This is a genomic window from Erythrobacter sp. SN021 (assembly GCF_021864455.1).
On the sequence record NZ_JAKKUW010000006.1, the window covers coordinates 114117 to 171787 of the forward strand.

A 57671-nucleotide genomic window follows, 5' to 3' on the forward strand; every position below is an offset into this window, starting at 1 on the left:
GAAATCCTGCCCGAAGGATTGCCCTATGCGCGCTCCATCGCGGCGATCTTCGATGCCTATCGGCCGGTTTCCGCACGCCGCTTCAGTTCCGCGGTGTAAGCCACCGCCGCGCCGTTTGGCATTCGCCTCGCGGCGCGCTAGGTCCAGCCTGGAACAGGAACGATGGGCGGGGCCGCAGGGCAAATGATCAGCGACGACAGGATTATTCTCGGGCTCTTGGCCCTGATACTGGGATTCGTCTTCGCCACTAAGGACCGCCCCGGCTGGCAGCGTTTCTACGTCTTCGTACCGATCATTCTGGTGTGCTATCTGGTGCCCAGCCTGATGACCACCTTCGGTCTTATCGATGTGTCCGAAAGCAATCTGTGGCCGACCGCGAAGGATTATTTTCTGCCTGCCGCGCTGTTCCTGATGACACTCAGTATCGACATCAAGGGCATCCTCGGTCTCGGCAACAAGGCGATCATCATGTTTCTGACCGCCACGATCGGCATCGTGATCGGCGGTCCCCTGGCGCTGTGGATCGTCGCCCAGTTCGAACCCTCGATCATCGGATCGGGCGATACCGCTGCGTGGCGCGGCCTGGCGACCCTTGCCGGGAGCTGGATCGGTGGCGGCGCCAACCAGACGGCCATGCTGGAAATCTATGGCTATCCGCTGGAAGGCTTCGCCGCCCTGCTCGCGGTGGACATCATCGTTGCCGAAATTTGGATGATCTTCCTGCTTTATGGCGCGGGCGCGCATGAGCGGGTCGATAAATGGCTCGGCGCGGACAGTTCCTCCATCGCGAAGCTGCGCGACACGATGGCGGAGTATTCGGAAAGCATCGAGCGTGTGGCCAAGGCCAACGACTATGTCCTGCTGTTCGGCGTGACTTTCGCGGTTGTCGGCCTGTCGCATCTGCTCGGCACCTGGCTCGGTGAATTCTTCGCCGAATTGCAGGGCGAGGAAGCGACGCTGGCGAGCGAATTCTTCTGGGTCGTGGTGATCTCGACCACTGCCGGGCTCCTCGCCAGCTTCACCCGCGCCCGCGAACTGGAGGGAATCGGGGCGAGCAAATTCGGCGTCCTGTTCATCTTCCTGCTGGTCGCGGTGATCGGAACGCGGATGGATGTGACCAAGATCGCGGATGCCCCCGCCTTCATGGCGATCGGCTTCATCTGGATGCTGTTCCACGTCATTCTGCTGCTGGTGGTCGCCAAGATCATCAAGGCGCCGTTCTTCTTCGTCGCGGTGGGCAGCAAGGCGAATGTCGGAGGGGCGGCATCGGCCCCGGTGGTTGCGGCCGCCTTCCACCCTGCCCTTGCCCCGGTCGGCGTCTTGCTCGCCGTGCTCGGCTATGCACTGGGCACGTATGGCGCGATACTGTGCGCGCAATGGATGGCCGCGGTCGGCTAGCCGCGAGCCGTGCCGGTTTTACCTGAAACCGGTTGATTTCGGACCCCTCGCGGCTATTGGCCGTTGGCAAGATACGAGAGGATTTATCATGCGCCAAGTTGACCATTTCATCGTCGGCGATAGCCCCGCCACGGGCCGCACTCACAAGATCTGGAACCCCTCCACCGGCGAGGTTCAGGCCGAGGTCGCGCTGGGCGATGCGGCGCTGCTCGAAAAGGCGGTCGCTGCCGCGAAGCAGGTCCAGCCCGAATGGGCGGCGACCAACCCCCAGCGCCGTGCCCGCATCATGTTCGAATTCAAGCGGCTGGTCGAAGCCAACAAGCAGGAGCTGGCCGAGCTGCTGTCGAGCGAGCATGGCAAGGTGGTCGACGACGCGCATGGCGATGTGCAGCGCGGGCTGGAAGTGATCGAATTCGCCTGCGGCATCCCGCAGGCGCTGAAGGGCGAATATACGCAAGGCGCAGGCCCGGGCATCGATGTCTATTCGATGCGCCAGCCGCTCGGCATCGGCGCAGGGATCACCCCGTTCAACTTTCCGGCGATGATCCCGATGTGGATGTTCGGCATGGCGATCGCGGCGGGCAACGCCTTTATCCTCAAACCGTCGGAGCGCGATCCCAGCGTTCCGGTGCGCTTGGCCGAACTGTTCCTGGAGGCGGGCGCGCCCGAAGGGCTGTTGCAGGTCGTCCATGGCGACAAGGAAATGGTCGATGCGATCCTCGACCATCCCGATATCCCGGCGATCAGCTTCGTCGGCTCGTCCGACATCGCGCAGTATATCTACTCGCGCGGTTCGGCCAACGCCAAGCGCGTGCAGGCCTTCGGCGGCGCGAAGAACCACGGCATCGTCATGCCCGATGCCGATCTGGACCAGGTGGTAAACGATCTTGCCGGGGCCGCCTTCGGATCTGCGGGCGAACGCTGCATGGCCCTGCCCGTCGTCGTGCCCGTGGGCGAGGATACGGCGGACAAGCTGCGCGACAAGCTGATCCCCGCGATCAATGCCCTGCGGGTCGGCGTCTCGAACGACGCGGATGCGCATTACGGCCCCGTCGTCACACCCGAACACAAGGCGCGCGTCGAAGGCTGGATCGACACGGCAGAAAAGGAAGGCGCCGAAGTCGTCATCGACGGGCGCGGCTTTACGCTCCAGGGGCATGAGGATGGCTTCTTCGTCGGCCCGACCCTGCTCGATCGGGTCACCACCGACATGGAAAGCTATCGGGAAGAAATCTTCGGCCCGGTCCTCCAAATCGTGCGCGCGAAGGATTTCGAAGAGGCGGTGCGCCTGCCCAGCGACCATCAATATGGCAATGGCGTGGCCATCTTCACCCGCAACGGCCACGCCGCGCGCGAATTCGCCAGCCGTGTGAATGTCGGCATGGTCGGCATCAACGTGCCGATCCCGGTACCGGTGAGCTATCACAGCTTCGGCGGCTGGAAGCGCAGCGGCTTCGGCGATATCGATCAATACGGCATGGAAGGCCTGCGTTTCTGGACCAAATCCAAGAAGATTACCCAGCGCTGGCCAGATGGCGGCGGCGATGGCTCGAACGCCTTTGTCATCCCGACGATGGGATAGGAAAGACGGTCGGAGCGTTGAAGAGCGATGATAATACGCACATACCTCTTCATCGCTCTACCGGCCTCGCTTGCTCTGTCGGCATGTTCCGCTGAACCAGGCGAACCTGCCGAACCGACCTCCGGCGAAACCATGTTACCCGTCGAACCCGATGGGGGAATCGGCGATGGGGCGGGGCCGCTGGAAGTGGAAGCGGACACGATCCCCGCCGCCTTTCTCGGGGTTTGGGACAATGTCGAGGGCACCTGTAACCCCGCTTCCGACCTGCGCGTGGAAATTACCCCGCGTGGCATGCAATTCTACGAATCCTATGGCGAAGTGACGCGTGTCGAAGTCGACAGCCCGCGCCGCATCGTCGTAAGCCTCGCCATGGAAGGCGAAGGCGAAAAATGGCAGATGGCACGTATGTTTACTTTGTCCGAGGACGGCAAGACGCTGACGCCGGAGTCGGTCGACGAAGAGCAGTTCGAGCCCATGCCCCTGAAGAAATGCGAATAGCGAGGCAGTACCATGCGCATCCCGATCCTTACCAGTCTCGCCTTGCCGCTGGCCGCCTGCGCGGGATATGCCGAGCCCGCCGAAACACCGACCGATCGGATGCGCCAACTCACGGGCGGCACATGCGATGCGGATGCCGTGCAGGGCTATCTGGGCCGCGAGGCGAGCGACGAAATCGGCGCGGAGATCGTCGATAAAAGCGGCGCCAAAACCCTGCGCTGGGGTCCGCCCAATTCGGTCTGGACGATGGACTACCGTTCGGACCGCGTGAACGTGCAGTATGATGAGGCGATGACAATCACCGAAATCACCTGCGGATGAGCCGCCGCCGCGCCTTCACCGGCTCGCCCTACGAGGCCCGGTTCGGCTTTGCCCGCGCCGTGCGCGTGGGCAATCGTATCATTGTCGCGGGCACCGGCCCGGTCGAGGAAGACGGTTCTTCCACCACGGGAGGCGCTGCCGCGCAGGCAGAGCGGTGTTGCGTCCTGATCCTGCGCGCGATCGAGAAACTTGGCGGCAGTGCCATGGACGTTGTGCGCACACGGATGCTGTTGACCGATCCGGCAGACCAGGACGCGGTCGGCGCGGTCCATGCGCGTTTTTTCGGTGACGCAAAACCCGCGGCGACCATGGCGGGCGTGGCATGGCTGTGCCGCCCCGAATGGAAGGTGGAGATCGAAGCCGAAGCGATCCTGCCGGATTGACCGCCGCGCCCCCTTCCCTAGCGTCACACGGAGCGCTAGAGCCCGCGCCATGACTACGAATGCAGGACAGTTCCAGCTCACCGAAGAGCAGCTGCAGATCCAGGAAATGGCGCAGCGCTTCACCGCCGACAACATCACCCCCTTCGCGGGCGAATGGGACGAGACATCGCACTTTCCCATCGACGTGATCAAACAGAGCGCCGAGCTGGGCTTCGGCGCGATCTATGTCAGCGAGGAATCGGGCGGGATCGGCCTCGGCCGACTCGAGGCGGCGCTGATCATGGAAGCGATGGCCTATGGCTGCCCCGCGACCAGCTCGTTCATCTCGATCCACAATATGGCCGCATGGATGATCGACCGCTTTGGCGGCGAGGAATTGAAGGCGAAATACCTTCCCGACCTTGTGACCATGGAAAAGGTCGCCAGCTATGCGCTTACCGAACCCGGCAGCGGCTCGGATGCGGCCGGCCTGAAGACGAGCGCCAAGCTCGATGGCGACCACTACGTTCTGAACGGCACCAAACAGTTCATCTCGGGTGGCGGCTTCAACGACATCTACGTCACCATGGTCCGCACCGGCGAACACAAGACCAAGGGCATCACCTGCCTGGTCATCGACAAGGACACGCCCGGCGTTTCCTTCGGCAAGCCGGAGAAGAAGCTCGGCTGGAACGCCTCGCCCACCGCGCAGGTCATATTCGAGGATGCCCGCGTTCCGGTGGCCAACCGCGTGGGGCCGGAAGGCGACGGCTTCCGCTATGCCATGGCCGGCCTCGATGGCGGGCGCCTCAATATCGGCGCCTGTTCGCTCGGCGGCGCCCAGCGCTGCCTCGACGAGGCGGTGAACTATACAAGGGAACGCCAGCAATTCGGCCAGCCGATCGCCGATTTCCAGAACACCCAGTTCATGCTCGCCGACATGGCGACAGAGCTGGAGGCGGCGCGCGCCCTGCTTTATCTCGCGGCAGCCAAGGTCACCGACAACGCGCCCGACAAAAGCAAGTTTTCCGCCATGGCCAAGCGCCTGGCGACCGACAGCGGCAGCAAGATCGTCAACGATGCGCTCCAGCTCTTCGGCGGATATGGTTATCTCAAGGAATATCCCATCGAACGTTTCTGGCGCGATCTGCGCGTCCATTCGATCCTCGAAGGCACCAATCAGGTCATGCGCATGATCGTGGGTCGGGAGATGCTGCGGCAGTGAGCGCCACCAGCCTTGCACTGGTGACGCTGGTCATCCCCGATTACGACCAAGCCGCTGCCTTCTTCACGAAGGTGCTCGATTTCGCTCTGATCGAGGATAGCGACCTTGGCGAAGGCAAGCGCTGGGTGGTCGTCGGTGGCCAAACGGGTGGGCGTATCCTGCTCGCCAAGGCCAAAGGTGACGAGCAGCATGCCGCTATCGGCAACCAGTTCGGCGGCCGGGTTGGCCTGTTTCTCCAGACGGACGATTTCGCCGCAACCCACCGCAAATTGAGCGATGCGGGCATTTCTTTCGAAGAAAGCCCGCGCCGCGAGAGCTACGGCACTGTCGCCGTATTCAGCGACCCTTTCGGCAATCGCTGGGATCTGATCGAATACGAGAAAACTGCATGATCAACGAAGTAAACATCCACACCCACGGCAACACCGGCCATCTCTCGCTCAACCGCCCCAAGGCGCTGCATGCGCTGACGCTCGACATGTGCCACGCGATGAGCGCGGCGCTGACCGATTGGGCTGCCGACGATGCGATCGAGGCCGTCATCCTCGACCATGCCGAAGGCCGCGGCTTTTGCGCCGGAGGCGATATCAACCTGCTGCGCCATTCCGCGCTGAACGATGGCGGCGCAGGCGGACGCGCTTTCTTCCATGACGAATACCAGCTCAATCACCAGATGTTCGAATATGCCAAGCCGATCGTCGCCTTCATGGACGGCATCACCATGGGCGGCGGCGTGGGCATCGCCCTGCCCTGCAAATACCGCGTCGCGACGGAAAACACGCGCTTCGCCATGCCGGAAACGGGTATCGGCCTGTTCCCCGATGTCGGCGGCGGCTGGCATCTGTCGCGGCTCGGCGGGCGGCTGGGCCAGTTCCTCGCGCTGACCGGTGCGCGGCTCGACGGGGCGGAATGCCATTTTGCCGGGATCGCCACGCATTACCTGCCTGCCGACAAGCTCGCCGAGGCCAAGGCGCGCATCGCCGAAAACCCCGATCGGATTGCGGGCATCCTGTCCGAATTGTCCGTCACTCCGCCTAAGGCGCGGGTCGAGGAGAATTGCGACCGGATCAACAAGCATTTCGCCTCCGACCGCTACGAAGATATCCTCGCCAGCCTCGAGGCCGATGACAGCGAATGGGCGGCCAAGGAACTCGCCACTCTGCGCACCAAGAGCCCGCAGACCTGCAAGGTTGCCCTGCGCCAGCTTGCCGACAGCGCGGAGCTGGACAGTTTCGCCGACAATATGCGCATGGAATACCGCATCGCCAGCCGCGTGCTGACCCGCCCCGATTTTGCCGAGGGCGTGCGCGCGGTGATTGTCGACAAGACGCATGACCCGAAATGGAACCCCGCGACGGCAGAAGAGGTCAGCGAGGAGCTGATCGACAGCATCTTCGCGCCGCTTCCCGACGGCGAGGAATGGGCGCCGTTGAAGTAAAGCCCCGCACCGTCATGCTGAACTCGTTTCAGCATCCATCTCGCCCCACGGGGGACGGTGCGGACAGCAACATGGACCCTGAAACGAGTTCAGGGTGACGAATTGGAGAAAGCCGAATGGCCGACTACGAAACCATCACCGTCGAACAGCGTGACGCGGTTACGCTGATTACCCTCAATCGTCCCAAGGCGCTGAATGCGCTCAACAGCACGGTGCTCGACGAACTGATCCACGCCTTCGCCGCCTATCAGGCGGATGGCAGCCAGCTATGCGCGGTCCTGACCGGATCGGGCGACCAGGCCTTTGCCGCCGGCGCCGACATCAAGGAGATGAGCGAGAAGGCAGCGGCCGACTTCTATCTTGACGATTTCTTTGCCCCCTGGACCAGCGAGATCGTCAAGAAGACCCGCAAGCCGTGGATCGCCGCGGTCAACGGTTTCGCACTTGGCGGCGGCTGCGAGCTGGCGATGATGGCCGACTTCATCATCGCATCCGAAAACGCCAAATTCGGCCAGCCCGAAATCAAGCTCGGGGTCGCACCGGGCATGGGCGGATCGCAGCGCCTGACCAAGGCGGTGGGCAAATCCAAGGCGATGGAAATGTGCCTGACGGGCCGCATGATGGACGCCGAGGAAGCCGAGCGCAGCAATCTGGTCGCGCGCGTCGTCCCGCATGAGCAGCTTCTCGACGAAGCGATGAAGACCGCCGCGCAAATCGCCGCAATGCCGCCCATGGCCGCGATCGCGAACAAGGAAATGGTCAATGCCGCTTTCGAAACCAGCCTGGATCAAGGTCTGATCGTCGAACGCCGCATCTTCCAGATCCTCGCCGCGAGCGAGGACAAGGCTGAAGGCATGGCTGCTTTCGTCGAAAAGCGCGAGGGCAAGTGGAAGGGGCGGTAATCCCACTCCGCTCCCCTCGTCATTGCGAGGCGCATAGCGACGAAGCAATCCAGCTCCCGACCTTTACCGAAAGCGCGAGACTGGATTGCCGCGCTGCTTCGCCGCTCGCAATGACCGATGGGGGAGGATGCAGACCATGAAAACCGCCCTCACCGGCCTCGGCAATATGGGTGGTATCGCGATGCTCCGGGATGTGTTCTTTCCTACAGCGCGCCATCCCTGCTAGCTTCGCGGTGCACCTTCCCTACTTGGGTTAAGCGGCGCATGGGAGGAACAGCCCCCGCGCCTAGATCGGCCCAATCTGTCACCCTGGACAGGAAATGATATTTGGATTCAGTGATTTGAGGTGTTGGATTTGGCGGACACCGGTGTAACCTTGTGTCACCTACAGCAACGCGGATAAACAGTTTGCGAGAGGAAACGAGAATGAAAATCGCCTTTATCGGCCTCGGCAATATGGGCGGCGGAATGGCCGCGAACCTCGTGAAGGCGGGACACGCGGTCAACGCATTCGACCTGTCCGAAGAGGCGCTTGCCACGGCCAAGTCCAATGGCTGCGCGACTTTCACCGATGCGTCCGAAGCCGTACAGGGTGTCGACGGCGTGGTCACCATGCTGCCCAATGGCGGGATCGTGAAGTCGGTCTATGAAGGCAGCGTTATCGGCAAGGCGCCCGCTGGGGCGGTGCTGCTCGATTGCTCGACGATCGACGTGGCAACCGCGAAAGAGGTCATCGCGACTGCCGAAGCCGCCGGTTACGACATGGTCGATGCTCCGGTGTCGGGCGGGATCGCGGCGGCCAATGGCGGCACGCTCACCTTCATGGTCGGCGGCACCGAAAAAGCCTTCTCTCGCGCCGAGGAGGTGCTCAAGGCGATGGGCAAGGCCGTGATCCATGCCGGCGATGCGGGCGCGGGACAGACTGCCAAGATCTGCAACAACATGCTGCTCGCGATCAGCATGATCGGGACTGCCGAGGCCATGAAGATGGCCGAGAGACTCGGCCTCGACCCGCAGAAATTCTACGAAATTTCCAGCCAGTCCTCGGGCTATTGCTGGTCCTTGAATGCCTATACGCCCATGCCCGGCATCGGCGTCGAAAGCCCGGCGGACAAGGATTACCAGGGCGGCTTCGCCACCGGGCTGATGCTCAAGGATTTGCGCCTGGCGATGGAAGCGGCGGAAACCGCCGATGCCTCCACCCCGCTCGGGCGCCACGCCAAGGAGCTCTACGAACGGTTTGCCGAGGAAAATGCCGGGCTCGATTTCTCGGCGATCATCAAGACGCTCTGATTTCGGCCAGCACCCGCGCGAGCCAGTCGCGCGGGGCCTTGCGGCGCCCCACATCGGCAACGAATTCCTGCCCGCGCGCCACGCTCTGCAACCGCCCGCCGCGCAGCCAGCGGTCGGCGCGGTCGTGATAGCTGAGCCCACCCCGTTTCAGCCAGCCGGGGCGGTTCCACAGCGACGGCGGCCCGCCAGCCACGGTCAGCCGCAAGCCGTCGGCTGCATGGCGCGCCTCCTCGCCGGCTCCGGCATAGACGACATCATTGGCGGCGTGCAGCGCGAGGGCATGCGGGTGGCCGCGTTCGACAAGATGATCGGGCACACCGTCGCCGAGCACGACAATCTCCTCCACTTCGAGATAGCCGAATATGCGGTGATGCGGCTCACCGCCTTCCTCGCGGAACAGGCCGAAGAACAGGAACACATCGCCTACCCCGACGCCCTGATTGGCCAGATGCGTCTGCGCCGCGCCGCACTGGCCGAACAGGCAGGTGCCGTCGGGAAGGAACATCGGATCGTGGTGGCACAAATCCTCCGCACCCAGGCGCCCACGGCTGGCCGCCGCGGCATATGCACCCAGTCCCAGATCGCCATAGGTGGTGCGCGATGCAGCCCCTGCCGGGATCGGCAGGCTCACCGGACGACCAGCGAAGATCGGCGAAGGCCCGCCACCCGCCGCGCTGTCGAAGCCCTTGCGAGAAAAGATGATCCGCATCGGCGCCTCGTGCCGCAACTGCCAGACCGTGACAACCGCGCCATTCGGGCCTATCTGCCCGGCCATGACTGACGAGAACAAGGGCAAGGTCACCGCACTCATCATGGCGGGAAAGCGTTCGGGCGTGCTCGATCCGCTTGCCGAGCGTGCCGGCGTGGCCCAGAAATGCGTGGTTCCGGTCGGCGGCATGCCGATGATCGAGCGCGTGGTGATGAACGTCGCGGCCAGCCCGCGCATCGGCGAAATCCGCGTGGTCGCGCACGAGCCCGACGAGATCGCCGCGATTCCCTCGATCGCCAAGCTGGTCGATGAAGGCCGTGTGGTGTTCAAGCCGGGCGCCTTCAACCTCGTGGACAGCGTTTTCGCCGGGGCCGAAGGCGCAAGCTATCCGATCCTCATCACCACGGCGGACAATTGCCTGTGGCTGCCCGAGGATTTCACCGAATTCGCCGACAAGGCGATCGCCAGCGGCGCCGGTGCGGCCGCCGCATTGGCGCGCAAGGAAGACGTGATCGCCGCCGATCCGCAGGGACAGGCCAAGTTCTATGAATTCTCCGATGGCGGGTATTCGAACTGCAACGCCTACTGGATCGGCAATGCCAAGGCGCTTTCCGCCGCCGAGATCATGCGGGGCGGCGGCCAGTTCGTGAAATTCCCCAGCCGTATCGCCAAGGCCTTCGGCGTGGTCAATCTGATCCGCTTCTTCCTCGGCTGGGGCACGAAGGAAAAGCTGTTCGCTCAGGTCTCGCGCCGGTTCGGATTTACACTCAAGCCGCTGGTGATGAGCCACGGTTACTGTGCGATCGATGTCGATAACGAACGCACTTTCGACGTGACGGAAAAGCTGCTCGTCAAGCGGCTGGCGACTGCCTGATACCCGCAGCGGACCGATGCACCGTCTGATCCGCAATATCGGCTGGCTCCTGACGGGGCGCGGCGTCAATGCCGTGCTGAGCATCGTCTATCTCGCTTTGGCCACGCGTACGCTGGGCCTCGACCATTTCGGCTATTTCGCGATCATTCTGGCGCTCGGTCAGACGGTGACCGGGCTCGCCAATTTCCAGACCTGGCAATTCGTGGTGCGCTGGGGCGTCGGCGAAGACGGCCCCGGCGATGCGACCGGCTTCGCGATCGCGCTCGACATGCTGTCGGTTGCCATTGGCCTGGTGCTGGCGGCTGCGCTGGTCTGGAGCGCCCCTCTATGGCTGCCCCTGCCCGCGGAATTGCTTCCGGTCGCATTCGGCTATTGCGTGGTTGCCCTTCTGTCGATCCGAACCACCCCCACCGGGCTGCTGCGCCTGCGCTTTGCCTATGCAAGGGCTACGGCGGCGGAATCGGTTCAGCCCATGGTGCGCGCAGCAGGCGCCGGGATCGCGGCGGTGGCCATGCCCACGGTCACCGGTTTCGTTCTGGCCTGGGCGGCGGCGGAAATCGCGGTGGCGACGGCGCTGTGGATCGCGGCTTCGAAGCAGGAAAAGATCGACCTGTCGCGTATCAGCTTCACCCGCATTCCGGTGCCTGGCGGTTTGTGTGGTCGACCAATATGTCGGGCAGTCTCAATGTCGGATCGAAGCAGGTCCTGATCCTGCTGGTCGGCGCCATAGGCGGCGAAACGGCCGCAGGCGGCTTCCGTGTCGCCAGCCAGTTGGGACAGGCGCTCGTCAGCCTGGCGCAAACCGTATCGAAGGCCATCTACCCGGAGCTGGTTCACGCCCAAGAGACAGCGCATGAGATGGCCCGCCGCATGGCGAACATTGCCTTGATTGCCGGGGTGCTGGCCGTTCTGGTGACCCTATTCTTCGGCCGAACCGCCCTGGCTTTGATCGCCGGGCCGGAATTCCGCGTATTCTGGACGATGGTCATCCTCGCCATTGCCGGGGCGATCGAACTGGTCGGGGCGAGCCTCGAATCGCTCCTGGTCAGCGCGGGCCGCGCGGGGACGGCCTTTTTCATCCGTGCGATTCCCACGCTCATCGGGCTGGCACTGCTCGATGTGGCCATGGGCTGGAACGGAACCAAAGGCGCGGCCTTCACCGTGCTCGGCTCCTCCGCCCTGTCGGTCATCGGCTTCTGGGTGGCGATCATCTCGCTTTCGCAGATCACCATCACCGTCAAACCGAAGGCCGATCTCCCGCCGAAAGCCTAGGGGATGGCCGAGGACGGGTTGTAGCGATCGGACAAACCGGATCCTGCCTTGCTGGTCCAACGCGGCAGAGAGGGGGCGCCAGCCGCGCCCCCTCGCGTCAGACCATGTCGGGATCGTTCCAGGCCAGGATCGGCTTTCTCGCTGCCTGGGTTTCGTCGAGGCGGCGGCGCGGCGCATAATGCGGCGCGGTTTTGAGGCTTGCATCGCCCGACTTGGCGCGTTCGGCAACGCTGCGCAGGGCCATGATAAACTGGTCGAGCGCCGCCTTGCTCTCGGTCTCCGTCGGCTCGACCAGCATCGCGCCATGCACCACCAGCGGGAAGTACATGGTCATCGGGTGATAGCCCTCGTCGATCAACGCCTTCGCCAGATCGAGTGTGGAGAGGCCTTCGGCGAAGCCTTTGTCGCTGAACAGCGCCTCGTGCATGCACGGCCCGCTATGGCCAAAGGGCGCATCGAGCACATCCTCAAGGCTGCGCAGCACGTAATTTGCATTGAGCACCGCGTCCTCGGCGACCTGTTTCAACCCGTCGGCGCCGTGGCTGAGCATATAGGCCAGCGCGCGGGTGAACATGCCCATCTGTCCGTGAAAGGCGGTCATGCGACCGAACGCCTTGGTGTGGTCGAACTCGGCCGCGTTCTCTTCTTCGACGAGATGAACCACGCCGTCGCCGTCACGCGCCGTGAATGGCAGCGGGCCATAGGGCGCAAGCGCTTCCGACAGCACCACCGGACCCGAGCCGGGGCCGCCGCCGCCATGCGGGGTGGAGAAGGTCTTGTGCAGATTGATGTGCATGGCATCGACGCCGAGATCGCCTGGGCGCACCTTGCCGACGATGGCGTTAAAATTCGCCCCGTCGCAATAGACGAAGCCGCCCGCTTCGTGGACCGCATCGGAGATCGCCTTCATGTCAGGCTCGAACAGGCCGCAAGTGTTGGGATTGGTGATCATCACCCCGGCGACATCGGGGCCGAGCCGCGCTTTCAGCGCTTCAAGGTCCACCCGGCCTTCGGGCGTCGCCGGGATGTCCTCGACCTTGTAGCCCGCGAAGGCGGCGGTGGCCGGATTGGTGCCATGCGCGCTTTCGGGCACGAGGATGACCTCGCGCGCATCGCCGCGTGCCTCGAGCGCTGCGCGGATGCACAGAATGCCGCAAAGCTCGCCATGCGCACCCGCCTTGGGGCTCATCGCAACACCGTGCATGCCGGTCAGATCGATCAGCCAGTGGGCCAGCTCGTTCACCACCTCCAGTGCACCGCGCACGGTATCGACCGGCTGCAAGGGATGCACATCGGCAAAGCCGGGCATGCGCGCGACTTTCTCGTTGAGGCGCGGATTGTGCTTCATGGTGCACGAGCCCAGCGGGAAGAGACCGAGGTCGATGGCATAGTTCTGGCGGCTGAGGCGCGTGTAATGACGGACGGTTTCCGGCTCGGAAAGCCCGGGAAGACCGATCGGATCGGCGCGCTCCATTCCCGCAAGGCGCGCCGTGCCCCCCTCGCCGCCGGGGAGGGGAGTGGGGAAGTCGACCCCGGTCGTTTCGGCATGGCCGATCTCGAAGATCAGAGGCTCTTCCAGCATCAGTGCGCGGTTGCCGGTGGCGGTGTCCGGACCGCTCATCGCATTGTGACCTTCGACCGGAGTGCCGGGCTTCCAGCCCGAGGCGTTGGGCGCGTTCATGCCAGTTCTCCTTCGAGAGCGGAGGCGAGCGTTTCGATATCCTCTTCGCTCGTGGTCTCGGTCACCGCGACGAGCAGGCCGTCCGCGAGTTCGGGATTGTCGGGGAAGAGCCGGCCGAGCGAGACGCCCGCCAGCACGCCCTTATCGGCCAGCGCGCGCACGATCGTGCGGGCATCCGTGCCGAGCCTGATGGTGAATTCGTTGAAGAAGCTGTCGTTGAGCAACGTCACGCCGGGCACCTTGGCCAGTCTGTCCGCGGCAAGGCAGGCGAGGCGGTGGTTTTCCTGCGCCATCTGGCGAAGGCCCTTTTCACCGAGCAGCGTCATGTGAACACTGAAGGCGAGCGCGCAGAGGCCCGAATTGGTGCAGATATTGCTGGTCGCCTTCTCGCGGCGAATGTGCTGCTCGCGGGTCGAGAGGGTAAGCACGAAACCGCGCTTGCCCTCCGCGTCCACCGTCTCGCCGCACAGCCGTCCGGGCATCATGCGAACGTGTTTTGGGTCGCGCACCGCGAAGAGGCCGAGATAGGGGCCGCCAAACTGGAGGCCGACGCCGATAGACTGACCTTCGCCGACGACGATATCCGCGCCGAGTTCACCCGGCGATTTGATCGCGCCCAGCGCCACGGGTTCGGTATTGACCGCAATCAGCAGCGCGCCCTTTTCATGCGCGGCCTCGGCGATCTTGGCGAGGTCCGGCAAACGGCCAAGAATGTCGGGATACTGTACCACGACACAGCTCGTGTTCTCGTCGATTCGGGCGATGAGACCGTCGTCATCGGGCTTCGCCGCAAGGCTCGGCGGGGCGCCGGCAATCTCGTCCTCGGTGAACTTGGCCATGGTGCGCACCACTTCGGCATAGTGCGGATGAAGCGCGCCGGAGAGCACGACCTTGCGTTTTCTGCCGCGTGCCACGCGCCCGGCCATGGCCACCGCTTCCCAGCAGGCGGTCGAGCCGTCATACATCGAAGCATTGGCCACCGCGCAGCCATAAAGCCGCGCGACCTGCGTCTGGAACTCGAACAACATCTGCAGCGTGCCCTGCGCGATTTCCGGCTGGTAGGGCGTGTAGGCGGTCAGGAACTCGCCGCGCTGGATGATGTGATCGACGCTGGCCGGGATATGATGCTTGTAAGCCCCTGCCCCCAGGAAAAACGCCGCATCGGAAGCCGCGAGGTTCTTCTTCGACAGCCGCCGCATGTGCTTTTCGACAGCCATCTCGCTGGCATGCATCGGCAGGCCCTCGATCGGACCGGAAAGCCGCGCTTCCTCGGGCACGTCCGAAAACAGCGTATCGATGTCGGGCGCGCCGACTTTTTCGAGCATGTCCGAACGGTCGGTATCGGTCAGGGGTAGGTAGCGCATTCTAAAATCCCGTCATCCCAGCAAAAGCTGGGATCTGGTGCAGCGAAGTCCGACCAGGCGGACAGCGGTCCCAGCTTTCGCTGGGATGACGAATGTTAGAGCCCGTCGCAGAAGCTCTTATAGGCGGCCTCGTCCATCAGCCCTTCGAGCTGCGACTTGTCGCCAATGGTCATGCGGAAAAACCAGCCATCGCTTTCGGGCGCGGTGTTGACCAATGCCGGATCGTCTTCCAGCGCCTCGTTGGCTTCCGTCACTTCGCCGTCGATCGGGGCGTAGACGTCGCTTGCCGCCTTGACGCTTTCGACAACCGCCGCGTCGCCACCCTTGCTAAGCGTGGTGCCCGAACCCGGCAGTTCGACGAAGACGATATCGCCCAGCTGTCCCTGCGCATAATCGGTAATGCCAACGGTGGCCGTGTCGCCCTCGACATCGATCCACTCATGCTCGTCGGTGAAGTATCGGGCCATCTCTCACTTTCCTCTGTGATAGCGGTGGGGGACGAAAGGAAGCTTGGCCACCTTCGTCGGTAATCTCTTGTTACGAACCTCGACTTCGAGTTCGGTTCCCTCTTCGGCGAACCGGGTGTCGACATAGCCCATGGCGATGGGCCGCTCGAGCGTGGGCGAGAAGCCGCCGCTGGTGACACGGCCCACCTGCGTATCGCCGGAATAGATCGAGGCGCCTTCGCGCGCGGGCATACGGCCTTCGATGGCGAGACCGACGCGTTTCCGCGCCGGGCCGCTCTCGAACACCTGCATCACCTTGTCGTGGCCCATCCAGCCGCCTTCCTCGCGGCGGCGCTTGGTCAGCGCGAAGCCAAGATCGGCGGATACAGGATCGGTTTCGGTGGTGATGTCATGGCCATAGAGCGGGAGGCCCGCTTCGAGACGCAGGCTGTCGCGCGCGCCCAGGCCGATCGGGCGCACTTCGATTTCGGCGCAGAGACGGTCGGCAAGGCTTTCGGCGAATTCGGCGGGGACCGAAATTTCGAAACCGTCCTCGCCAGTATAACCGGAACGCGTGATGCGCAGCGGCCATTCGCCGAAATCGTGAACCACGCTTTCCATGAAGACCATGTCGTCGATGACATTGCGCATCACCCGGTTGAGCGCGGTCGCCGCATTCGGCCCCTGCAACGCGATCAGCGCATGGTCGTCCATGTGGGTGAGCGTCACATCGTCATCGAGGTGTTCGCGCAAATGGGCGATATCGTCCCATTTGGTCGCGCCATTGACCACGAGGTAATAGGCCGGTTCGCCCCAATGCCCCTCGGTGCCTTCCTCCTCGTCGCCGTCGATCCAGGGGGTGGCGTTGGTGACCATCAAGTCGTCGAGGATGCCGCCATCTTGATCGACCAGCAGAGAGTAGCGCACCTTGCCGGGCTTCAGCGAGGCGATCGCGCCGGGCAGCAGCTTTTCAAGCTCCTCGGCGGCCCTTTCCCCGCTGACCAGCAACTGACCCATATGGCTGACGTCGAACAGGCCCGCCTGCTGCCGGGTCCAATTGTGTTCGGCCACGATGCCTTCGAACTGGATCGGCATATGATAACCCGCGAAGGGCACCATGCGCGCGCCCTTGCGGCGATGCCAGGCATCCAGCGGCAGCGTTTCGATTTCGGCAATCTGGTCTTCGGTATCGTCGCTCAAGTCCCGTCCCTCGCAAGCATGGGTGCGCCCCTTGCCGGTGCGCGCACATAAAACCCATGCCCCCTCTGTCGGGAAACCTGAGAGACTGACGCGCAGATGAGCACGCTTACCCCTTCGGTGGCCCGGTGAACGCCGGGCGCTTTCCAGAGTGTCGATGGCCCGCACGGTCCGTGTAGCCTGAGAGTTTCCGGGGCGGTTGCTCCTTCGGCGCCGGATGGCCGCTGCCACCCGATCTCTCCCGTGCGTGCCCGCCGCAGAATCGCTCCCACAGCCGACGCGGTATGCCCTGCGCGATTGTACGCGCGCGGTCAATCGCGAGTTGAGACCGAACCCGGTTCGCCCCCGACAAATGACAGCCCGATCATACGAACCATTGCCGTGTCGGTTCGCCGAACCCTGGCTACGGCGTCATCGGTTCGCTCGGGAAAACGCCCTCTGATGGCGCGGGGCAAGCCGCACCTCGGCCCGGACGTGATACGCTCGAAGGGTGTCGCTCCTCAATCGAGATTGGGCCTGAGCCATCTTTCCGCCGTCGCCATGTCCACGCCGCGTCGCCGCGCATAGTCTTCCAACTGGTCGCGCCCGATCCGCGCCACCCCGAAATACTCCGCTTCGGGATGGCCGAAATAGAACCCGCTGACCGCCGCCGTGGGATACATGGCGAAATTTTCGGTCAGCGTGATGCCGGTGTTCGCTTCGGCATCGAGCAGGTCGAACAGGATCGGCTTGAGGCTGTGATCGGGGCAGGCCGGATAGCCCGGCGCCGGGCGAATGCCGCGATACTGCTCTTTGATCAGCGCCTCGTTGGTAAGCTGTTCCTGCGGAGCATAGCCCCACAGATCGGTGCGGACATGCTGGTGCAGCCGCTCGGCGAAGGCTTCGGCGAAGCGATCGGCCAGCGCCTTCAGGAGGATGTCCGAATAATCGTCTTTGTCGTCCTTGAACCGCGCCGAATACGGCTCGAGACCGTGGATGCCGACCGCGAAACCGCCGATCCAGTCGCCCGCCGGGTCGATGAAATCGGCCAGGCACATATTCGCCCGGGCGCGCGATTTCTTGACCTGCTGACGCAGGAAGGGGAGGACGACATGCTCTTCGCGATTGACGCGGTGAATGGTGACATCGTCTCCGTCGCGCGCGCAGGGCCAGAATCCAGCCACACCCTTGGCCACCAGCCATTTCTCGGCGACGATCCGGTCGAGCATCGCGTTGGCATCGTCGAACAATTGCCGCGCCGTCTCGCCGACGACATCGTCGGTCAGGATCGCGGGATAATTGCCGTGCAGTTCCCATGCGCGGAAGAACGGCGTCCAGTCGATATAGTCGCGCAGCTCGGCGAGGTCCCAGTCATCGAAGGCATGGACACCGGGCTCGAGCGGGGGCGCAGCCTTGTCGCTGAGATAGGCATCGAAGAAATTTGCCCGCGCTTCATCGAGGCTCAGGAGCACGCTCTGCCCCTTGCCTTCGCGCGCAGCGCGCACCTTCGTGTATTCCGCCGCGGTCGTTTCGACGAATTCGTCGCGCTGCGTGTCGGAAAGGAGGCGACTGGCAACCCCTACCGCTCGGCTCGCGTCGAGCACGTGGATCACCGGCCCGTCGTAAGCCGGTTCGATGCGTAGCGCTGTGTGGACCTTGCTGGTGGTCGCCCCACCGATCAGCAAAGGCATGGTCATTTCGGCGCGCTGCATTTCTTCGGCGACCGTCACCATCTCGTCGAGCGAGGGCGTGATGAGGCCGGAAAGCCCGATCATGTCGGCCCCGTTCTCGTTCGCGGCGGCAAGGATGTTCTGCCACGGAGCCATCACGCCGAGGTCGATTACCTCGTAACCGTTGCACTGCAAAACCACGCCGACGATGTTCTTCCCGATATCGTGAACGTCGCCCTTGACCGTGGCCATGACGATCTTGCCCTTGGACTGATCGGCCAGGCCCGAAGCTTCCTTCTCGGCTTCGATGAAAGGGATGAGGTGGGCCACGGCCTTTTTCATGACGCGGGCCGATTTCACCACCTGCGGCAGGAACATCTTGCCCGAACCGAACAGGTCGCCGACCACATTCATCCCGTCCATCAGCGGGCCTTCTATGACCTCGATCGGGCGCCCTCCCGATGCCGCAACCAGTTCGCGCGCCTCTTCCGTATCGGCGACGACATGGGCATCGATACCCTTTACCAGCGCATGTTCGAGGCGGCGCTTGACGTCCCAGCCGCGCCACTCCTCGGCCGCCTTTTCGTCCGCAGCGCTCTTGCCCTTGTAGCTCTCGGCAAGCTCGATCAGCCGCTCGGTCGCATCCACGCGGCGCATCAGGATCACATCCTCGCACGCCTCGCGCAGGGTCGGGTCGATCTGGTCGTAAACGTCGAGCTGGCCCGCATTGACGATGGCCATGTCGAGTCCGGCGGGGATCGCGTGATAGAGAAACACCGAATGCATCGCGCGGCGCACGGTCTCGTTGCCGCGAAAGCTGAAGGAGAGGTTGGACAGGCCGCCCGACGTCTTGGCATGCGGGCAGCGCGCCTTGATCTCGGCCACCGCCTCGATGAAGTCGAGCCCGTAGCGGTCGTGCTCTTCGATACCCGTTGCAACGGCGAAGATATTGGGATCGAAGATGATGTCTTCGGGCGGGAAGCCGATACCTGTCAGAAGCTCGTAGGCGCGGGCGCAGATTTCCACCTTGCGCGCCTTGGTGTCGGCCTGCCCCGTCTCGTCGAAAGCCATGACCACGGCCGCCGCGCCAAAATCCATGCACTTCCGCGCATGGGCGAGGAATTCCTCCTCGCCCTCTTTCATACTGATCGAATTGACGATGGGCTTACCGGAAACGCATTTCAGCCCGGCTTCGATCACGTCCCATTTGGAACTGTCGATCATCACTGGAACCCGCGCGATATCGGGCTCGGCGGCGATCAGCTTGAGGAAGGTCGTCATCGCCTTTTCGGCGTCGAGCAGGCCTTCGTCCATATTTACGTCGATTATCTGCGCGCCGTTTTCGACCTGATCGCGCGCGACTTCGACGGCGGTCTCGTAATCGTCCGCCATGATGAGCTTCTTGAACCGGGCGGAGCCGGTGACATTGGTACGCTCGCCAATATTGACGAAACGGGCGGTGGAGAGATCGTTCATGGTATCAGGTCCGCTCGATGGCGCGCGCCAGCACGACATCGTCATAAAGAGTTCCGCCGACATCGAAACGGCGCGTGGCGATCTGCCGGAAACCCTGTTTGGTATAAAAGGCGATCGCGCGATGATTGTCGTTCTTCACCCCAAGCAGCAGACGTTTTCGGCCCGCCGCCCCGGCCAGCGCCGCATCGAACAGCCGACGGGCGATCCCGCTACCGTGGAAACGGGACAGGAGGTAGATCTTCTTGAGTTCGATATCGCCGTCGCACGCGGCTTCGAGTTCGGGTTCGATAAGCAGGGCGTAGCCGATCGGCGCGCGGTCGATTTCCGCCAGCCATGCCCGCGCGCCCGCGGCCAGAAGGTCGCGGAGAAAACCGGGATCATGTGCCCGCTCGCAATGCGCCACCAGCGCGTCGCCGCAGATCATTCCTGCGAAGGTTTCGAGAAAGGTCGCATCGGCGACCAGCGACAACCTGTCGGCGTCGTCGGCACAGGCTTCGCGGACCACCGCCCTCGTCGGATCGTGCGCCGTCATGCGGCAAGCGTAAAAGGTTCGAGGCCGGCAAGATGCATGTCGGGAGCGACCTTCGGCACCGCGCGCGGAGAGAGACCTTCGACGGCCGCGGCCATGGCCGCGATATGGGCGGGTGTCGAGCCGCAGCATCCGCCCAGAACATTCACACGGCCATTCTGCGCCCAGACTTTCGTCAGCGCGGCAGTGGTTTCCGGCACCTCGTCATATTCGCCGAGATCGTTCGGCAATCCCGCATTGGGATAGGCCATCAGCCAGGTATCCGCGATGTCGGACAGAAGCTGCACATGCGGCCGAAGCTGTTCCGCGCCGAAACTGCAATTGAGCCCGATGGTCAGCGGTTTCGCATGCCGCACCGTGTACCAGAACGCCTCGACCGTATGACCCGACAGATTACGCCCGGAAAGATCGGTGAGCGTCAACGAGATCATCAGTGGAATCTCGCGGCCGAGCTCGCGCTCGAGCTGTCTGACCGCCATGATCCCCGCCTTGCAATTAAGCGTGTCGAACACGGTTTCGATCAGGATGAAATCGGCCCCGCCCTCAACCAGCGCGCGGCACTGTTCGACATAAACCTCCACGATCTCGTCGAAACTCACCTCGCGAAAACCCGGATCCTCGACATCGGGCGAAAGCGACAGCGTCTTGTTGGTCGGCCCCACCGCCCCGGCGACGAAGCGCGGCACACCGTCGGTGCGCGCGTCGACCGCATCGCGAATGATCCGCGCAGCGGCGACGTTGATTTCATGGACCAGCCCCTCGGCGCCGTAGTCTGCCTGGCTGATCCGGTTGGCGTTGAAGGTGTTGGTCGCCAGAATATGCGCCCCGGCATCGATATAGCTGTCGCAGATTTTGCGGATCACCTGCGGCTGCGTCAGATTGACGAGGTCGTTATTGCCCTTCTGGTCCTGCTCCAGCGAGGTGCCGGCGGAATAATCCTCGGGCGAAAGTTTCGCGCGTTGGATCTCGGTTCCGTAAGGCCCGTCCTTGATGAGGATGCCCCGCTTCGCAGCGGATACGAAGTCTTCGCGCTTGGACATTGTCAGACCTTCGGGCGCAGGCCGAGCATATGGCAGATCGCATAGCTCAGCTCGGCGCGGTTGAGAGTGTAGAAATGGAATTGGCGCACCCCGCCCGCATAGAGGCGGCGGCACAATTCCGCGGCAATGGTCGCGCTGACCAGCTTGCGCGCTTCGGGCCGGTCGTCGAGGCCGTCGAACAGCCCTTCCATCCAGTGCGGAATGGCCGTGCCGCACAGGCCCGACATGCGCTGAACAGCGGCGAAGCTGAGCACCGGCATGATGCCGGGCACGATCTCGCCCGCGATCCCCGCTGCCGCAGCCTTGTCGCGAAATTCGAAGAAGCACTGCGGATCGAAGAAAAACTGGGTGATCGCGCGCGTGGCACCGGCATCGAACTTGGCCTTGAGATTGTCGATATCGGCCTGCGCATCGGGGGAATCCGGGTGGACTTCGGGATAGGCGGCTACCGAGATTTCGAAGTCGGCGACCTTCTTGAGGCCAGCGATGAGTTCGACGGCATTGGCATACCCGCCCGGATGCGGCGTGTACTTGCTCGCGCCATCGGGCGGATCGCCCCGCAGGGCCACGATGTGACGAATACCTTCGTCCCAATAGTGGCGGGCGACCTCGTCGACTTGTTCGCGCGTGGCCTCGACGCACGTCAGATGCGCTGCGGCGGGGATGTGGGCTTCCTTCTGGATCCGCACGACCTGCTGGTGCGTGCGCTCGCGCGTGGACCCACCCGCGCCATAAGTGACGCTCGCGAAACGTGGCCCCAGAGGCGCCAGGGTTTCGACGCTGTGCCACAGCGTTTCGTTCATCTTGTCGTTCTTGGGCGGGAAGAACTCGAAGCTCACTTCGATATCGCCGGACAGGCCGGAAAACAGCGGCGTTTCGAGCGCGCGCTGGGCCTCGCGCATTTGGTCGATTGTCGGGCTCACGAGGCTGCTTTCCTGTTTTCGGCGCGCCGGTGCGCGATCCATATCTTGACCACCAGTTCTCCATTGCCGAGCGACGTCGGCGTCAGGGCATCGAAACCCGCTTCGCTCAGCAGGCTATCCATCTGACTGTCCTCGAAGCCGAGCCGGGCATGCGCATGCCGGTCGCGCAACTCTTCGCGCTGGTGCGCAGCAAAATCGACTATCGCGATCCGCCCCCCCGGCCGCGTCACGCGCGCTGCCTCGGCCAGCGCTGCTCCGGGATTCTGGGCGAAATGCAGCACCTGATGGAACAGGGTAGTATCGAAACTGTCGGGCGCGAACGGCAGGGAGGAAAAATCGCCCTGCACCAGTTCGACCGTCTCGGTCGGCAGGTGCTGCAGCTTGGCGCGCGCGACACGCAACATGGCCAGGCTCTTGTCGAGCGCCACGATACGCTCGGCACGCGCGGCAAACAGCTCCGCCATGCGCCCGGTGCCGGTTCCGATGTCCAGCAAGCGACCGAGCGGACCATCGCCAAGCGCCTCGGCCAGCGCACCTTCGACCGCTTCGTCGGAAGAATGGAGGCGACGCAGTTCGTCCCAATCATGCGCGTGCTCGCTGAAATAGGCCTGCGCCTCGCTTTCGCGATGGTGCCGGATTTCGGCAAGCTTGCGGCGATCGCGTTCGCACTCTTCGGCGAATTGGGCGTCGGCCCGCTCGGCTTCCACGAGCAATTCGGCGATCGCCGTGCACAGCGGTGGCACCTCGACGGCGTTGGCGCAGGCCCGCAGGAAGACCCAACTGCCTTCGCGGCGCCTTTCGGCGAGGCCCGCATCGCACAGGATACCGATATGCCTTGAAACCCTGGGCTGGCTCTGACCGAGCACTTGCGCGACCTCGCCGACGGCAAGCTCCATCGAGCCCAGCAGGCGCATGATCCTCAGACGCGTGGGGTCGGCAAGGGCACGGAAGATGGTTTCGGTTCGCATTCCAGGTGGAGATATAAAGGTATTTTTATATCTGTAAATCACAGCTCAGCTAAATCGACCCATAGAGATGCTTGGACAATAATCGTGCTCATCCAAACGGGATGTTTACCACTGCGTGCGATGCGGGGCTGCCATGCCCCGCCGCCGCTCCGATCACGCCGCCGAGCGCGAGCGTTTCGTCGAAGACTTGCTCGCCATCATGACGGTGGAGGAGAAAGTCGGTCAGCTCGTGTTGCAACGTCCACCCGTTGCAGGGGATTCGAGCCACGATCACCAGATACGCGATCAATTGCGGCGCGGACATCTGGGCGGCTTCGTCGGATGGGGGTTGTCGAGCGAATATGCCGCTTTCCAGCGGATCGCCGTGGAGGAAACCCGTCTGGGTATCCCACTGTTCATCGCCGATGCCCCCGGACGCGGCGAAACAGCGGTATTGCCATCGTCCTTCGCTTTCGCATCGAGCTGGGATTGCGAGCTGGCAGAGCGCTCGGCCCGCTTGATCGCCGGAGAGGCGCAGGCCGCCGGACGGAACTGGCTGTTGGGGCCGGATGTGTCGCTTTGCACGAGTGTTACCGACAGCGATCTGGCGGATTGCTGGGGATCGGTAGAATTGCTCGCCCGTCGGATGGCCGCGGCCTGGGTGCGTGGCTTCCAGTCGGAAGATGTGCGGGAACCGGGGCTGCTCGCCTGTCTTAGGCTGGACGATCCTTCCTGGACTGTCCGGCGCGATACGCGGCGAATGCGTGACAAGCTTCGCCTGATCGCCGGCGTCCTGCGCATCTCCGATCCGGGCAGTGTCGCGCTGGGGGCCATGGCGCATGGCTTTCCCGATCTCGCCGATGGCTCCCGCGAACACTCCCTGTCGATCGGTGAGCCCGGAGGCTATGAGGGGCTGGACCTTGCCGGATGGTCGAAGATCGCTGCGGCAGCCGGTCTCGAAATGGCGTCCGGACCATTCGAGGGGCTGCCTCACGGCGCGATGGTGGCAGCGATCGAAGACGGACGTATCGCGCCGTTCCAGATCGACGACGAGGTACGCAAGGTCATCGGGGCCAAATATGATCTCGGCCTGTTCAGCAGCGAGGGACTGGATCGGCACACCGACCGGGCGATAGAGGCGGAGGAAACCCGCGCGCTGGCACTGGACGCGGCGCGCCATGCCATCGTGTTGCTACGCAACGAGCCCGCTCTCCTGCCGCTGGGGATCGATTCGGGCGATATAGTTGTGGTTGGCCCGGCCGCTACCGATCGCGCGCTGCCGACCGGGTCCTCCGGCAGGGAAGGGGCCAGCCTGACGGACGGGTTCGATGCCTTGGGGATCGCTTATAAATATGTTCCCGGCCTGGCATTGCGCCAGGGTGGTTCCGATCCCGGCCGGTTGGCGCCCGCCGACCGAATGGCGATCGGCCTGGCGAGCGAAGCCGCGCGCAGATCGCAAACGGTGATTGCCGTGCTTGGCGCCATGGCAGAGTTGGGCGAGGCACAACGTAACCTGCTCGAGGGACTGCGCTCCGCCAATCGCAATACCATTCTGGTCACTCTCGGATCGCATCCGCTCGATCCGGACATACTGGGAAGTAAACTGTCATGCGTTCTTCATGCGGGGCAATTGGGCAGCATGTCCGGCCATGCCATCGCCGAAGTGCTGACCGGGGCATTCGCGCCGCGTGGGCGCCTGCCCGTTGCCTTGATCGACAATTCCCGCGAGGGTCTCCCGCTGGGTCATGGGCTGGGCTTTTCCCCGTTTCGCATCGAAGAGCCGAGAATAGAGCTTGGTCACAACCGTATCGTGGTGACCAGTATCCTGCACAATGTCGGCGAACGCGAAGGGATGGAGACGGTCCAACTCTATCTCCGGCGCCCCATCGATCGCGGCGCCGCCGAACGTACCCTGGTGGATTTCCAGCGAATATCTCTGGACGCCGGTAAGAGCTGCAATCTGATGTTCGAACTTGGCGGCAATCAGTTGGGCCACTTCGAGACCAACGGCAAATTCACCGTCGAGCCCGGAGCTTACGAAATCTCGGTGGGGCTCAGCGAACGTCGCGCCTTCTCGGAGCAGATTTCGGTGCCCCGCGCCGTTGTGGAAGCGATGAGCAGGGACCTCGCCTCCGAACCCCTCCCCGCCCTCTTCGGCAAGCTTCGCAGCGTCGGATAGCCAATGATCCGCCATGCTCGGCGCGGTCGCTTGCCATGAAAAGCGGGAGCGGAGGCCGGGCTGGACCGCAGGCGGCGGCCTTCGTCTGAAGGCAAGCGCGCCCGCCCCGGTTTGCAGCGCGTTTGCGGGGCGCTACAAGGTCGGCATGACACACTCGCCCTGGCATAGCCGTCTCGCCCTTGTTCTCGCGCTTTTGCTGCCGGTCTATTTTGCCGTGGCGGCGCTGGGCACCAAATTCGGCCTGTGGGGCTGGCGCACGGGCCTTATCACCCTGACGATACAGGCGGGACCGGTATTGCTCGGCATTGTCGCCCTGATTGCGCTGGTTTCGCTGATCGTCGTGCTGATCCGCCAACCACGGACCGGCTGGCGGCTGTCCCTGCTCGCGCTGCTGGTCCCGCTGGGTATCTTCGGCACGCTGGCCTATGTTCGCGGGCAGGCCGCCGATATCCCACCGATTCACGACGTCGCGACCGATGTCGATAACCCGCCGGCGTTCTCGCAAGTAACGCTGGATGCGCGAGCGACCAGCGACGCTAATCCGCTCAACGACTATACGACGCCGCTGGGCGAGCTGGAGATGTGGGCGAACAGCGAAGCCCCGCTCGCCAACCAGTCGCACGCGCAAGTGATTGCGCAGGCCTATCCCGACCTCGTGCCGCTGCCCACGGGTTCGGCAAGCACGGAAGACGTTATGGTCGCCGTGGCCGCATCCATGATGGAACTGGGCTTCCACGATGTCACTTCGGATATGGCCAACAGCCGCGTCGAAGGCGTCGCCGAAACCTTCTGGTTCGGCTTCAAGGACGATGTCGTGGCCCGCATTGCCGATGGGCAGATCGATTTCCGCTCGGTCTCGCGCGTGGGCGTCAGCGACCTCGGTGCGAATGCCGCGCGGATCGCCAAGCTGCGCGAGGCGGTGGCCGCGCGGCTCAATCCCTGAACTGGATCACGGCTAGCGCACTGCGCTGGAACACGGTCAGCAGGCACAGCGCGGCATAGCCATAGGCGATCGGCACGAACCACGCCGGGAACAGCGCAAGGGCGATTAACACGGCAATGGTCTCCCCCCCTTCGGCCAGCCCGGTCGAGTAGAAGAAACTCTTCTGCCCATGTGCCGCAGTTCTTTCGTCGCGCTCGGCAGCGATTACAGCAAAGGCGAGGAAGCTCACGCCCGTTAGAACGAAGCTGGCCACCAGCACCAGCGCCGCCTGCGTGTTCGCCGGGTCGAATAAGCCGAAGGCCAGCGGGATCGAGACGTAGAAAGCGAAGTCGGCGACGATGTCGAAGTAACCGCCCAGCGCCGTCGGCCCGTGGACGCGGGCGACGGCGCCATCGAGACCGTCGAAAAGGCGATTAACGAGGATGAGTGCGAGGCCGAGCGCAAACTGCCCGAAAGCGATCGCCGCCGCGCCGCCCAGCCCCAGCGCAAGTCCTGCGAATGTCAGAGTGTTCGCAGTTACGCCCCAGCCCGCCAGTATCCGGCCGAGCCGGTTGAGCGGCGGATCGATCAGCGGGCGCAATCTGGCATCGAACATCGCCTCCTCCCTCCTCTTTTCAGCCCCAGGTGATGAGCCCGATCCACGCGCCGGTCATCGCCGTGGCCATATTGCCCGCGATCCAACTGCGTATGCCGAGCCCGGCCACCTCGCCGCGCCGCGCCGGACATAGCGTGCCGATCGTCGAGACGAGCAGCCCAATGCTTGCAAGATTGGCCACGCCGCACAGCGCATAGGTCACGATCAGCAAACTGCGCGGCGCGAAGGTCCCATCGGGTAGTGCCGCAAGTTCGAGATAGGCGACATATTCGTTGAGGATCGCCTTGGTGCCCATCAGGCTGCCCGCCGCCTGCGCCTCGCCCCAGGGCACCCCGATCAGCCACATCAGCGGCGCGAAAGCCCAGCCGAACAGGCGTTCCAGCGTCAGCGGGTCGCCATCGACCAGCGGCAGCAGCGCAAGCACCTGATCGGTCAGCGAAACCAGTGCGAACACCACGATAATCACCGCGATCACGGCGAGGAACAGCTGCATACCGTCCATCGTGCCCTTGATGATCGCATCGATGCTCGATTCGTATCTGAGGCCCGGTTCATTGCGCGCCGGCTCTTCGCTGTCGGCGTCCTCCGGCTCTCCCGGTACCATCAGCTTCGCGACCAGCACGGCGGCTGGCAGCGAGATGAGCGAAGCGGAGATCATGTGCCCTACCGCGTCGGGCACGGTCCGCGACAGCGTCGTCGCATAGAGGATCAGGATCGCGCCGCTGATCGTCGCCATCGCCAGCACCATGACCTGGAACAGGTCCGCGCGGCTCATCTTCGCGAAATAGGCGCGCACCACCAGCGGGCTTTCGACCACGCCGAGGAACATGTTCGCCCCGCCCGACAGACCGACCACACCGCTGACCTTGAGCGTGCGGCGCAGCAGGTAGGACAGGCCGTTCACCAGCCAGCGCAGGACGCCCCAGTGCCACAGCAGCGCGGCAAGCGCGGAGAAGACGATCACCAGCGGCAGGATCTGGAAGGCGATGACGACCGGCGCCTCGGCGCCTTCCCTGAGCTCGAACGGCAGCGGCGCGCCGCCGAGATAGCCGAACATGTAGGACGAGCCATCCAGCGTGGCGCGTTCGATTGCCGCGACCGCATCGTTCGCCAAGGTCACGGCATCCCAGACGATCGGCACCCGCACGATCAGGAGCGCGAGGAACGCCTGCAGCGCAAGCGCGCCTGCGATCCAGCCCAGGGACGGACGCCCGCCTCGGTTCTCAGACAATCCCCACGCGAGCAATACCAGCAAGGCAATGCCGGCAAGCCCGCGAAACTGGTCGAATACCTCCACGGGCTCCCCTCGCCGATCAGTCCTTGCGCTGCAACAGGCTGTCCAGCGCCAGCGTGTCATGTTCGCGAAAGGCGATCAGCGCAAGCGCCGCGCCAGCCACGGTGATCGAGGGGAAGAACAGCAGGTTTGCATCGTCCGGATTGGCGAAGAGATAGCGACCGAAGGGATCGAGGAAGTGGCGCCAGATCGGAAAGGCGCCGCCGACGAGAATGATCGCCGAGCCAATCAGCGAGTAGCGGCGCAAGAGGCCCAGCACGACCAGCACACCGATGACGACTTCAACGGTCGCGAAGGCGAGCTGGAAGGAATTGGCCGCACCGACACCGCCGTAATATTTTTCGGCCAGCTTGGTGCCCATGCCATCGCCCAGCAGCCGGACGCTGCCCCACAGGACGAGCAGCATACCGGTGCCAACACGCATGATGAGAAGGGAAATCCTGGAAAGCATGGGTTGTCTCCGTTGACCCGCGCGCGATGCTATCCGCGGCGCCAGGCGTGGTATTTCTCGACGAGGTTGAGCAAGGCTTCCGGCTTGTGCTTCTTCTTCCACTCGCCGGCGGCGAATTTGTTGGCTTCGGCCATGGTCGGATAGGAATGGATCGTGCCGAGGATCTTGCCCAGGCCGAGCTTGTGCTTCATCGCCAGCACATATTCGGCCAGCAGCTCACCGGCATGCGCCCCGACGATGGTCGCGCCGAGGATCGTGTCCTTGCCGGGAGGGGTGAGCACTTTGACGAAGCCCTTGGTCTCGCTTTCGGCAATCGCCCGGTCGAGATCGTCGAGATCGAAGCGGGTGACCTCGTAATCGATCCCCTGCTCTTTCGCCTCGCTCTCGTTGATGCCGACGCGCGCCACTTCGGGGTCAAGGAAGGTCACGGCGGGGATCACACGGTAATCCGCCTTGAAGCGCTTGAACTGTCCGAACAGCGCATTGACGCTGGCGAACCAGGCCTGGTGGCTGGCCACATGGGTGAACTGGAACGGGCCGGCCACGTCGCCAGCGGCGTAGATGTTCGGAAATTTGGTGGCGAGGAAATCGTCGGTGACGATGGTCCTGTCGGTGTCGATGCCGATATCCTCGAGGCCATAGCCCTTGAGCCGCGCGGCACGGCCGACAGCGACGATCAGCGTATCGAAGGGTATCGTGATGTCCGCGCCCTTGTGATCGGCGACAAGCTCGCCTTTACCGATGCGGGCCGCGCGGTGGCCGGTGAGTACCCGAACGCCCGATGCTTCCAGGGATGCCTTCGCAAGTGCCGAGACCTCGGTGTCTTCGCGCCCCAAGACGCGATCTTCCATCTCGATCTGTGTTACCTGCGAACCCAGCCGGGCAAGCGCCTGCGAAAGTTCGCATCCGATAGGGCCGCCGCCGAGCACGACGACGCGCGCAGGTGGCTCATCCATCTGGGCAAAGGCATCCCACATCGTATCGCTGGTCAGAAAGCCGCTACCTTCCAGGCCATCGATCGGGGGTATGACGGGATCGGCGCCTGCGGCAATTACGATCGCCCGGGTCGTCAGGCGCTGCACGCCGCCATCCTTGCACGTTATCTCGACCCTCCACGGATCGACGATCTTCGCGTAACCCTCCATCACATCGACACCGAGGCCCTCATAGCGCTCGACGCTGTCGTTCGGCTCGATTGCCCTTATCGCGCCCATGACGCGTTCGATCGTCCGGTTGAAGGGGACCTTGGGTTCCGTCGGTTCCAGCCCGTAGCGGTCGGCACGGCGCATCTGCTCGGCGACCTTTGCGCTCTTGATCAGCGCCTTGGACGGAACACAGCCGGTATTGAGGCAATCGCCGCCCATTTTGTCAGCCTCGACCAGCGTGACCTTGGCCTTCACCGTGGCCGCGATCAGCGCGGAAACGAGCCCCGCCGATCCGGCGCCGATAACAACCAGATTGCGATCGAATCTCTTGGGTTTGTCAAAGCCCGCATAGACCTTGCGCCGCTTGATCCAGGCGATGATCGCCTTGGCGAACCAAGGTGCGATGCCGAGCAGCGCGAAAGAGATCAGGACAGCGGGCGAGGCAATTCCGGCCAGAGTATCGATCCGCGCGAGCTGGGTGCCCGCATTCACATAGACGATCGTGCCGAGCAGCATGCCGACCTGGCTGACCCAGGCATAGGTCCACGCCCGGATCCGCGTAAGACCCATCACCAAATTCACTACGAAAAAGGGGAACAGCGGGATCATGCGAATGGTGAAGAGGTAGAAAGCCCCATCCCGCTCGAGTCCCTGATTTACGGCTTTCAACCGCTCGCCGAAGCGCGCCTCGATTGTGTCGCGCAGCACATAGCGCGAGGCGAGGAAGGCCAGCGTGGCGCCCAGCGTCGAGGCGAAGGAGACCACGATCGTCCCGACCAACACGCCGAACATCGCGCCTGCCGCCAGCGTCATCACTGCCGCGCCCGGAAGCGAGGCCGCCGTAACCGCTACATAGACCAGGAAGAACAAGGCAATCACCTGCGCCGGATTGCGCGCGTAATAACCGCCGACGTCATCCGCGATCTGCTTGATGCCCTCGACTGTCAGATAATCACCGAGACCGAAGGCGAAATAGGCCGCGATCAGCGCCGCAAGAGCCAGAATGATGAGGATTTTCTTCATGGATTCCTTCTGTCGATCGCCTGTTCGTGCGCCGCTACCTGCCGGTTACACTCTCCCGCTCAGCTTGGCGAAAGATGCGATCCAGCGCGTGTCTATCCAGCGCTTCAGCCATCCCGCCCAGCGGCCATGGGCGGCGAATATGCCGTAGCTGGCTATCGCTTTTCCGTCTGCGGTGGAGACAAGGTAGAGACTGGCAGGCCGGGGCCTGTAACTGCGCATCGCACCGCCGCCGCCCAGCAATCGGCGCAGATTGGAGGCGAGCACGGGGCCGCCATGCACCGCATGGACCCCCGAACGGGGCACCATTCTGTCCTGTCTCATGGCGATGTCGCCCGCTGCCAGAGTGTTCGGGTGGGACACAGATCGTTGATGGCGATCGACGGCGATGAAGCCGCCCCGGCTCACGGCGAGCCCGCCCCTGCCGGGCCATGCCGGGGCAGCCCCGCCGAGCGATGCAATGAGAAGGTCGACCGGTTCGAGCGTGCGCATCCCGGCAACAAGGCACCCCGCCTCCAAGCGCGCATCCTGTTCGACGAGGGCAATGTCATCGTGCCGCAGCGCGCGCTCGGCCAGCGCCTTCGCGCGGCGGGAAAAGCCATCGAGCAGGCCCGCTTCGCCCGTGACGAGAGTCACGCGCGCGCCACGATCCTCGAAGCGGCGGCGCACGGCGAAGGCCAGCTCCACGCCTCCGGCACCGCCCCCGATCACTGCAATATGGTTGGGCTCCGAACCCGCTCCTTCGCACTTTTCGGACAGGCGCGAGATGAAACTTGCAATCGGCCGAACGTCGAGCAGGCGCGGGTCTTCGCCCAGCACTTCCCGCGCCCGCGCAACGGCGCCGATATCGATCGAGCAATAGTCGAATGCGATGCGGCTACCTTTCTCCGTTTCGATTGAGCGATGCGAAGGGTCGATCGCCGTGCATCGGTCGAGCACCAGCTCCGCTCCGGCCCGCTTCGCCAGCGCGGCAAGGTCGATGGTTCCCTCGTCGATCGCATATTCGCCCGCAATGGTTCCGGGGATCATGCCCGAATAGCGTGCATGGCGGTGCGGAGTGACCAGAATGGTCCTGCCGCGCGGGCTGCCATGCTTTACCCAGTCCGCCAGCACACCGAGATGCGCATGCCCGCCCCCGACGAGCAGCAGAACTGGTCCGGTCTTCCGCATCGACACCGGACGTGTCCGGCAGCCAAAGAGATGTCAATCGCGTTGAGACACTGGCCGGTGCAACCCCGAGGCACCGAAACTAAGCCAATTGAAGGCTTGCGCGCTTGCGAGCCTCGTCGGCGATCACCTGCGCGACTTCGGCGTACAGATCGGCATAGGCCGCGCTGGGGCGCCAGGCTGCGGCGAGGCTGCGATACTCCGCCCAGCCGTCCGGTTCGGCAATGCGCACCATATCCAGCCCACCCGCATCCGAGCGAATGTAGAGTTCGGGAAGGATCGCCAGCCCGACACCGGAACCGACCATCTGTTGCAAGGCATCGAGACTCGTGCCCTCGTAATCCGACAGCACCGAGGCTCCCAATTTGTCGCAGATGTCCATGAGCTGGCGATGATAGTGATGCCGGTGATCGAGCGTGAGAAAGGTCCGACCGCGGAAGTCTTCGTGCACGAGCGAGGTCTTGACATGCAGCGGGTCGTCGGGAGGCGCGACGATCCGCAGCGGTTCGCGGAACAGTGGTTCGACCTGCAGCCCGCGTCCGGCGATCGGCAGGGGGGACAGTATCATGTCGAGTTCGCCCGCCTCGAGCGCGGCGTGCTGCGCGATCGGAATACCTTCGCGCATGAACAGGCGTAGGTCGGGATAGCGTTCATGTAGAATCTTGATGACGGCAGGCAAGAGATAAGGCCCGATCGTCGGACTGACCCCGAAGCGGATCGAACCGGCGGGCTTTGCGGCGACATGATCCGCGGCATCGCGGAAATCGCGGGCGGCGGCGATCACACTACGCGCCCCGGCGACCAGATCGCGACCGGCAGGTGTCAGTTGCATGCCTTTGGGGACCCGTTCGAACAGGCGCAGGCCCAGCCTATCCTCGAGCGCACGCAATTGCTGGCTCAAGGCGGGCTGGGTGAGGCCAAGGCCCCGCGCAGCTTCACCCATATTACCGGTTTCCGCCAATCTGACGAAGATTTCGAACTGTCTGAGCGTAGGCACGCACCCCCATTAGCATATCTTATTGGCTAAGGAATGGGATTTGAATTAGATTATCACACCGCTTTCACGCATATCCCTGTCCAAGACAATGGAGAGCAGCATGACTCGCAAGTCACCCGATGAAAAGATCATGATACCTTACCTGCGCAAGCTCACGCGTGAGCATCGCCAGCTGAACCGCCTGATCGATACCACGAAATCGGCGATTGCGCGCGACGAGCTGAAGGCGCTGAAGCGACTGCGTCTGCGCCTCAAGGACAAGATCGTCGCTCTCCAGCGGCATTACTACGGGCGCGGCCTTACAGGCTGACCCATGGGGCGACGGTCGGAACCCCCATCCCCATCCTCCCCCCTCCGGTCGTCGCCCCATTAACCCATGACCCAGCCAACCCCCACCGAGCGTCTCCGCGCCTTCATCTCCAGCGAAAGCGCAGGCGGCATCATGCTGATCGTGGCCGCCACGATCGCGCTGGCCATCGCCAATTCGTCTCTCCTCTCCCAGTATCAGGGTTTTCTCGCCACTCCGGTGAATTTCACCGCCGGTGATCTGGTTACGATCGACAAGCCCTTGGTGCTGTGGATCAACGACGGCCTGATGGCTCTGTTCTTCTTCCTGATCGGGCTCGAAGTTAAACGCGAAATCGTCACCGGGCAGCTACGCAATTGGAAGCAGGCCTCGTTGCCCGTGTATGCCGCGATTGGCGGCATGGCGGTCCCGGCTCTGGTTTTCGTCGCCATCAATGCCGGATCGCCCGAAAACATCCGTGGATGGGCCATCCCGGCCGCGACCGATATCGCCTTCGCCCTGGGCCTGCTCGCCCTACTTGGCAGCCGTGTGCCGGTAGCTCTCAAGGCATTGCTGCTCGCCATCGCGATCATCGACGATATCGGTGCGATCGCCATTATCGCCCTGTTCTACACAGAGAACATGAACCTTTCCGCACTGGCGCTCGCGCTCGTTCCGGCGGCCGGAATGCTGCTGCTCAACCGCTTCGGCGTTGCGCGAACCATCCCCTATTTCCTGCTCGGCGCCTTCCTGTGGATCTGCGTTCTCAAGTCCGGCGTCCACGCGACGCTGGCGGGCGTGGTAACGGCGATGTTCGTCCCCATCGCGACCGGCGAGGAACGCCCGCTCGAGCGGCTGGAACATGCACTTCACCCCTGGGTCGCATTCCTGGTGCTGCCGATCTTCGCATTCGCCAATGCAGGCGTATCCTTTGCCGGGGCCGGGCTCGAAGCGCTCCTCGCGCCGCTCTCGCTCGGCATTGCCGCAGGTCTCGTCGTGGGCAAGCAGATCGGTATCTTCGGTGCCTGCTGGATCGCGGCCAAGACCGGAATGGCTACATTGCCGCCGGAAGTGACCTGGAGGCATGTCTATGGCCTGTCATGCCTGGCCGGTATCGGCTTCACCATGAGCCTGTTCATCGGCGGTCTCGCTTTCGTCGATCCGACTCAGGTCGATGCCGTGAAAATGGGTGTATTGTCCGGATCGCTGGTTTCGGCGCTGATCGGCATGACCGTACTGGCCGGCACGCCTCGGGCCGGTCGCATCATCGGTAAAGACGCCCTCCATGCTTGATCTCTTCATGGCCGACTGGCTCGGCACGCCGGTCTGGTTCTGGACGGCTTTCCTCGGCATCGTCATCGCCCTGACAGCGTTCGATCTGGGCATCCTGCACAAGGAAGATCGCGAACTAGGCATCGGCGAGAGCCTCAAGCTTTCGGCCTTCTATATCGGGGTGGCGCTGCTTTTCGGCGTGTGGGTCTGGTTCGAGCGTGGTGATACGGCTGGCATGCAGTATTTCACGGGTTTCTTCATCGAAAAGGCATTGTCGATCGACAATGTCTTCGTGATCAGCCTGATCTTCACCTACTTCGCGATTCCCGCAAAATACCAATATCGCGCGCTGCTATGGGGCATCCTGGCGGTGATCGTGCTGCGCGGCTTGATGATCGCGGGCGGCGCCGCCTTGCTGGCCGAAGCCTATTGGGTGCTCTATATATTCGCTGCTTTCCTCATCTTCACCGGTATCAAGATGTTCTTCGCCGGGGATCAGCCCATGGACGTGGGCAACAATCCGGTAGTCCGCTGGATCAGCCGCCACATGCGCGTGACGCCCGAACTTCATGGGCAGAAATTTCTGGTGAGGGTGCGCGACGAAAAAACGGGACGCATGGTTCGCGCCGCAACCCCGCTGCTGCTGGCATTGGTGGTCATCAATCTGGCTGATCTGGTCTTCGCGGTCGACAGCGTTCCCGCAATCTTCGCGATCACGACCGATACCTTCATCGTCTATACCTCGAATATTTTCGCGATCCTCGGCTTGCGGGCGCTCTACTTCGCGCTCGCCGCGATGGTTCACCGCTTCCACTACCTGAAATATGCCTTGGCAGCCGTGCTGGTGTTCATCGGCAGCAAAATCTTCGTCGCCGACTTCCTCCTCGGCGGAGAGAAGTTCCCCGCCTGGGTCAGCCTCGGTGTGACCGCCGCCCTGATCGCTGCCGGTGTGCTCTATTCGCTATGGAAGACACGCGGCGGCGAGGAAGAAGACTGGCCGAAGGAAGGCGAAGGTCTGGCGCCGCTCAAAGACAGGTGACCGCCAGACTGTCCAGGCCGCCGCCGGTGAGATGATCGACCGGCGGCTGCCCCGCGCTAGAAAGAGTATTTGGTCGACACCTGGATTTTCTGAAGATTGCCCGAAAGCCCGTTTTCGAGCGAGCGCTCCGCATACATATATTCGATGCCGATATCGACCGGACGCACAGGGGAGAAGATCAGGTTCGCGAGCACGTTCCAGCTCTCGTCGGTCACCGTTCCGCCGGTCAGCAAGACGGGATTGTCGGCCTTGAAATAGGAACCGGCAATCGTCGAACGCCACTTGTCCGACCATACATGCCGATAGGCGGCAAACCCCGAATAGGTGAAGATCGGGTCGAGATCGCCATCGAGGTCCAGTGCGGCGTCGTTGACGATATTCAGCCCGATATACCGCCCGAGGCCATCGCCGACGGTACCCATGAAGCGCAGGTCGTCCTTGTCGCCAAGCTTGACCTTGCCCGACAGGCTGACCCCATAGCCCAGAGCGCTGTCCGTGCCGGTGCCGAAATCATCGTCTGTAATCCGCAGATTGCGGACGATCCCGGCGGCGCTGAACGAGCCCCAGTCACGCGCGAGATTATAGCGGAGCACGAAATCGGGGAGCGTATCGTCGCCCGCCAGCACGCGCGCCCCCCCTGGCGCGGTCACAGTGGTTTCGGCCTGTTCGGCCGCGACCATGAGGCCGCCCCTGGTGTATCGGATCATCGGTTGGCGCTCGAACACCGTGCCCGGCGTGGTTCCGACGAAATCCAGGCTCTCGGGCAGCGCGCCGACGTTCTGGAAGGTCGACCAGGTCTGGCCGAAAAGCCAGTTGTCGTAGGTTATGAACGCCTGTCGCAGGCGCGGCTGGTAGCTGTTCGACACGCGCTCGTCGCCACCAGGCGTAACCATGAAATCGAGCTCGATCTGCGAATTGAGTTCGTGCCCGTTGCCGACATCGGTGGCGGTCTTGAAGATCAGGCGCGATTGCCGCGCGCTGAAATCGCTATCCCATCCCGACGCAGGGCCGCCCACCGGAATAGCCCCGGGAATGAGGAAATCGCGCACGATACTGCCCGTGCCGACCTGCCCGCCACTGGTGCGCTGCGAGATCGCATCGAGCTTGACATAGCCCGCATAGGCGATGGTGGTGTTGCCGACGCGAAAGCCCTTGTCTTCCTGTTTCTTCGGCTCGTCGATCTGCGCGGCAAGCTGCACCTGGCGTTCCTGCAAGGCGCGCGTTTCGGCGAGTGCCTGTTCGGTCGCGGCGAGCGTTTCGGCCTGGCGGGCATCCATTCGCCCTTGTTCGGCATCCATCCGTTCGAGCAGGCTTGCGACCAGCGCCTCCAGCCGGTCGAGGCGCTCCTCGATCCCTGCATCCTGAGCCGCCGCCGGCGTTGCTGTAAGACACGTCGCGGCAAGCAGTGCCGCACGGGTGTGTTTTCCGATATCCTTCAGTGCCATATCCCAACCTCCCTCGCTTCTATTTTGTCGCGAGTATGCGGTGCCCGGCACTGGCCGGGAATGGGCAGATGGTCGTAAGACCTTCGTCTGAAAGCGCGCATGGGGGGCGGAGTGCTATTGAACAGGATGAAGGGAGATCATCGATGCTCGATTCCGTCCAGCGCCTAGAAACCAACCATGAAACCCACTGCACCCCGGAAGAGTACGAGGAACTGTACCGGCGATCGGTCGAGCAGCCCGACGAATTCTGGCTCGACCAGGCGAAACGCCTCGATTGGTCGGCCTTTCCCACCAAGGCGGGCGAATGGTCCTTCGATCCGGTCCACATCGCCTGGTTCGCCGATGGCGAGCTCAACCTGTGCCACAATGCGGTGGACCGGCACCTGGAGACGCTTGGAGATCAGGCCGCGCTGATATTCGAGCCGGACGATCCCGCCTCCCCAGGCCGCACGCTGACCTATCGGGAATTGCACCGCGAGGTGGTCGCCATGGCCAATGCGCTCAAGGCTATCGGCGTCGGCAAGGGCGATCGCGTGACGATTTACATGCCGATGATCGTGGAAGGCGTGCTCGCCATGCTCGCCTGTGCGCGTCTCGGCGCGATCCATTCGGTGGTATTCGGCGGCTTCTCGCCCGAAGCACTCGCCGGACGCATCGAAGGCTGCGGCAGCCGTTTCGTGGTCACCGCCGACGAGGGCCTTCGCGGTGGCAAGCACATTCCGCTCAAGGCGAATGTCGACGCCGCTCTGGCCGAACCCGATCACGATACGCCGCTCGACGGGATGCTGGTGGTTCGCCACACGGGCGCGGAGATCGACATGACAGCGGGCCGCGACCACTGGTATCACGAGGTGGCAAACGATGCCGAATGCCCCTGCGAACCGATGAAAGCGGAAGATCCGCTCTTCATCCTCTACACCTCGGGATCGACCGGCAAGCCGAAGGGCGTGGTGCACACGACAGGCGGCTATGGCGTCTGGACCGCCACCACCTTCCACTACATCTTCGATTATCAGCCCGGTGAGGTGTTCTGGTGCACGGCGGATATCGGGTGGGTCACCGGCCACAGCTATATCACCTACGGCCCCCTGTTCAACGGGGCGACACAGGTGATCTTCGAGGGCATACCCAGCTATCCCGACCATTCGCGCTTCTGGCAGACGGTGGAAAAGCACAAGGTCAACATTCTCTATACCGCGCCAACCGCGATCCGCGCTCTGATGCGCGAAGGCGATGCGTTCGTAACCGCGCATGATCGCTCCTCGATACGGCTGCTCGGCACAGTCGGGGAACCGATCAATCCCGAGGCATGGCGCTGGTATTTCGATGTCGTGGGGGAAAAGCGCTGCCCGATCATCGATACCTGGTGGCAGACCGAAACAGGCGCCTGCATGATCACGACCCTGCCTTCGGCGCATGATATGAAGCCGGGCAGCGCGGGTCGGCCCTTCTTCGGTGTACGCCCTCAACTGGTCGACCACGAAGGCGTAGTTCTGGACGGGGCGACCGAGGGGAATCTGTGTATCACGCATAGCTGGCCCGGTCAGGCGCGCACGGTCTATGGCGACCATGGCCGCTTCGAACAGACCTATTTCAGCACCTATAAGGGCAAATATTTCACCGGGGACGGCTGCCGCCGCGACGAGGACGAATATTGCTGGATCACCGGCCGCGTCGACGATGTCATCAACGTGTCGGGCCACCGCATGGGCACCGCCGAAGTCGAAAGCGCGCTGGTTCTGCACCCCAAGGTCGCCGAAGCCGCGGTGGTCGGATATCCGCACGATATCAAGGGACAGGGTATATACTGCTACGTCACGCTCAACGCGGGCGAGGAAGGCGGCGATGCGCTCTATTCCGAACTGCGCGGGCATGTGCGCAGCGAAATCGGGCCGATCGCGTCGCCGGACCATATCCAGTTCACGGACGGGCTGCCCAAGACCCGCAGCGGCAAGATCATGCGCCGGATTCTGCGCAAGATCGCGGAGGACGATTACGGCACATTGGGGGATACATCGACGCTCGCCGACCCCAGCCTGGTTGATCGATTGATCGAAGGCAGGCACAACAACTGAGTTTATGGCCCAACGCATCATCATCGCCGATGACCATCCGCTGTTCCGCACGGCATTGACTCATGCGGTGACAAAGGTCTGGCCAGATGCGACGATCGTCGAGGCATCGAGCGCGAGCGAGGCGCGGCGCGAAGTCGAGGCCGGGGCCGAAGCACTGTTGCTCGACCTGCATATGGAGGATTCCAACGGGCTTACCGCCTTGATGGATTTCCGGCAGGACTTTCCCGCCCTGCCGGTGGCGATCATTTCGGCGAGCGAGGAACCGCGCGTCTATGCGGCTGCGAATCAGTTGGGCGCAGCCGCGTTCATTCCCAAGTCGGCCAGCCTGGATCGAATACGCGAAGCACTCGCCTGCGTACGCGAAGGGGATCCCTGGTTTCCGCCGAACGATGCCGAAACCGATGACGATCTGGCGAAGATCGCCAGCCTTACCCCCGCGCAAAGGCGTATTCTCGGTCAGCTCAGCGAAGGGCTGTTGAACAAGCAGATCGCCTATGAGCTGGATATCAGCGAAGCGACGGTGAAGGCCCACATCACCGCCATTTTCCGCAAGCTTGGCGTGGTCAACCGGACCCAGGCGGTGCTGATGGCCGCCAAATTGGATGTCGATCAGGAAAAGGCCGAACCCGCTTCGGACTGACCTGTGGCCGAACGGCGGGCCACGCAATCGGAAATCAGCGCGCGCAAGGCTGCGGGCGAGGACGGCTTGAGCAGGCGATTGGCCCCCATGCGCGCGGCGGCCTGCCCCGTCTCCTCACCCGCCTCGGCGGTCAGCAGGATGGCCGGTGGGCGCGCGTTCCAGACCTTGCACAAGTCTTCAAAGACACCATCGCCGCGGTCGCGGCCATCGAGACGGAAATCCATGATGACCACATCGGGCGCGGTAGGCGCAACCGCCAGCGCCTCCTGCTTGCCCGATGCGCAGACAACCCGAAGGCCCCATTTACCGAGCAATGCAGCGGTTGCGCTGAGTGCGGAAGGGTCGTTGTCCACGACGAGAACCTTCGCGTCGAGCAAAGTCGATGCCCGTCGCATCCGTTCGGGCGCCGCGCGCGCGCCTCGGCGCAAAACGGGCAACCGCACGGCGAACCGGCTGCCCGATCCCCGGACCGACCGAGTGACCACTTCGGCCTGGAGCAGGGATGCGATACGCCTGACAATGGCCAGGCCCAAACCCAGGCCTTCCCGATCGCCGGACTCTCCCCGCTGGAATTCGCCGAACAGGCGCTCGACATCGTCTTCCGCAATGCCCGGCCCGGTGTCGTAGACACATAGTTCCACCTCCTCGCCAGAGCGCCGCACACCCAGAAGAACACCCCCCTTGCGCGTATAGCGGATGGCATTGCTGGTGAGATTGCGCACCACGCTGGTCAGCAGCCCGCGATCGGTCGTCACCCAGGCGCTGGTATGCACGCGCCGCAGATCGAGGCCCTTGTCGCGTGCCTGGACCGCGAATTCGCGTTCCATTTCGTCGAGAATGTCATTGAGCGCCACGGGATCGGGCCGCGGCTTGATGCCGCCCCCATCGAGCTTCGAAATATCCAGCAAGGTGCGAATGACGCGATCGGCGGAACTGATCGAGCCATCGAGATCCCGCACCAGCCGGACGAGCTGATCGCGTCCGCGCACCTCTTCGCCCAGCGCGGACGCGAACAGACGTGCGGCGTTGAGCGGCTGAATCAGGTCGTGGCTGGCCGCCGCAAGGAAGCGGGTCTTGGAGCGGGTCGCCGCTTCCAGGGCGGCGTTCGCTTCGCTCAACTGGCGCGTCCGGTCCGCAACCTTCTGTTCCAGCGCCTGTTCGGCTCGGCGATCGGCCGTGATATCGCTGTAACTGGTCACATACCCGCCGCCCGGTGCCGGATTGCCGACGATGCGCATGATCCGCCCGTCGGGTTGTTCCCGCTCGAGACGATGCTGGCGGCCTGCGCGCATGTGGTCGAGGCGCCGGGCAACCTGCTCCTCGATCTCCTCTTCGGGCATCCCGCTCTGCTGCAGATTGTACCGAATGAGGTCGGCGATTGAGGTGCCGACGCTGGCCAGATGATCGGGCAAGGCGAACATTTCCTGATACCGGCTGTTCCAGGCGACCAGCTTCATCTCCGCATCGACCAGCGCCACCCCCTGATCGATGTTCTCGATCGCCAGTCGCAACAGATCGCCGCTGAAGGTCAGGCGGCGGTTCGTTTCGTCGAACATCGCCACGACCTGTTCGAGCGGCACGGGGTCGCCTTGCGACCAACTGGTCATCAACATGCGGGCCGAAGAGCTGCCGACCACACCGGCGATAAGCCGTTCGGCCATGCTCAAGATTTCCGGGCTCGCCGGATCGCTGTCGCGCAGGCCGCTGCCCATCGCTTCGAGCGAAGCCCGCGCGCGTCTCTTTCCGACGAATTGGGCGAGCAGCAAGCGAATATCGGCGATCCGCTTGGCGGTTGTGAAGGCGGGCCTCCCACCTGGCGCGGCAGCCCCGACGAAGGTCGCCGCCTGTGCCGCATCGACCAGCGTCTCCCGTCCGACGGCAGAGCCGAACCAGAAGGCCGCGATATTCGCGCCCAGGCTGAGGATAACGCCCGACACCAACATGTCAGGATGGATCGAGAAGATGGGAGCCTGACCGGTCGCCGCAGGGTAGATCAGCAGGACCAGCCAGCAGGTGAACCCCGCCGCGAGACCGGAAACCATGCCGACCTTGTTGCCGTGGCGGTTGGTCATGCCGATCACCAGCCCGGGGGCGAACTGGGACGCGGCAGCAAAGGCCAGCGTGCCAAGTCCGGCCAGATTGGCCGCTGCTCCGAACCCCAGATAGAAGAGATAGGCGAAGAACAGAAGGCCGGCGATGACCAGGCGCCGGACCATGAGCAGTCGCGCGGCAAGACGGGTGCGATCGCCGCTGCCGGTCAGTTCGCGCCTGAACAGCAGCGGCGAAATCAGATCGTTGGTAATCATGGTCGACAGGGCGACACTGGCGACGACGATCATCCCGGTGGAAGCGGAAAAGCCGCCGATGAACACCAGCAGCGCAAGGGCATCGCTGCCAGCGGCAAGCGGCAGCGCCATCACGATCATGTCCGCATTGGTCGATTGCGGCAGGACCGAAAGCCCGGCCAGCACGATCGGCACGATGACCAGCGACGTGACGACCAGATAGGCGGGAAACAGCCAGCGCATGGTGGGTGTCGCCCGATCGGTCTGCGCCTCGACGAATGCCATGTGGAACTGGCGCGGCAGGCATAGGGCAGCGCACGCGGCAATCAGAGTCAGGATCGCGAAACGTGCATCAAGCTGGGAAACCGAAAAGGGCGACGCCACCTGTGTCGATTCCTGCGGGGTTCCCATAAGCAGAACCACCGCGAAGGCGGCAAGCGCAACCAGCGCGACAAGCTTCACCACCGATTCAACCGCGATAGTGATCACGAGACCGTTGTTGTCGCCTGACCGGTCACCGCGACGCGAGCCGAAGAGAATCGCGAACAACGCCATGCTGCCCGCCACCAGAAGGACCAGCTCGTCGGTCGTGACACTGGCTTCAAGGCCCGGATCGAGGGCGAGCAGAGAGCTGCCCACCGATTGCAACTGCAACGCCATATAGGGCAGCGAACCGACCGTTGCGATCAGGCTCACCAGCGCGGCGACCACGGCGCTCTTGCCGTAGCGGGCGGAAAGAAAGTCGGCGATAGAGGTGGAATGCTGCGCCTTGGCCTGCGCCAGGATACGGCGCACCAGGCCGAACCCCAGCGTGAACACCAGAACCGGCCCGAGATAGATCGAAAGATAGTGCCACCCGGCAGTGGCCGCGGTGCCCACGCCGCCGAAGAAAGTCCAACTGGTGCAATAGACCGCAAGGCTCAGCCCATAGACCCAGTCGCGCTGGCGTGGCGGCAGCGTCTTGCCCGCATCGGCTGCGCGGTCCTGGCGCGCCGCCAGCCAGAACAGGCCAACAAGATATAGCGTCGCGGCAGCGATCGCCGTCCCGAACAGCATGGCCGATTGCCCTCCCGCAAACAGACTATCCCAGTCGCCGCGCAATGCAAGGAAGGGGGCGGCACCGTGAAGTGCCGCCCCCTCCTTTCACTCCGGCCCGGGCCTAGTGCGCGTGGGCATCACCCGCACCGCGCGGGACGCGGATCGAATCCACCAGCTTGCGGATTTCCATCGGCGGGCTCGCCGTTACCTTCGACACCGCGATCGCGACGGCGAAGTTGAGCACCATGCCGACCACGCCGATCCCTTCGGGCGACACGCCGAAGAGCCAGTTCTCCGCCACATTCGCCGCCGGGTTCGCCAGCTTGAAGTAGAAGATGTAGCCGAAGGTGAAGGCCAGACCCGTCACCATGCCCGCGATCGCCCCTTCCTTGTTCATGGATTTCGAGAAAATGCCCATGAAGATGGCCGGGAACAGGCTGGCCGCGGCCAGGCCGAAGGCGAAAGCGACCACCTGCGCCACCCATCCGGGCGGATAGATGCCGAGATAGCCCGCAACCACGATCGCTGCCGTCGCCGCGATACGCGCGGCGCGCAACTCGCCCTTTTCCGAAATGTTCGGCTTGAAGGTCGATTTGAGCAGATCGTGACTGACCGAGCTCGATATCACCAGCAACAGCCCCGCTGCCGTGGACAAGGCCGCCGCAAGGCCGCCCGCCGCGACAAGCGCGATGACCCAGCCCGGCAGATTCCCGATTTCCGGATTGGCCAGCACCATGATGTCGCGATCGACATAGACCTCGTTCTCGCTGGTCATGTCGGGTTCGTTGTTGAGCGCGCGTTGACCCGCAGCCGCCGTCGTTTCGGCATAGCTGGGAGCTCCGATGATCGAATCTCCGCTGCGATACTGCATCACACCGTCTTCGTTCTTGTCGTAGAAGGCGATCAGATCGTTGCGTTCCCAGTTCTTGAACCAGCCAGGCGCTTCGGAATAGCTCGTCTCGTTCACCGTATCGATGAAGTTGAGGCGGGCGAAGGCACCCACTGCCGGAGCGGTGGTGTAAAGCAGCGCGATGAACACCAGTGCCCAGCCGGCCGATTTGCGGGCGTCGGATGCCTTGGGCACGGTGAAGAACCGCACGATCACATGCGGGAGGCCCGCCGTGCCGACCATCAGCGCCAGCGTGATGCAGAACACATCGATCATGCTCTTCGAGCCGTCGGTATATTGCCCGAAGCCGAGATCGGTGAGCACCAGATTGAGTTTCTGCAACACATACAGACCGGAGCCGTCATTCACCGTCGAACCCAGCCCGATCTGCGGGATGGGATTGCCGGTTATCATGAAGCTCAGGAAGAAGGCCGGAACCATATAGGCGAAGATCAGCACGCAATATTGCGCCACCTGCGTGTAGGTGATGCCCTTCATCCCGCCGAGCACGGCATAGACGAAGACGATTGCCATGCCGATGATGACGCCCAGCGTGATCGGTACGTCGAGAAAGCGGCTGAAGACGATCCCCACGCCGCGCATCTGGCCCGCGATGTAAGTGAAGCTGATGAAAATCAGGCAAATCACCGCGACCACGCGCGCAGCCTTGGAATAGTACCGCGTGCCGATGAAATCGGGCACGGTGAACTGGCCGAACTTGCGCAGATAGGGCGCCAGCAGCAGCGCCAGCAGCACATAGCCGCCGGTCCAGCCCATCAGATAGACGCTCGCGTCATAGCCGAGGAAAGCGATAAGCCCCGCCATCGAAATGAAGCTGGCGGCGCTCATCCAGTCGGCCGCCGTGGCCATGCCGTTGACGACCGGGTTCACCCCGCCACCGGCAACGTAGAATTCCTTCGTCGACCCGGCACGCGACCAGATCGCGATGCCGATATACAGCGCGAAGCTGAGGCCGACGAAGATATAGATCAGGGTCTGTGTATCCATGATCGCCTCCTCAATCGTCGAGATCGTATTTGCGCTCGAGCTTCTTCATCCGGACGACGTAGAAGACGATGAGTGCGATGAAGATGTAGATCGAGCCCTGCTGGGCGAACCAGAAGCCGAGCGGGTATCCGCCGAGCATGAACTGGTCGAGCCAGTCGCGCAGCAGGATGCCCGCGCCGAACGAGCAGGCGAACCAGATCGCCATCAGACTGACCAGCAACCGGATATTGTCACGCCAGTAGGCACCCTCCGCCTCGCTGGTTTCGTGGACTTCGCTTTCGTCGGCCATCGCCTCCCCCTTCCATATTGTTTTCGCACGCCCGCAGATTCGGGACCGTCGCGCAAGCAGGCTATGGGCATGGTCGTGCAAGCACGAGCGCGACATAAGTCTAATGAAGCGGGCGGCTACCAGGTCTCAAGCGAACCGAGGCGAGGCACGGGCGCCATTCGGGTGAGCTGTGCGAGGAACAGTTCTGCCGCCGCCAGGGCATCGGACAGCGCATCATGTTGTTGATAATCCGGTAGATTATAGCGTTTGCGTGCCGCAGCGAGCCGATAGCCGTCATTGCCGATCCGGTTGGGGCTCAGCCGCCGTTCCAGCGCCAATGTGCAGATGGAACGCACGGGAACGGCTATACCGAACAGCGCTTTCGAAATCCGGCGGATCGCCTCTATTTCGATCGAAGCCCCATGGGCCACGACCACTCGCCCCGCCAGATCGCGCAGGAACCGGCTCGCCACGTCTTGCAGAGCCTCGCCCGATTGCGCCCGCTCCTCTCCGATACCGTGCACCGTGACCGCATCCGCATCGAGCCGTCGCATACTGCGCACATCGATTGAACACGCGCCGCCGATCTCTATGCCGCGGGTCGTGAAAGGGAGCCAGCCGGCCTGGAGGACATGGGCGCGCGGCCCCAGTCCATCGAGTTCGAAATCCAGGGCGATCAGCCGCGCTTCGTGAATGGGGGTATCTCGCGATGGCCATTCGGCGTCGGCATAGGATCGCAACAGGTCGATGTCCGCCGCGCGGCAGGATTTGAGCCCGCGTTCGAAACGCCACCTGCCGAACCGTTCACGCAATGCCGCCTGCCAGATTGCGCCGTAGCGATTCGAGACCCGCCCTGATGACCGAGAAAGCATCCTTCAAATAGTCGCGTTCCAGCGGAGACAGCGCGTCTGGTGCGATTTCGTTGTCCGGTTCCGTCCCCGACCTGATCTGATCGGCCTGGTGGGAAATGCGCAGTTCGTTGACGAGGAGAAAAGCGTCCTTGAGGCTTTCCGCATCGCCCCGCGCCATCTTGCCGCTTCCGGCAAGCGCTACGAGCCTTTCGAGCGTGCCTACAGCGTCGATCCCCTCGGCCAGCGCAAATGTGCGGGCAATGTCGATCACCGGCAGGATGGCCTGCGCCTTGGCATCGAAAACCTTATGCCCATCGGCCGCCTTTTCCAGCACGAGATTGCGGAAAATGCCCAGGGGAACCCGGCTGCGCTGCGCATCGCGTGCCAGATAGCTGAGGAACAGGGGATTGGCCCGCGCCTGGGCGAGAACCTCGCTGCGCACACGGTGCTCTAGATCCACCTTGCCGTGAACGGCGCGCATGTCGAAGAAGATGGTGGCGCGCAAAATCCGGTCTTCATCGGGATCGTGAATCCAGCGCGCATAGCGGGTACGCCATTCGCTCGCAGTCAGGCGCTGCTCGGCATTCTTCGCCATGATCCCGCCCTTGCAATAGACGAAACCGGCCTGGTGCAGCAGGTCCGAGATACGGGTGCCCAGGCCCTCGAAATAGCGCCTCCCGGCATCGTCGACGGCATCATCGATGACCAGCCCGTTATCCTGGTCCGATCCGACCAGTTGTTCACCCCGGGCGAGCGAACCGAACACCATGAGGGCATAGGGGACCGGGGGCGGACCAAGCTCCGCTTCCGCAAGCTCGGCGGCTCGGCGATGCACCGCTTCGCCCAGCGCCGAGGTGAAGCGCATCGTATGGTCGGCATGGAAGCCGCCGGCCTGCATTCGAGCGAACCCTTCCGGGATCCGCCGCGCGGCGGCAATCAGCGCCTGCGGTTCGGCGGCCTTGGCAACCAGCATGCCGGTATCGATCGCGCTGTCACCGAGATGGGCAAGGATATCGGTCGCGCTGAGGATTGCGCCAAGCTCCCCATCGGGGGCTATCGTGGGAATGTGCCGGAACCCGCCTGCCGCCATGATCGCCATGGCTTCCGATATGCTGGCGCTTTCCGGCAGGGTTCGCGGGTTCGGCGTCATGACTTCGCTTACGGGCCGGTCGAGACCATGGCCCATGGCCACCACGCGATTGCGCAGATCCTTGTCGGTGAAAATCCCCTGCAAGTGCCCGTCATCGTCGCATATCGCCAGAGTGCTGACATCGCGATGGCTCATCAGCCGCGCCGCGTCCTCGATCGATGTTTGCGGCCCGCAGGAGACCGTTGTGCGGTGGCGGACCAGCGCACCGATCGGTGTTTCTTCCAGAATGCCCGAACGCTTGAGCTTGAGTTCGCGAACGGCATTCCCGATTCGTTCGCCTTCGCTTTCGGCGAAGAACTGGCGAATCCGTGCCGATGCCTCGCGCAAGCGATGGAATTCGGCGGCAGGCAAGAGATAGACCAGCGTATCCTCGATAGCGCGGGCCTCGTTTCTCACCTCGCCTCCGCGCAGCAAGGAAGGGAAAGCGAAGATACCCCCGCTGCCGATGCGCGCGGTCAGTTCCTCGCCCGCCAGACGAAGCTCCACCGCGCCCGAACGGACGATATACAGCCAGTCATTGTGCGAGCCCGCTTCCAGGATCGTCTCGCCTCCCCGGAAATACCGCACCATCACCGCGCGCGCGATGGGGGCGATCTGTTCCGCATCGAGGCGATCGAACGGCGCGGTGGCGCGAATGAAGGCTTCGATGTCGCGGGGTTCGCTGGCCATGCGCGAAACCTAGCACCGATCCGGTTTCAAGTCGCATCGACCTTCGTCTTATTCTCATCTCGGCAGGCGGGAAGGCCAAAAAGAAGAGGCGCCGCGAGCATGGCTCGCGACGCCCCTTCTGTCTTGTCGACTTGCAGCGATCAGAATGAAAGCGATACGGTCGCCGTCACACCAGCGGCTTCGAAACCGTCTTCGCCGATACCATCGTAGAAGCCCGAAACGCCGAACCGCAGGCCGCCCGGCGAGGCGATGTCGAGCCCCAGCGCGCCCCGGCCGCGCAGACCGTTATCGACCGCCGAGAAGGCGTCCGCACCGAAAGTCAGCACACCTTCGAACTCGGCGTAAGGTGCGAAAACCCACCCCTGCTGCGAGATCGAGCGATAGTCCAGCCGCGGACTGAGCGCGAGTTCACCCTGATCGATCACCGCATCGGGCACGGCCACGCCGAGCGTATCGACATAGCCATCGATATCCTCGCGGATATAGCGCAGGCCGAGTTCGGGCCACAATGTGAAGCCATCGCCTAGATCCAGATCGCCAATCGCGGAAGCACTGGCGAGGATACGGTCGGTCTCGTATCCGTCGGCATAAGTGCCCAGGGGCGAGACGCTGTTGTCCGATCCACCGAAAGCAATACGCGCATCGATGTAGAAACGCGGTGCAAGCCGGGCGGTCAGATATGGGCCGACCATCCACCCATCCCCTTCGCTCTGCCCGGTCGCCAGCGCATCGTCGCTGTCGAAGCGGTCGAATTGAGCCAGCGCACCGATCAGGAGGCCGTCCTGGACCAGATAGTCGATCCCGAAATAGCCCAATGCGAACTCGCCCCGATTATTGCCTAGCGAGACATCCGCCAGCGAGCCCTCGAACCAGATGTCGAGCTTGCCCCCACCATCAGGGCCACCCAGCGCGGATTGCGCCATCGCCAGGCTGGTCGAGATGCTCTTGCTCGATCGCGTGACATTGACCTGCGCCGGAAGATTGCCGCTTCCCGGAACCGGAACCTGGCCGATCATCGCGCTGCCACCGGCGGCCTGCCGGCCCTTCACCCGGTCCAGGCGGCGCTGGAAATTCGGCTGGTTGGCGAGCAGCAGGGCATTACGCCCGCCGATGAATTCGCCGATCGCCCGCTGCGCGGCGCTGCGCGTATCGGCCAGCGTCACGGTGCAGGTCAGGCTTTCGCCCGGAGACAGGGCGATCGCCACCGAACCCGAGCCGCCGCCGCTGGTCACGATACTGTCGGTATCCGAACAGGCGAGAGCCGTCAGGGCATAACCCTGCACCCGCAGGTCATCCACGCTGAAGCTGTAATTGCCGGCGCTGACATCGATGGCGGTGATTTTTCCGATACCGTTCGACGTGGTCAGTTGGGCGGCAAGGCCGGGAACATTGCTTGAATACCCAACCGTCACATCGTCGCCGATCACCCTTTGAACAATGGTGATCGAACCGCGTTCCCGCACCCTCACACGGACCCGGTCGGTCGACTGCCGCTGGCCGTCATCGACCGTCAGTTCGAAGACCAGATCCTGCGTGCCGCTGACGCCGGGCGCGGTGAAGCTGGCTTGCGCGCTGGTGCGACCGGCCAGCACCACCGACGGGCCGGAAATCTGCGTCCAGCTATAGCTGACACTATCGCCATCGGGATCGCTCGATGCCGACCCGTTCAAGGTCACCAAATTACCTTCGTCGACAGGTCCGATATCCGCGCCTGCATCGGCGTTCGGCGCACTGTTTGGCGACACCGTGACGACCACGCTGTCCGTCGCCGTTTCCTGTCCATCATCGACGGTGACTTCAAAGGTCAATGTCTGTGCGGTCGGCGTGCCGAGAGGGGCCGTGAAGCTTGGCGTGGCCGTGTTGTCGCCGCTCAGAGCCACATTCGGCCCGCCCGTCTGGCGAAAGCTGTAGCTCAACGTGTCGCCGTCGGGATCCGAAGAACTCGTGGCATCCAGCGTGACGGCAGTGCCGCCTTCAACCGTCCTGTCGCTACCGGCATCGGCCACCGGAGCGCGATTGCCGCTAACGGTATAAGTCACCGTATCCGTGGCAGATAGCCCGCCCGGATCGGTTACGGTGACCTGGAAAACGAGCTGCTGCTGCTGCGCGGCGATCCCGGAGGGAGCACTAAAGGTGGCGTTGGCAAGATTGGAATTGCGCAAAGTCACGTTTGGACCGGAAACCTGTGTCCACCGAAAACTCAGCGTGTCACCATCGGGGTCGCTTGACCCTGTAGCATCCAACCGAACCAGCGTTGCCCCGGAAGCGATAGTGGCATCCGGCCCAGCATCGGCTACAGGCGGGCTGTTCACGGGTACGACCACACCACCCTGCCCAAGCGTCTGGATAGTCACCCGATCGCTGTTCGACGCACCGCTGGGATCTGTTGCCGTCAGTTCGAAAACATATGTTGCCGAAGGGCCGGCCTGGGTCTGGACCTGGGCCACCGCCTGATTGGCGTTGCTGATGGCAGCCGACGGGCCGGAAACCTGCGTCCAGCTATAGGTCAGCGTATCGCCGTCGGGATCGCTGGTTCCACTGCCATCGAGCGTCACCTGCGATCCGGCGGTGACGGATTGATCCGCACCGGCCTCGGTAACCGGCGCGGTATTTGCCGCATAGCCGAATTTCCGTGCCACTGCCGCACATTCGCCCTGTACGGACGCCATCTGCGCAAGGTTCACCTGGGTGCGACCGACCAACTGCTCGCGCGTACCGGCCGCATCGGTATCGTAGATCGCGACATAGGGCGCGCTGCCGCCCCCTCGCAATCCGGCAGACGACAGATCGATCTGCGTGGCCCGCGAACGGCTCCCGCTGGTCAGAACACTGAGCAGCCGCGGGGTCGTGATGTTGCCGCCGCCCGCATCGGTCAGAACCTCGTGAAAGAGATCGTTCTGATTGAAATCATTTTCGGATCCCCTGACCGTGTAACGGAAATTGATCCGGCAGATCGAACCCGCGGTCTGAAAACCCTGGATGATCGGACTGTTTCCCGTGACCGCCTTGGCTGGAGTAGCAAGTGCGAGACAGGATGCGGAAGACAGTGCGATTGCGTAAAAAATACGTTTGGCAGACATGCATAACCCCTGGTTTGGAAACTGGGGTTCCGAATAAAGAGCTGGGAAATACAACGGCATGTCCCAGATGGGACATTACGAAACGCTCTCTGGGTGGGTCGGGCGGGCCGCGCACGGTACCGGGCGGGACCAAGCTCCCCCCGAGTCACCTTCGCCAAAATACCGGGCGGTTTCGTTTACCGTTCCGACAGCAGCCGTGCGACTGCCTCGGGGCTGTCCATCAGCAGAAAGCTGCCCGCATTCTCGATGAAGCTGGCGCGCCGCAGGCCGAGCCGAGCGCTGACCGCTTCGACCAGCGCACGAGGCATGTTCGCGTCGTGAGTGCCATACACAAGCGACAGCGGCACCTCGATATCGGCAAACAGCTCCGACCAATCGCTCGCCCAGAACTGCATCGTATCTATCGGGCCATCGAGTGTGCTCGTTATGGAATAGCTGGCAGCGCGCCGGAAAACGCTCAGCAGTTCCGGATGCCGTACGGCGTCCAGTTCGCGTTCATACCCATCGTAGAAGTCTTCGACGAACCGGTGGAAAGACCCGCTGCCAATCGCGGCCAGCATGCCCCGCTGATACATCCGGGCAACGGCGGGGGCGGTACGAACGGCGCGTATCGACATTCGGTGGCTGGCTGGGATCAGGCCCATTTCGCTTTCGGTTCCGATCGGCAGGAATGCTCCTGCGCCGATCGCGCGATCGAAAATAGCCGGCGACCGCTTGATACAGGCCATCATATACGGTGCGCCCGCCTGCGTCGCGAAGGCCGTGGCGCGTGACACATCGAGCTGTTCGAGCAAACCGCTGAGCTTTGCTGCGAAGGATTCGATTCCGTCCTGGCCGAACCCTTCGCCGGATGTGTCACCGTGAAACGGACGCCATGGGGCGATGATCCGCAAACCGTGCTGTCGGAAAGCGCGTTCGGCCCGGTTCGGCATCAACGCGCCTTCCAGCGGATGAAAGAACACCACCGGCCTGCCCTGTGGATCGCCCATCTCTTCCCATGCGATACTGCCATCGTCTGAATGAAGGAGGTTGGTGCATTCATGCGGCGCCGGGCTGGTGCGGTTGGCGCTCCCATCCATGGTGCTCGCGAAGCCGGCATAAAGCAGCAGCACCTCTTCTTTCGAACGGACGCCCAATTTGCGCTGCAGGACCTTCATCTGATTGCGCACCGTACCCAGTGAGCGATCTCGGCGATCGGCGAAACCGCGCAGGGTGCCTCCACGAACCAAGTGGCGCAAAAGCATGGTTTCCACGTCGGAAAGGCCAAGGGCATCCTGAAAGCTCAGGCCGTGGCTGTCGTCCCACTGCATGCGAACGGCGAAGAAATGATAGCGCAGCCCTTCGCTAAGTTCTTCGCGGCGAACCATGAACCAGCTACCATCGACATCGTCCTCGCTACAATGGAGGCGCACCAGCCGCGGGGTCTCGTTGCGTGGCAGGCACTCTCGTTCCGGCACCCCCCTGCCCACGCCGTCGAGTACCCAATCGGGCAGGAACTGGCCGGGTATGAAAGCCGGGTCGGCCAGGATGGCGGTGTTCACATGAACGACCCGCTGCGCGGCATCCATTGCCAGATCACTATCCGGCACGCGATCGCCTTGGGTATCCAGCGCGGCAAGATCGTCGGCATTGTGCGGATACATCTGATCGATGATGCTGGCAGCATTCGCGAGATGCGTTTCGAGCGCACTGGTGCTGTCGGCACTGCGTTCGGGAAACCGGGAAACCGTCCCGAGCAATTCGATCACACGGTCAGGGCGCGCAATTGCCGAATAGGTCTGTGCGACCACGTCCTCGAGCTGGGTCGAGTTGAGTTTGATAGGCATAAGAGCGTTGCGATCCGCTGGACTGAGATGGTCAGCAAGCTGAACTAGGTCCGATCGAACACCCCCGGAATGTCCCATTTGGGACATGCGCGCAAATAAAACCCACTCCTATACAGTGGTGGACTGGCCGGGCATCTTACTTGGCGGGACACAGTTGCGACCCGTGATGATGCTTGTCATCGTTCGTCCCGCCGGGGCCGTTCGTATCCGCGAACGGCCCCTCCCCGTCCCGGACGGTTGCGTGAGAACGCAGACAAGGGTTGGCGAGTGACACGGCCGCCGCGCCATCGATCCGCGAAACTGCCCTATCGTTGGGAGGATGCACCAAGCATCCTGCCGAGGGCGAAGTGGCAGCCCTTGCGTATCGGTGCAGCCATGGAAAATGGGCAGCACCGTGTCTGCACGATGCTGCCCGCCGCGTTCTTCGGATTGCGGTTACTTGATGCAGTAGCGGCCCGAGGACTTGAGACCGGAGGGGCACGATCCATCGCGCACCTCTGCATAATCGCCCTTATCACCGACGCAGTAATTTCCCGAGCTCTTGAAGCCGGTAGGGCACGACCCCAGCCGAACGATCGCAACCTTGCCCGAAGACTTGCAGGACGATCCGCTCGCTTTGAAACCCGTGGGGCACGAACCGTCCTTGGCAACCTCGGTCGAGGATTGCTGAGCCGAGAGGGGCGCCAGGAAAGCAGGCATGGTCCCGATTGCTAGCGTGATCGAGAGGGCGATGACTGGAATACGCATGTGAACGAACCTTTCGCTTGGTGAATGCCGAAGCGGCGACGGGTCTGCACCTGGAGGGGCGAGATGGTCCGCCGCCGCGCGACGAAGCGCTGCGGATCGCCGGTGACGCTTCGAAGAACTCGATGAAGGGTGAACCCGCCTTATCCCGGCACAGCGCTTCGCTGCGGCGCATATGACACGTCACGGGGCAATACGGCCCTCCCATTCATCTCGAACCGACCAGCGCCCGTTGGCGCTGCCTGTGCGAGAATGGCTATCAGGCAGGAAGCGAAGACCTAATATCCCATATGGGATACTTGCACCCGATCGCAGCCTTCCCGTCTTCGGCGCTGAGGGTGAAATGGCGGAGCAGGAGGGATTCGAACCCTCGATACGGGGTTACCGTATACACACTTTCCAGGCGTGCGCCTTCGACCACTCGGCCACTGCTCCGCATTCTCGGTTGCGCTACCACTTCGTTACTCGAGCGCGGAACCCGCTTCAGCGAGCCCGGCCTCGAGCAGCGCACAACGCGGTAGGCCAACCAAGAACGCGCGCGTCTAGCGGCGACCGGTGGGTTTCGCAAGCCGAAGCGGAACGCAGAGGTTCTCAAAATGCGGATTCGGTGTACAACCGTCCCTAGTGGCGGTGCTGCGCGGATCAGGCATACCCTGCGAACACCACCTCGAAGTCCCCTCCCGCCCCTACAATGTGCGAGAGGGGGCTTTCGTTTTGGCGCGCTTGGTGGCACCGCTTTCGCCATGACGAAGCCGCTGATTTCGCTCGCCGCGCTGCTTGCGCTCACTTCTCCCGCGCTGGCGCAGGATGCGCCCGCGGCGCCCTCGCCCAACCAGATCGTGGCCGAGGCTCCGGCGGAAGAGTGGCTCGATATCCCGGCGCAAGACCTCCTCGTGATGACATTGGCGCCCGCGGCAAACGGGTCGGGACGCACCGTCGTCATCCAGCTTATGCCAGAACCCTTCAGCCAGAGTTGGGTCGACAACATTCGCACGCTCGCACGCGCGCAGTGGTACGACGGCATCACCGTCAACCGCGTTCAGGACAATTACGTCGTGCAGTGGGGCGATCCGAATTACGACAATCCGGAAGCCGATGGGGCGGCGAAACCGCTGCCGGAAGGGCTCGCGGAGACGCATGAGAGAGATTACGTCTTCGAGTACCCGCGCGATCCGGGCGGGGATCCATCCTATTACCCGCTCAGCGCAGTCTTGCGGACGAGTTGGATCAAGCGGCTGGTGGAACAAGGAGTCATCCCCGACGAAGCGCAGATTCGGGAGGCGTTGTCACGCCAGAAGGGTGACAGCTACGCACTCGAAACCGCCTATATCGGGGGTTGGCCGGTCGGCATGGCAGCCGAATTCCAACCCAAACACCGGGACATCGCCTGGCCCGTGCACTGCTATGGCATGGTCGGCGTTGGCCGGAACCTGGCGCCCGATGCAGGCACGGGGGCGGAACTCTATACTGTCATCGGCCATGCGCCGCGCCATCTCGACCGCAATATCGCTCTGGTCGGGCGCATCGTGGAAGGGATGGAGCACCTTTCTTCGCTGACGCGCGGCAAGGGACAGCTCGGTTTTTACGAAGACGAGAGCAAGCGCGTCCCAATCCTTTCGGTGCGCGTTGCCAGCGACCTGCCCGAAGCCGAGCGGCCCGCCTTCGAATACCTCTCCACCGGGGGCGAGACCTTCGCGCGCTATGCAGATGCGCGGGCCAATCGCCGCGATCCGTTCTTCAACGTACCGGCTGGCGGTGCCGATATCTGCAACATCCCGGTGCCCGTGCGGCGAGTGGCCGATTGAACGAGACGCTCGCCTTTCGCGGACCCGTGACCCGCTGGCAGGGCGAAAAGGCGACCTACCATCTGCTGACGATCGATGGCGCGGCGGCCGAGGCGATCGCCATGCACGAACGCATCCGCCGGTTGGAACTGGGCGGCAGGCGCGACTTCGGATCGGTCAAGGTCATGGCGACGGTCGGCGAAACGCGCTGGAAGACTTCGGTCTTTCCCTCGAAAACCGGCGAGTGGTGGCTTCTGGTCGGCAAGAAAGTGCTGAAGGCAGAAGATCTTGTGGCGGGCGACGAAGCCGCTCTGACACTCGAACTGCTTTAGACCCTTTGCATCAATTCGATACGATTGCCGAAGGGATCGGCGATATCGCCTCGGACATAGCCATCCAGCTCCTTGCCCGGCTTGAACCGGATTCCCGCCTTGCCCAGCCGCTCCACCAAAGCAGCGAGATCGCTGACCAGCAGGGCGGGATGCGCCCGGCGGGCGGGCAGGAAGCCCTCTTCCACACCGCAATGGATCGCGACACCCCCACCTTCGAACCAGCAACCGCCATTCACCGCAAGATTCGCGGGCTTCGCCACCTCTTCCAACCCCATCAGATCGATCCAGAAGCGCCGGGCATGCGATTCGCCGCCATGCGGCATGGCGAGCTGGACGTGATCTATGCCCGTGATTGTGCTCATACGCGCTCCGCCTGGGCCACCGAATCGCTGGCCCGCAATGCGCTCAGGATACGTGTTAGGTGCGGCACGTCCTGCACCTCGAGATCGATCTCGTAAGTGGTAAAGGGATGATCGAGCTGGGTTTGCTCCAGGCTCGTCACATTGACGTGGTTCTGCGCGAAGATGCCCGCCATTTCGGCCAGCGTCCCCGGCCGGTCGTAAAGTGTCACGCGCAGCCGCCCGACCGCCCCCCGCGAACGTTTGCCCCATGAGAGATCGAGCCAGTCGCTGTCGATCCCGCTGGCAAGGCGACTACAGTCGATCGTGTGCACCTCGACTCCCTCGCCCGGCTTGCGCAAACCCACGATCCTATCGCCGGGAACCGGGTGGCAGCATTCGGCGAGCTGGAAGCCCACGCCGGGCGTCAACCCCCGGATCGACAACGCCTTGCCGCTCTTCGCCCAGTCCGGTTCGTTTTCGAGCTCCGCCGTGCAGCCCGGAACCAGCGCCTCCATAACCGTACGGTCTTCGATCTTGGCCGCACCGATGGCGTAGAAGAGGTCTTCGTCTTCTTCCATTTCGAGCCGTTTGAGGGCCTCGCGCAGAGCTTTCTTGCCGATCTTGGCGGGCACGCGCAGAGCGATTTCGTCGAACAGTTTCTTGCCGATCTCGGCGATTTCCGCGCGTTCCTTGAGCCTTACCGCACGGCGGATCGAGGCACGCGCCTTGCCGGTGACGACGAAGCCCAGCCAGCTCATCTGCGGATCGGCGTGATCGCTTTTGATGATCTCCACCACATCGCCATTGTTGAGCTGCGTGCGTAGCGGCATGTGCCGTCCGTTGATTTTTGCGCCAACGGTCTGCGCGCCAAGATCGGTATGGACGGCAAAGGCGAAATCGACCGGGGTGGCGCCCTTGGGCAACTGGAACAGCGCGCCTTTGGGCGTGAAGGCGAAGATGCGATCCTGGTAGATCGCCATCCGCGTGTGTTCGAGCAGCTCGTCGGGATCGTGGCTGGCATCGACGATCTCGATCAGGTCGCGCAGCCAGCCGACCTCCCCGTCGGGCCGGTCGTGCTGTTTGTAGGCCCAGTGCGCAGCTAGCCCGAACTCGTTCAGCCGGTGCATTTCGCGCGTGCGGATCTGCACCTCGACCCGCATCGACTTGCCGTAGATCAGCGATGTGTGGAGCGAGCGATAGCCGTTATTCTTCGGGGTAGAGATGTAGTCCTTGAACTTGCCGGGCAGGAACTGCCACGTCGTGTGGAGCACTCCCAACGCCCGGTAGCAATCGGACACGTCCTCGCAAATGATGCGGAAGGCCATGATGTCGGTTACCTGCTCGAAGCTGACATGCCGTTCGGCCATCTTGCGCCAGATCGAATAGGGATGTTTCTCGCGGCCGGAAACCTCGGTGGTAATCCCGGCTTCGGCGAGCGCATGCTTCATGTCGAGCGCGATGGCATCGACTTGCCCGCCATCCTCGTTGCGGATCTGGTCGAGCCGCTGGGTGATGGTCTTGAACGCTTCGGGCTCTATTTGCTCGAAAGCGAGCATCTGCATTTCGCGCATATATTCGTACATGCCGATCCGCTCAGCCAGCGGGGCATAGATATCCATCGTCTCGCGTGCGATGCGTTGGCGCTTCTCCGGCTTTTTGATGAAGTGCAGAGTGCGCATATTGTGCAGCCGGTCGCCCAGCTTGACCAGCAGCACACGGATATCCTCGCTCA

The 57671-nt window shown here is 63.2% G+C and carries 50 protein-coding genes, 1 tRNA gene and 1 riboswitch (2 of these 52 cut by a window edge); of the genes, 23 read left to right on the forward strand and 28 right to left on the reverse strand.

From position 1 onward, the window contains the following. The 11 genes from hemN to mmsB form a co-directional block, all read left to right on the forward strand. A protein-coding gene (gene hemN / locus L5849_RS13365) for an oxygen-independent coproporphyrinogen III oxidase (protein WP_236925977.1) crosses the window boundary here: on the forward strand, nucleotides 1-99 show its 3' end. 1215 nt of this gene lie to the left of the window's left edge; only the last 99 of its 1314 coding nucleotides appear in the window; its start codon lies beyond the left edge, outside the window; it ends in the stop codon at nucleotides 97-99. 84 nt (nucleotides 100-183) lie between these two features. After that, entirely contained in the window at nucleotides 184-1398 is a 1215-nt protein-coding gene (locus L5849_RS13370; RefSeq protein ID WP_236925978.1) for a DUF819 domain-containing protein, read from the forward strand. 88 nt (nucleotides 1399-1486) lie between these two features. Next, on the forward strand, nucleotides 1487-2980 hold the full coding sequence (locus tag L5849_RS13375; RefSeq protein ID WP_236925979.1) for a CoA-acylating methylmalonate-semialdehyde dehydrogenase: 1494 nt from the start codon (nucleotides 1487-1489) through the stop codon (nucleotides 2978-2980). Nucleotides 2981-3112: 132 nt separating this feature from the next. Further along, nucleotides 3113-3478: a hypothetical protein gene (locus L5849_RS13380; RefSeq protein WP_236925980.1), complete on the forward strand. Its 366-nt coding sequence runs from the start codon at nucleotides 3113-3115 to the stop codon at nucleotides 3476-3478. Between the two features lie 12 nt (nucleotides 3479-3490). Beyond that, on the forward strand, nucleotides 3491-3799 hold the full coding sequence (locus L5849_RS13385) for an I78 family peptidase inhibitor (protein WP_236925981.1): 309 nt from the start codon (nucleotides 3491-3493) through the stop codon (nucleotides 3797-3799). Beyond that, nucleotides 3796-4182: a RidA family protein gene (locus L5849_RS13390; protein WP_236925982.1), complete on the forward strand. Its 387-nt coding sequence runs from the start codon at nucleotides 3796-3798 to the stop codon at nucleotides 4180-4182. Before L5849_RS13385 ends, L5849_RS13390 begins: the two co-directional genes overlap by 4 nt. Nucleotides 4183-4231: 49 nt before the next feature. Beyond that, complete coding sequence (locus tag L5849_RS13395; protein WP_115415929.1) at nucleotides 4232-5386, forward strand: acyl-CoA dehydrogenase family protein; 1155 nt, start codon at nucleotides 4232-4234, stop codon at nucleotides 5384-5386. After that, a complete protein-coding gene (locus tag L5849_RS13400; RefSeq protein WP_234041560.1) occupies nucleotides 5383-5778 on the forward strand; it encodes a VOC family protein in 396 nt (131 codons plus the stop codon). Before L5849_RS13395 ends, L5849_RS13400 begins: the two co-directional genes overlap by 4 nt. Then, on the forward strand, nucleotides 5775-6824 hold the full coding sequence (locus L5849_RS13405) for an enoyl-CoA hydratase/isomerase family protein (protein ID WP_236925983.1): 1050 nt from the start codon (nucleotides 5775-5777) through the stop codon (nucleotides 6822-6824). Before L5849_RS13400 ends, L5849_RS13405 begins: the two co-directional genes overlap by 4 nt. 116 nt (nucleotides 6825-6940) lie before the next feature. Continuing rightward, nucleotides 6941-7726 carry an enoyl-CoA hydratase-related protein gene (locus tag L5849_RS13410; protein ID WP_236925984.1) on the forward strand — a complete coding sequence of 262 codons (786 nt, stop codon included), beginning with the start codon at nucleotides 6941-6943 and terminating at the stop codon, nucleotides 7724-7726. A 426-nt stretch (nucleotides 7727-8152) separates the two neighbouring features. Beyond that, the gene (gene mmsB / locus L5849_RS13415; protein ID WP_236925985.1) at nucleotides 8153-9019 is read left to right on the forward strand and encodes a 3-hydroxyisobutyrate dehydrogenase; all 867 of its coding nucleotides are present in this window, start codon (nucleotides 8153-8155) and stop codon (nucleotides 9017-9019) included. Here the strand turns inward: mmsB and L5849_RS13420 are convergent. After that, the gene (locus L5849_RS13420; RefSeq protein WP_236925986.1) at nucleotides 9006-9728 is read right to left on the reverse strand and encodes a hypothetical protein; all 723 of its coding nucleotides are present in this window, start codon (nucleotides 9726-9728) and stop codon (nucleotides 9006-9008) included. The two genes, mmsB and L5849_RS13420, sit on opposite strands and share 14 nt — an antisense overlap. On the opposite strand from L5849_RS13420, the gene L5849_RS13425 reads away from it, so the two are divergent. The 3 genes from L5849_RS13425 to L5849_RS13435 are packed head-to-tail and all read left to right on the forward strand — an operon-like array spanning nucleotide 9718 to nucleotide 11874. Continuing rightward, nucleotides 9718-10602, forward strand: coding sequence for an NTP transferase domain-containing protein (locus L5849_RS13425; RefSeq protein WP_236925987.1), 885 nt, complete (start codon nucleotides 9718-9720; stop codon nucleotides 10600-10602). The two genes, L5849_RS13420 and L5849_RS13425, sit on opposite strands and share 11 nt — an antisense overlap. A 16-nt stretch (nucleotides 10603-10618) precedes the next feature. Further along, on the forward strand, nucleotides 10619-11311 hold the full coding sequence (locus tag L5849_RS13430; RefSeq protein ID WP_236925988.1) for a lipopolysaccharide biosynthesis protein: 693 nt from the start codon (nucleotides 10619-10621) through the stop codon (nucleotides 11309-11311). Beyond that, complete coding sequence (locus L5849_RS13435) at nucleotides 11272-11874, forward strand: lipopolysaccharide biosynthesis protein (RefSeq protein ID WP_236925989.1); 603 nt, start codon at nucleotides 11272-11274, stop codon at nucleotides 11872-11874. Before L5849_RS13430 ends, L5849_RS13435 begins: the two co-directional genes overlap by 40 nt. A 97-nt stretch (nucleotides 11875-11971) precedes the next feature. On the opposite strand, the gene gcvPB is transcribed toward L5849_RS13435, so the two are convergent. The 9 genes from gcvPB to L5849_RS13480 all read right to left on the reverse strand — a co-directional run bounded on the left by gcvPB (nucleotide 11972) and on the right by L5849_RS13480 (nucleotide 23147). Further along, a complete protein-coding gene (gene gcvPB / locus L5849_RS13440; protein WP_236925990.1) occupies nucleotides 11972-13555 on the reverse strand; it encodes an aminomethyl-transferring glycine dehydrogenase subunit GcvPB in 1584 nt (527 codons plus the stop codon). Continuing rightward, on the reverse strand, nucleotides 13552-14919 hold the full coding sequence (gene gcvPA, locus L5849_RS13445) for an aminomethyl-transferring glycine dehydrogenase subunit GcvPA (RefSeq protein WP_236925991.1): 1368 nt from the start codon (nucleotides 14917-14919) through the stop codon (nucleotides 13552-13554). Before gcvPA ends, gcvPB begins: the two co-directional genes overlap by 4 nt. Before the next feature lie 95 nt (nucleotides 14920-15014). Next, a complete protein-coding gene (gene gcvH, locus L5849_RS13450; RefSeq protein WP_115415921.1) occupies nucleotides 15015-15386 on the reverse strand; it encodes a glycine cleavage system protein GcvH in 372 nt (123 codons plus the stop codon). Between the two features lie 3 nt (nucleotides 15387-15389). After that, the gene (gene gcvT, locus L5849_RS13455) at nucleotides 15390-16565 is read right to left on the reverse strand and encodes a glycine cleavage system aminomethyltransferase GcvT (RefSeq protein ID WP_115415920.1); all 1176 of its coding nucleotides are present in this window, start codon (nucleotides 16563-16565) and stop codon (nucleotides 15390-15392) included. Nucleotides 16566-16719: 154 nt separating this feature from the next. Next, nucleotides 16720-16816, reverse strand: a riboswitch (glycine riboswitch). Nucleotides 16817-17062: 246 nt separating this feature from the next. Then, nucleotides 17063-19687, reverse strand: coding sequence for a methionine synthase (metH, locus tag L5849_RS13460; RefSeq protein ID WP_236925992.1), 2625 nt, complete (start codon nucleotides 19685-19687; stop codon nucleotides 17063-17065). A gap of 4 nt (nucleotides 19688-19691) precedes the next feature. Further along, nucleotides 19692-20219, reverse strand: a complete 528-nt coding sequence (locus L5849_RS13465) for a GNAT family N-acetyltransferase (protein ID WP_236925993.1) — start codon at nucleotides 20217-20219, stop codon at nucleotides 19692-19694. Further along, nucleotides 20216-21256 carry a homocysteine S-methyltransferase family protein gene (locus tag L5849_RS13470; RefSeq protein WP_236925994.1) on the reverse strand — a complete coding sequence of 347 codons (1041 nt, stop codon included), beginning with the start codon at nucleotides 21254-21256 and terminating at the stop codon, nucleotides 20216-20218. The genes L5849_RS13465 and L5849_RS13470 overlap by 4 nt, the downstream gene beginning before the upstream one ends. 2 nt (nucleotides 21257-21258) lie before the next feature. Continuing rightward, nucleotides 21259-22158 (reverse strand): methylenetetrahydrofolate reductase [NAD(P)H], encoded by a 900-nt coding sequence (gene metF / locus L5849_RS13475; RefSeq protein ID WP_255704516.1) that lies wholly within the window; start codon nucleotides 22156-22158, stop codon nucleotides 21259-21261. Nucleotides 22159-22175: 17 nt separating this feature from the next. Continuing rightward, a complete protein-coding gene (locus tag L5849_RS13480; protein WP_236925996.1) occupies nucleotides 22176-23147 on the reverse strand; it encodes a metalloregulator ArsR/SmtB family transcription factor in 972 nt (323 codons plus the stop codon). Between the two features lie 133 nt (nucleotides 23148-23280). On the opposite strand from L5849_RS13480, the gene L5849_RS13485 reads away from it, so the two are divergent. Beyond that, a complete protein-coding gene (locus L5849_RS13485; protein WP_236925997.1) occupies nucleotides 23281-25305 on the forward strand; it encodes a glycoside hydrolase family 3 C-terminal domain-containing protein in 2025 nt (674 codons plus the stop codon). A gap of 13 nt (nucleotides 25306-25318) precedes the next feature. Beyond that, complete coding sequence (locus L5849_RS13490) at nucleotides 25319-26248, forward strand: DUF1499 domain-containing protein (protein ID WP_236925998.1); 930 nt, start codon at nucleotides 25319-25321, stop codon at nucleotides 26246-26248. Here the strand turns inward: L5849_RS13490 and L5849_RS13495 are convergent. From L5849_RS13495 to L5849_RS13520, 6 genes are all read right to left on the reverse strand, one after another. Next, entirely contained in the window at nucleotides 26238-26843 is a 606-nt protein-coding gene (locus L5849_RS13495; protein WP_236925999.1) for a CDP-alcohol phosphatidyltransferase family protein, read from the reverse strand. The two genes, L5849_RS13490 and L5849_RS13495, sit on opposite strands and share 11 nt — an antisense overlap. Nucleotides 26844-26862: 19 nt before the next feature. Further along, the gene (locus L5849_RS13500; protein WP_236926000.1) at nucleotides 26863-28140 is read right to left on the reverse strand and encodes a nucleoside transporter C-terminal domain-containing protein; all 1278 of its coding nucleotides are present in this window, start codon (nucleotides 28138-28140) and stop codon (nucleotides 26863-26865) included. A 16-nt stretch (nucleotides 28141-28156) separates the two neighbouring features. After that, nucleotides 28157-28588 carry a hypothetical protein gene (locus L5849_RS13505; RefSeq protein ID WP_236926001.1) on the reverse strand — a complete coding sequence of 144 codons (432 nt, stop codon included), beginning with the start codon at nucleotides 28586-28588 and terminating at the stop codon, nucleotides 28157-28159. Nucleotides 28589-28617: 29 nt separating this feature from the next. Further along, the gene (locus tag L5849_RS13510; protein ID WP_236926002.1) at nucleotides 28618-30756 is read right to left on the reverse strand and encodes an FAD-dependent oxidoreductase; all 2139 of its coding nucleotides are present in this window, start codon (nucleotides 30754-30756) and stop codon (nucleotides 28618-28620) included. 45 nt (nucleotides 30757-30801) lie between these two features. Further along, nucleotides 30802-31923, reverse strand: coding sequence for an FAD-dependent oxidoreductase (locus L5849_RS13515; protein WP_236926077.1), 1122 nt, complete (start codon nucleotides 31921-31923; stop codon nucleotides 30802-30804). Nucleotides 31924-32002: 79 nt separating this feature from the next. After that, nucleotides 32003-32917 (reverse strand): hydrogen peroxide-inducible genes activator, encoded by a 915-nt coding sequence (locus L5849_RS13520; RefSeq protein ID WP_236926003.1) that lies wholly within the window; start codon nucleotides 32915-32917, stop codon nucleotides 32003-32005. A 100-nt stretch (nucleotides 32918-33017) separates the two neighbouring features. Between L5849_RS13520 and L5849_RS13525 the strand changes: the two genes are divergently transcribed. The 3 genes from L5849_RS13525 to L5849_RS13535 all read left to right on the forward strand — a co-directional run bounded on the left by L5849_RS13525 (nucleotide 33018) and on the right by L5849_RS13535 (nucleotide 35514). Next, complete coding sequence (locus L5849_RS13525; RefSeq protein WP_162814846.1) at nucleotides 33018-33227, forward strand: YdcH family protein; 210 nt, start codon at nucleotides 33018-33020, stop codon at nucleotides 33225-33227. Nucleotides 33228-33293: 66 nt separating this feature from the next. Then, nucleotides 33294-34496: a Na+/H+ antiporter NhaA gene (gene nhaA, locus L5849_RS13530; RefSeq protein ID WP_236926004.1), complete on the forward strand. Its 1203-nt coding sequence runs from the start codon at nucleotides 33294-33296 to the stop codon at nucleotides 34494-34496. Continuing rightward, complete coding sequence (locus tag L5849_RS13535) at nucleotides 34489-35514, forward strand: TerC family protein (protein ID WP_115415906.1); 1026 nt, start codon at nucleotides 34489-34491, stop codon at nucleotides 35512-35514. The genes nhaA and L5849_RS13535 overlap by 8 nt, the downstream gene beginning before the upstream one ends. Before the next feature lie 56 nt (nucleotides 35515-35570). On the opposite strand, the gene L5849_RS13540 is transcribed toward L5849_RS13535, so the two are convergent. Next, nucleotides 35571-36959 (reverse strand): DcaP family trimeric outer membrane transporter, encoded by a 1389-nt coding sequence (locus tag L5849_RS13540; RefSeq protein ID WP_236926005.1) that lies wholly within the window; start codon nucleotides 36957-36959, stop codon nucleotides 35571-35573. A gap of 143 nt (nucleotides 36960-37102) precedes the next feature. On the opposite strand from L5849_RS13540, the gene acs reads away from it, so the two are divergent. Next, nucleotides 37103-39034 carry an acetate--CoA ligase gene (gene acs, locus L5849_RS13545; RefSeq protein WP_236926006.1) on the forward strand — a complete coding sequence of 644 codons (1932 nt, stop codon included), beginning with the start codon at nucleotides 37103-37105 and terminating at the stop codon, nucleotides 39032-39034. A gap of 4 nt (nucleotides 39035-39038) precedes the next feature. Beyond that, nucleotides 39039-39674, forward strand: coding sequence for a response regulator transcription factor (locus L5849_RS13550; protein WP_115415904.1), 636 nt, complete (start codon nucleotides 39039-39041; stop codon nucleotides 39672-39674). Here L5849_RS13550 and L5849_RS13555 read toward each other — a convergent pair. The 9 genes from L5849_RS13555 to L5849_RS13595 form a co-directional block, all read right to left on the reverse strand. Then, on the reverse strand, nucleotides 39644-43015 hold the full coding sequence (locus L5849_RS13555; protein ID WP_236926007.1) for a PAS-domain containing protein: 3372 nt from the start codon (nucleotides 43013-43015) through the stop codon (nucleotides 39644-39646). The genes L5849_RS13550 and L5849_RS13555 overlap by 31 nt on opposite strands. 103 nt (nucleotides 43016-43118) lie before the next feature. Beyond that, entirely contained in the window at nucleotides 43119-44894 is a 1776-nt protein-coding gene (locus L5849_RS13560; protein WP_115415902.1) for a sodium:solute symporter family protein, read from the reverse strand. 10 nt (nucleotides 44895-44904) lie between these two features. After that, the gene (locus tag L5849_RS13565; protein ID WP_115415901.1) at nucleotides 44905-45183 is read right to left on the reverse strand and encodes a DUF4212 domain-containing protein; all 279 of its coding nucleotides are present in this window, start codon (nucleotides 45181-45183) and stop codon (nucleotides 44905-44907) included. A gap of 116 nt (nucleotides 45184-45299) precedes the next feature. Next, the gene (locus tag L5849_RS13570) at nucleotides 45300-45974 is read right to left on the reverse strand and encodes an exonuclease domain-containing protein (protein WP_236926008.1); all 675 of its coding nucleotides are present in this window, start codon (nucleotides 45972-45974) and stop codon (nucleotides 45300-45302) included. Continuing rightward, complete coding sequence (locus tag L5849_RS13575) at nucleotides 45967-47832, reverse strand: DUF294 nucleotidyltransferase-like domain-containing protein (RefSeq protein WP_236926009.1); 1866 nt, start codon at nucleotides 47830-47832, stop codon at nucleotides 45967-45969. Before L5849_RS13575 ends, L5849_RS13570 begins: the two co-directional genes overlap by 8 nt. A 140-nt stretch (nucleotides 47833-47972) precedes the next feature. After that, on the reverse strand, nucleotides 47973-50912 hold the full coding sequence (locus L5849_RS13580) for an autotransporter outer membrane beta-barrel domain-containing protein (RefSeq protein ID WP_236926010.1): 2940 nt from the start codon (nucleotides 50910-50912) through the stop codon (nucleotides 47973-47975). 176 nt (nucleotides 50913-51088) lie between these two features. After that, nucleotides 51089-52738, reverse strand: a complete 1650-nt coding sequence (locus tag L5849_RS13585; RefSeq protein ID WP_236926011.1) for an alpha/beta hydrolase — start codon at nucleotides 52736-52738, stop codon at nucleotides 51089-51091. A 435-nt stretch (nucleotides 52739-53173) separates the two neighbouring features. Further along, nucleotides 53174-53485, reverse strand: a complete 312-nt coding sequence (locus L5849_RS13590) for a hypothetical protein (RefSeq protein WP_236926012.1) — start codon at nucleotides 53483-53485, stop codon at nucleotides 53174-53176. A gap of 341 nt (nucleotides 53486-53826) precedes the next feature. Then, nucleotides 53827-53917: transfer RNA gene (locus tag L5849_RS13595), tRNA-Ser, on the reverse strand. 308 nt (nucleotides 53918-54225) lie between these two features. Here L5849_RS13595 and L5849_RS13600 point away from each other — a divergent pair. Together L5849_RS13600 and L5849_RS13605 are read left to right on the forward strand one after the other, a co-directional pair. Continuing rightward, the gene (locus tag L5849_RS13600; protein ID WP_236926013.1) at nucleotides 54226-55287 is read left to right on the forward strand and encodes a peptidylprolyl isomerase; all 1062 of its coding nucleotides are present in this window, start codon (nucleotides 54226-54228) and stop codon (nucleotides 55285-55287) included. Further along, a complete protein-coding gene (locus L5849_RS13605; RefSeq protein WP_236926014.1) occupies nucleotides 55284-55598 on the forward strand; it encodes a DUF1905 domain-containing protein in 315 nt (104 codons plus the stop codon). Before L5849_RS13600 ends, L5849_RS13605 begins: the two co-directional genes overlap by 4 nt. Here the strand turns inward: L5849_RS13605 and L5849_RS13610 are convergent. After that, a complete protein-coding gene (locus tag L5849_RS13610) occupies nucleotides 55595-55960 on the reverse strand; it encodes a VOC family protein (protein WP_236926015.1) in 366 nt (121 codons plus the stop codon). The two genes, L5849_RS13605 and L5849_RS13610, sit on opposite strands and share 4 nt — an antisense overlap. Further along, a protein-coding gene (locus L5849_RS13615; protein WP_236926016.1) for a bifunctional (p)ppGpp synthetase/guanosine-3',5'-bis(diphosphate) 3'-pyrophosphohydrolase crosses the window boundary here: on the reverse strand, nucleotides 55957-57671 show its 3' portion. 376 nt of this gene lie beyond the right edge of the window; the window shows 1715 of its 2091 coding nt (coding positions 377-2091); its start codon lies off the right edge, out of view; the stop codon is at nucleotides 55957-55959. The genes L5849_RS13610 and L5849_RS13615 overlap by 4 nt, the downstream gene beginning before the upstream one ends.

Coding starts and splice junctions, on each gene's coding strand:
- L5849_RS13390 (WP_236925982.1), top strand. CDS start 3,796: ATGAGCCGCCGCCGCGCCTTCACCGGCTCGCCCTACGAGGCCCGGTTC.
- L5849_RS13575 (WP_236926009.1), bottom strand. CDS start 47,832: ATGGCCAGCGAACCCCGCGACATCGAAGCCTTCATTCGCGCCACCGCG.
- L5849_RS13610 (WP_236926015.1), bottom strand. CDS start 55,960: ATGAGCACAATCACGGGCATAGATCACGTCCAGCTCGCCATGCCGCAT.
- L5849_RS13580 (WP_236926010.1), bottom strand. CDS start 50,912: ATGTCTGCCAAACGTATTTTTTACGCAATCGCACTGTCTTCCGCATCC.
- L5849_RS13370 (WP_236925978.1), top strand. CDS start 184: ATGATCAGCGACGACAGGATTATTCTCGGGCTCTTGGCCCTGATACTG.
- L5849_RS13380 (WP_236925980.1), top strand. CDS start 3,113: ATGTTACCCGTCGAACCCGATGGGGGAATCGGCGATGGGGCGGGGCCG.
- L5849_RS13465 (WP_236925993.1), bottom strand. CDS start 20,219: ATGACGGCGCACGATCCGACGAGGGCGGTGGTCCGCGAAGCCTGTGCC.
- L5849_RS13560 (WP_115415902.1), bottom strand. CDS start 44,894: ATGGATACACAGACCCTGATCTATATCTTCGTCGGCCTCAGCTTCGCG.
- L5849_RS13535 (WP_115415906.1), top strand. CDS start 34,489: ATGCTTGATCTCTTCATGGCCGACTGGCTCGGCACGCCGGTCTGGTTC.
- acs (WP_236926006.1), top strand. CDS start 37,103: ATGCTCGATTCCGTCCAGCGCCTAGAAACCAACCATGAAACCCACTGC.
- L5849_RS13435 (WP_236925989.1), top strand. CDS start 11,272: ATGTCGGGCAGTCTCAATGTCGGATCGAAGCAGGTCCTGATCCTGCTG.
- L5849_RS13385 (WP_236925981.1), top strand. CDS start 3,491: ATGCGCATCCCGATCCTTACCAGTCTCGCCTTGCCGCTGGCCGCCTGC.
- nhaA (WP_236926004.1), top strand. CDS start 33,294: ATGACCCAGCCAACCCCCACCGAGCGTCTCCGCGCCTTCATCTCCAGC.
- L5849_RS13405 (WP_236925983.1), top strand. CDS start 5,775: ATGATCAACGAAGTAAACATCCACACCCACGGCAACACCGGCCATCTC.
- metH (WP_236925992.1), bottom strand. CDS start 19,687: ATGAACGATCTCTCCACCGCCCGTTTCGTCAATATTGGCGAGCGTACC.
- gcvPA (WP_236925991.1), bottom strand. CDS start 14,919: ATGCGCTACCTACCCCTGACCGATACCGACCGTTCGGACATGCTCGAA.
- L5849_RS13590 (WP_236926012.1), bottom strand. CDS start 53,485: ATGCGTATTCCAGTCATCGCCCTCTCGATCACGCTAGCAATCGGGACC.
- L5849_RS13585 (WP_236926011.1), bottom strand. CDS start 52,738: ATGCCTATCAAACTCAACTCGACCCAGCTCGAGGACGTGGTCGCACAG.
- L5849_RS13470 (WP_236925994.1), bottom strand. CDS start 21,256: ATGTCCAAGCGCGAAGACTTCGTATCCGCTGCGAAGCGGGGCATCCTC.
- mmsB (WP_236925985.1), top strand. CDS start 8,153: ATGAAAATCGCCTTTATCGGCCTCGGCAATATGGGCGGCGGAATGGCC.
- L5849_RS13510 (WP_236926002.1), bottom strand. CDS start 30,756: ATGAAGAAAATCCTCATCATTCTGGCTCTTGCGGCGCTGATCGCGGCC.
- L5849_RS13525 (WP_162814846.1), top strand. CDS start 33,018: ATGACTCGCAAGTCACCCGATGAAAAGATCATGATACCTTACCTGCGC.
- gcvPB (WP_236925990.1), bottom strand. CDS start 13,555: ATGAACGCGCCCAACGCCTCGGGCTGGAAGCCCGGCACTCCGGTCGAA.
- L5849_RS13550 (WP_115415904.1), top strand. CDS start 39,039: ATGGCCCAACGCATCATCATCGCCGATGACCATCCGCTGTTCCGCACG.
- L5849_RS13420 (WP_236925986.1), bottom strand. CDS start 9,728: ATGCGGATCATCTTTTCTCGCAAGGGCTTCGACAGCGCGGCGGGTGGC.
- L5849_RS13485 (WP_236925997.1), top strand. CDS start 23,281: ATGCCCCGCCGCCGCTCCGATCACGCCGCCGAGCGCGAGCGTTTCGTC.
- L5849_RS13540 (WP_236926005.1), bottom strand. CDS start 36,959: ATGGCACTGAAGGATATCGGAAAACACACCCGTGCGGCACTGCTTGCC.
- L5849_RS13490 (WP_236925998.1), top strand. CDS start 25,319: ATGCTCGGCGCGGTCGCTTGCCATGAAAAGCGGGAGCGGAGGCCGGGC.
- L5849_RS13600 (WP_236926013.1), top strand. CDS start 54,226: ATGACGAAGCCGCTGATTTCGCTCGCCGCGCTGCTTGCGCTCACTTCT.
- L5849_RS13425 (WP_236925987.1), top strand. CDS start 9,718: ATGATCCGCATCGGCGCCTCGTGCCGCAACTGCCAGACCGTGACAACC.
- L5849_RS13395 (WP_115415929.1), top strand. CDS start 4,232: ATGACTACGAATGCAGGACAGTTCCAGCTCACCGAAGAGCAGCTGCAG.
- L5849_RS13375 (WP_236925979.1), top strand. CDS start 1,487: ATGCGCCAAGTTGACCATTTCATCGTCGGCGATAGCCCCGCCACGGGC.
- L5849_RS13565 (WP_115415901.1), bottom strand. CDS start 45,183: ATGGCCGACGAAAGCGAAGTCCACGAAACCAGCGAGGCGGAGGGTGCC.
- L5849_RS13505 (WP_236926001.1), bottom strand. CDS start 28,588: ATGCTTTCCAGGATTTCCCTTCTCATCATGCGTGTTGGCACCGGTATG.
- L5849_RS13480 (WP_236925996.1), bottom strand. CDS start 23,147: ATGCGAACCGAAACCATCTTCCGTGCCCTTGCCGACCCCACGCGTCTG.
- L5849_RS13430 (WP_236925988.1), top strand. CDS start 10,619: ATGCACCGTCTGATCCGCAATATCGGCTGGCTCCTGACGGGGCGCGGC.
- L5849_RS13515 (WP_236926077.1), bottom strand. CDS start 31,923: ATGCGGAAGACCGGACCAGTTCTGCTGCTCGTCGGGGGCGGGCATGCG.
- L5849_RS13555 (WP_236926007.1), bottom strand. CDS start 43,015: ATGCTGTTCGGGACGGCGATCGCTGCCGCGACGCTATATCTTGTTGGC.
- L5849_RS13410 (WP_236925984.1), top strand. CDS start 6,941: ATGGCCGACTACGAAACCATCACCGTCGAACAGCGTGACGCGGTTACG.
- gcvH (WP_115415921.1), bottom strand. CDS start 15,386: ATGGCCCGATACTTCACCGACGAGCATGAGTGGATCGATGTCGAGGGC.
- metF (WP_255704516.1), bottom strand. CDS start 22,158: ATGCGCGAGGCCCAGCGCGCGCTCGAAACGCCGCTGTTTTCCGGCCTG.
- L5849_RS13495 (WP_236925999.1), bottom strand. CDS start 26,843: ATGTTCGATGCCAGATTGCGCCCGCTGATCGATCCGCCGCTCAACCGG.